Raw genomic sequence first — 57,293 nt, forward strand, 5'->3', positions numbered from 1 at the left:
GTTGATTTCTTTTCCTCAGGGTACTTAGATGGTTCACTTCCCCTGGTTTCGCTCTGACAACCTATGAATTCAGTTGCCAGTGACAGAACATAACTCCTGCCGGGTTACCCCATTCGGTCATCTGCGGATCTTAGGATGTGTGCTCCTCCCCGCAGCTTTTCGCAGCTTACCACGACCTTCTTCGCCGGATAGTCCCAAGGCATCCACCGTAAACTCTTATTCGCTTGACCATATTTACCGCTGGTGTCATTCCTAACCCCAGCCGCTCATACAGTACTACTATCGTCTTTCTTCTAAAACGCGCAGGTTTTCTTTCTTACCTTTGCTTGCTTTCCATTCTCTTAACTGTTAAAGATCAAACCGGTTTTCGGACCGGGGGCAATAGAATCACCCTTAAAAAGGCCGCAGACACACCACACCCCAGATGTAAGGCCACAGACGTATTCACTGTAGTGGAATATGGCGTGCGCGCGGCAGACAAATGTCTGTGCGCTATTGCGGCGACTGGATGGGACTATACAAGAAAGGCCGGTATGGGTCAAGGGAAATCATTATTAGCGTGCACCCCCGTGGAAGGCTCCTATGGGCGGCCCTTACGCGGCGTAGTTTACAGCCTTCCTCCCCTGTCCACAGTCTGGCCCCATAGGGTGACAATCCCCGGATATCGTCTATGCCTCGTTCTCAAGGTATTCAAGAGCATAGCCGAAGGGACCGCGGAGGTCGATTTGAACCGGTCGTTTAGGCTCAACCAGCTGGTAGGCAGCGTACCAGTAACAGGTAAGATGCTCCCGGGGAACAGTACTTTCCAGGCTATGGAGGGTCACCGATTCATGAAACCCCTCCGATCCGGACAAGGCCAGCACCTCACACTCCCGCCCGACCGCAAGAATACGTTCCGGATCAAGGTTCATAAATACCCGCAGTACATGCACCATGGCCATGGCTGAGTCAAAGGAAAAGCCGTGATGCAGGCGGAAGGACTGACGCATACGCTGAGACCGGTAATCGATAATGGCCTCCAGGTCCGTGGTAGATTTATCGGCTTCCCCGGAGGGGCGTCCGAACACCTGGTGGGAAGCACCGATCTGCCGACGTAACCCGCTTCGCTGTTTTAGGGTTTGAAGCATCCGGTGTGACCTGGAATAGAACCAGCACTGTTCATATTCCTCTGCAAGGTCAAGGCCGATTCCATCATTGGGATACAGGGCCCAGGCGAGTTCGAACCATAGGGCCGACTCATGGTGGTTTCCACGGTGGGCGTGAAGGCAGGCGAGTCCGAGCATGGCCTCTAAGCTCGCGGCATCCATACTCAGGGCAATCAGGTAATGAAGTTCAGCCATTCGGTGATCCGAGAGCAGACCGTAGACCCTGGCAAGCTCAAGATGGGCGGTAAAATGCTCAGGCTCTAGGGTAATGCACTGTTCCAGGGTTTGTCGTGCGTCGAAAATACGCTGTTCCCGAAGAAAACAGGAACCCAACAGGGTCAAGGCTTCCACATTACCGGGATCTTCGTGGAGCAAATCCTCTATTACGGCCTCAGCCGCAGGAAAATCACGCCGATGAAAATAATCCTGAGCCAGTGCAACTGAAACCTTCACGAGATCCTCCTTCTGTACTAAATATAACAGGGTGTATCGGCTAATTCAGGAAAGGACCTCACCGGAGTACCGATATACTACAAAAAGCCTCAAGATCCCGAGCTGCAGACTCTGGCAGCCTTGGCGTCGGGCTACCAGTTGCCCGAACGATACCACTGGAGGTGTCCACTTCCCAGGGAAGGCGCCCTGCAGGCTCGGAGCTACCTTTTACGATACAACCGCTCATGCTGGGATTTACGAAGGCGCCCTGCAGGCTCGGAGCTACCAGTGCGTAGGCTCCACGCTCAGCCCCGCAAGAGTATGCCTCCTGCCAGCCCCCAAAATGCCTACGCTTTGCCTGCCCGGAGCTACCAGTGCATAGTCCCCACGCTCAGCCCTCAAGAGAGGGTGCCTTTCCGTGGCCTACAGAACTGTAGTGCGCAAAAGGTTGTAAACTACGCCAGAGATAGCGGAACCGTCCGATTTTTTATCCACGGGTTGTGTTGCCAAGGCGAGAAGTTACAACCGTTTGCACACTATCCAACCTTTTGCGTAGCATCAAAAAAAAGCGCCGGGCTGGTAACCCGGCGCAATGATTAAACAATGGACACTCTTGCAGTACGGAGAATTAGGGCATTCAGCCGTTCAGCAGATTCTCAATGGTGGAAATCTCGATGAATGAGGCGCCGGTGGAGGGACCGAAGTTTCCAGCCAAAATCAGAACGGTGTCTTCGGCGTTCAGCTGTTCCTCCTTCACCAGGTGATTCAGGGACCGGGCAACAAAGTCATCGTGACCGCTGGCGTCAACGGTCATGAGATTAGCATGAACGCCATAGGTCAGGGCCAGGCGCCGCATTACCTGTTCGTTGTAGCATTCCACAAAAATAGGGATGTTTCCCCGGAAGGCGGAGAGGTAGCGGGCGGTCCGGCCAGTGGAGGTGTCGATTACGATCCCTTTAAGGGGAAGACGGTTCTCAGCGCTGACCGCAGCTTCGGCCAGAAAGGCGGGAATGGCTTTGCTGGAGGGGTGTACCGTCAGGTCAACCATGGCAGGGGTTTGTTCCTCGGTGTAGCGGGCGACCCGGGCCATGGTTTTTACCGCCTCTACCGGATAATCACCGTAGGCGGTTTCCCCGGACAACATGAGACAGTCCGTTCCGTCGTATACCGCATTAGCGATGTCGCTTACCTCAGCACGGGTGGGCCGGGGTTTCTTGATCATGGTGTGGAGCATTTGGGTGGCGGTAATAACCGGTTTGCATTTTTCCCGGCATTTGCGGATGATCATCTTTTGGATTGCAGGAATCTTTTCTGCGGGGATTTCAATGCCCAGGTCGCCCCGGGCAACCATAACCCCGTACACATGATCCAGAATCTCATCAATATTATCGACACCTTCCTGGTTCTCGATCTTTGCAATAATCTGGCACTCCGAATTTGACTCATCCAAGATCTTTTGAATGGCCAGAACGTCCTCTTTATTCCGGACAAAGGAGTGGGCGATGAAATCGATCTCGTGCTGAATAGCGAATTTAATGTAATCGTAATCCTTCTGACTGATAGCAGGAAGGCTGATGTGGACTCCGGGAGTGTTAACCGATTTTTTAGAACCGATCTCGCCGTCGTTTTCCACCCGGCAGATGAGGTACTCATCGTCTTTCTCGATCACCGTAAGTCCCACATCGCCATCGTCGATGAGCAGGGTTTTTCCAACCGGCACATCCCGGACGAAGCCTTCGTAGCTGAGGTAGATTACCTCTTTTGTAGATAGGCCGTTGGGATCACCCTTTACCTTGATGATATCGCCGGTTTGCACGAAGATATCCTCGTCCTTCTTCTTCATGGTACGTACTTCCGGGCCTTTGGTGTCCAGGACCAAGGGAATCTTGTTGGAAACCTTTCGTACGTTATCTACTACCCGAAGGGTATCTTCGGCGGTCTGGTGGGCCGTATTGAGCCTGACTGCTGTCATACCCTCGTTGTAGAGGGTGCGGATAAAATCGGGGTCACACTTCAGGTCAGATATGGTAGCCAATATCTTTGTTTGCTTTTGCACAGTATTCTCCAAATTGTTAGGGATTGGGTTTGTTTTGGATGGAAGTATAGAAGAAAGGACCTATGTGGTCAATCAACGCCAAGCGAGGCCGGTCTCTCCGGCGACCCGACGTGGCAGGAAGTAGTATTAGTCCGGCGCATGACTCATTCGATCCAGCGCTATGAAGGAACAGCAGGCATTTTGGGTTTAGGGTGATTCAAATGCCCGGGCAACAATCATCTGCAGTTTTTACCACCAGATGTACCCCTCTACCCGGAGCTGGCAGATCCGCCGATCGTTATAAGGCCCGGCGAAACAATCGCCCATTTACCAAGGCCACCATGATTCCGAGGAAACCAAGTCCGCCTCCCAGGAATAGAGCCAGATCCCCAGCCATACCGGCAAAGGTTTGCAGAGAAAACGCCTCCCCAGCCCGGACGATTAGCCCCAGGGTAAAGGTGATACCGCCAATCCAGAACAGAACCATGCCTAAAATCCGGCGGCGTTTAGAGCGTTTTTCAAAATCATCCTGGGTAAATGTAACCCAACGGAAGGCCTGGCGTTTATCCATGGAGAAATGGGCTGAGATAATTTGGGAAATCTGCAGCTCATCAATTCCACTGCGGAGGAGGGTAATGATTTCTCTTCTGGCTTTGCGATACTGTTCTACCTGTTTCATCAATTACATAATACAAATTCAGAGGGCAAAAGTCAAAGGATTTCCTTCATATACCCATCTTTCTTAATATCTCTATTACCATGGTGGATACCTCTAGCAACCTCTTGTTGCTGTAGATGCACTGAATTCAATCCATGAACGTCCGAATCACATCGAAGCTCCACCATAGGCTTCAATCCGGAGAGATCAACAGTATGAGATAGGTGCTCTGGACTGATCGGGGGTATGTCAATTTCCAGGCTCGGACCCGCTCCCATCGACCCGATGGGAGCAGGGATCCAGTATCATTCTAAGGCTAAGATTTGTTGATAGTATCTGCCCTCTTTCGTTGTAAGAACGTAAAGGATAGATACAGAACTATGCCGCCAAGACCCTGCTCGACTATATGATAAAGGGTGTTCAGAACCTCATATGAAACCGAACTGCCTTGGGCCGCGGCAATGGCCAGTCCATGGGGAAAAACCCAAAGAATCCCGATAATCACCCCGGTCTCAATCCCTGCAATAATCCCCCTGCGGTGTTGCTGCAACAGGAGAAACAGATAGACCATGAAACCGGCCAACACAACATACGATATTAGCATGAGAAGCAATCCCTCATGATGGGCCTCGGCCTCAACCGAGATGAGGGGCAGGATGAGGTTATGCCATAATCCGCCGATCACCCACATACTGAATCCCGTAATACAACTGATTACACCATATTTAAGTCCTCGTATGATCATAATCACCCTCCTAAAAATTTTAGTTAAGGGTACCCGGAATACAAACTGGCTACTTGTACATTTCAGCTATTCTCTAGTGTGGGAGGGATTTATTCCGAAACAGTGCTTAAACACCTTGCTGAAATGGGGTTGATCGGCGAATCCGCCGGAGAATGAGGCCTCGGTCAGAGATCTATTCCCATGCATGGAGGCAATGGAGTCTCGCAGTTTAATATGGCGAGCATATTCCCGGTATGTACAGCCAACCTCCTCCTTGAAGAGATGAGAGAACCGGCTTGGTGAGATATGGACGTATTCGGCAATTTTCGCCAAGGAGAGAGGCGGCGAGCCTGCTCGGGCGACAATATCCATAGCTTTGCGTATTCGTGGATCTAACTCGGGGTGAGCAAAAGTTCCTTTTCCGGATTGATTCAGAAGACTGAGCAGAATTCCCTGAACCGCTGCCTGGTCCTTGTGCTGGGAATTCTGCCAACTCCGAATGTGTGCGACGGTTTGAGCGAGAGTTGTTCTATCCAACGGAGCAAAACCTTGATGAGCAGCCTGCAGTCTCAACCCGATAACCGAATAGGGATCGATATGAATGAAGACCGTATAGTCTCGGGTTGTGGTTTGGATCCTGAACTCGGTTCTCCCAGGTATATACACCGCCTCGTAGTTCTTCTGGTTACTGTTTCGCGGGGTTATGGAAAATTCACCTTCTAGGGCCAAGATAACACTAATATACTGGTGCTTGTGAATCTTCGCATCAATGTTTTTCCCGAGGAAAATTCCTCCAGCATGACAGAATCCCAGAATCATGGTTTTAGTACCCATATCGAAATCAGACTACCCCAGGAGAGTGATTTTTGTAAGCACCGGGAGTGCGCAATAATTTTGACTATGTATTAATTGGCAATAGGAGTGCAAAAGCTGCCCATCAAGTACCCTGGGATCGATCTTCTCTTTCCCCCGGGTATGATTTTTTGTATCTTACTAGGGAATATGAAACGTCAAACCCGCTTACCCCTGTTCCCCCTGGGACTGGTTCTGCTGCCGACCATGAAACTTCCCCTGCACATCTTTGAGGAACGCTACCGTGAACTGGTAAACACCTGTATCCGGGAAAACCGCGAGTTCGGTATCGTGTATTACAACGGATCCACCCTGCGGAAATCCGGTTCCAGTGCCTCTATAGAACAAATAATACAAACCTATGATGATGGCCGCATTGATATACTGACCCAGGGAAGAAAGCGATTTCATATCGATCGGCTCTTCGAGGATAAACCATATATAGAAGCCGAGGTAACCTACTATCAAGATGAACCGGACCTGTATAACCGCCCCCTGGACGAACTGGTAACCGAGGCATTGGACCGCATTAAAAAGATTACCGAGCTATCCGGCAAGAGCTTCAGCCCCGAAGATTTTATCGGTATTCCTGCCAAGGACCTCAGTTTCCTGCTCTCTGCCACGGATGTACTGAGTATTGAGGAAAAACAGGAGAACCTTGAATCGGTATCGGTACGCTGCCGTTTTGAACGTATTATAACCGCTGCCGAACGTCACATCGAACGGATAGAGAGCACCCAGCGGATTCAAAAGATGCTGGGGGAGGATGATGATATTTCCCACATGTTCAACTAATACTCATTATTCCAATATATCGACCGATAGTGTATACATAGGTGTAGAATCACAGAAAGGCGGCAGCGGTCAATGCTAGGACGAAGCAAAATTAAACGGCTTCAGAAAGAAATGGAAGAACTCACCAATTCGTATGAGAAGCAGATTTTTGATCTTAAGCAGCTCATAGAGATTTCTAAGAGCCTGAACTCTACTCTGGATTTCAACGCCTTGATTCAATCGATTCTCTACATCTGTATGGGACAGTTAAAGGTACTGAAAGCGGGCATCTTTGTCCGCAAGGACATCGCCCGGCAACACCTGGTGCTGCACCGCAACCAGGTAGGGTTCGACATTGACCACTCCATTTCCTACATGGTGCCCGAAGACCACCCCCTGCTCCACTATTTCCAGGATCATTTTGAGTGTCATACCCTGCCGGAGCTTGAGGCTGCGGTGCCGGAAATACGATCCCTAGAGGCTCTTACCCAGCTGGAACCCTGTCTGATCATTCCCCTGCGTGCCAAGAACATCGTAAACGGTATACTGGTTCTGGGAGATCCCATTACCGAGACCCTTTTTTCCCCGGAGGAACGGGATTACGCCCTGAATATTTCCATCCTGGCTGGGATTGCGGTTCACAACGCATTTCTGTACGAGGTAACCACCACCGACATGATGACCCGGCTCCGGTTGCGACACTACTTCCTGGATGTCCTCAGCACCAGCATGGCCGACGCTCGACGGAAGAAGCATACCCTCAGTCTGGTGATGATTGACATCGATAATTTTAAGCGACTGAACGACACCCACGGCCACATCTACGGCGACCAGGTGATTAAACGGGTCGCGGAGTTGATGCTGGACAATATCCGGCAGACCGATTTAGCAGCCCGCTACGGCGGGGAAGAGTTTGTTCTGGTTCTCCACGACGCCGACACCGACACCGCATCGGCGATTGCCGAGCGGATTAGGATTGCCATAGAGGAATCAGAGGTGGAATACGAGGGTACGATTCTCAGCGTTACCGTGAGTATGGGAATTGCCCAGTTCAACGCCCGGCTGGATACCTCGCCCCGGGCCTTTATCGACCGGGCGGATAAGGCACTGTACCAGGCGAAGGAGGGAGGCAAGAATCAGATACGGGTTGCAGCCCCTCCGGTAACCTCGGTGTAACCATTTTCGGGAACCGCCCCGGGGTTCCCCCGGGCTGGAGTGGCCTTTCACGGGGAGCTACTCCTCGGGGCAGGGCTATGAGCTGCCTCCCCGGACCTGGGTAGACCCAGCCCGCAACCTGGCGCGGACATTCGAATCACCCTCAATGAACAACTACCCCAACCCAAACCTAGATTTACTTTTTAGCGGGATTTTCGTAGAGTATACCCATGATTATTCAGAATGATTTAAAGGATTTGCGCGCCCAGTTGGAGCGGTCCATGATGCCCCACGAGATTGACATGGCTATGGAGCTCATCGCCAAGATCCGGGACCTGAAGAAGCAGATGAATGTGGTGGTCTTGGGGCATAACTATATGACACCGGATGTGTTCTACGGGGTGTCCGATTTTATCGGGGACAGCCTGGGACTTGCCCGGAAGGCCGCGGAAACCGAAGCCGATATAATTCTTTTTAACGGGGTTCATTTTATGGCCGAAACAGCCAAGGTTCTGAATCCCCACAAGACCGTACTGATCGCCGATCCCGATGCAGGGTGCAGCCTGGCGGAGAGTATCACCGCCGAGGATGTCCGGGGGTTGAAGGCACAGTATCCCGGAGCGCCGGTGGTGACCTATGTGAACTGTACCGCCGCGGTGAAGGCCGAGACGGACATTTGCTGCACCAGCGCCAACGCCCTGAAGGTGGTGGAGAGCCTGGATAGTGATGAGATAATCTTTCTGCCCGACGCCTACCTGGCTAAAAATGTTGCCCAAAAGACCAATAAAAAGATTATTTCCTGGGAACGGGGTAAGTGCATGGTCCACGAACAGTTTACCCCCCGGGATATCCAAGCTGCCAGACGGCAGTACGGAGATCTGTTGGTGGTAAGCCATCCCGAGTGCGATACCCCGGTAACGGCGGAGAGCGATTTTGCCGGTTCTACCAGCCAGATGGAGGATGTGATCCGGGATAGCTCTCGAAAAAATGTTATGCTGATTACTGAGTGCAGTATGGCTGATAATCTACGGGCGGTATTCCCCGAAAAGAACTTTGTTTCCACCTGCCAGACCTGCCCGCATATGAAGAAGATCACCCTGCCCAAGGTGTATGAGGCCCTGTTGAATATGCAATATGAGGTGACTGTGCCGGATGATATTATCGCCCGGGCCCGGAAGGCCGTGGAACGGATGATTGCCATAGGATAGCAGAAGACGGCTGCCGGGCGGGGTATTCCCTGCCCGCCCACTCCCTGGGTAATTGTGTACCTCGGGGAACCCATTCCAAGTGCGCAACCGGTTGTACCATTCGGTGCTGATGTCCCTACCCGGGGCGTGGTGTCTGAATGGGTAGCCTATACCTGGCACCCGTTCTATTCTTTTGCCCATCATCCATGGGTTTCGCCACTGAACCCACGCCGAACCGGTTTTATACTTCTTCCTGAATAAACACGAGAGAACCCTCCCTTCCCGGCTGAAGCCCCTGTAGAAGCTCGGCTTTGAGGCGGCTTAGGGCATCTGTCCGGGGGCCGGCGGGGATAGAATTGTCTGCTACCCTGCTTCGAGGCCGAGGCCCCCCTGTCCGGGAGCTATCCTGGCCAGTGGTTCCAGGCCGGTTTTGGTTGCCGGAGGTACAGGCCAGTGAGCTTGGGCAGCTCTGTTCGGGTTGATGGGTTGGATGAGTCTGCTGCCCCGGGAGGCTTCGGACTTCAAGAGGCTGGTAGCCGGTCTCCCGGAAGGCGAGGATAAGGTCGAGGATCTCCGGCAGCCCTTGGGGTACTGGCGCAATAGGAGCATCCCGGGTCTCTGATAGACATGGCGCAATACGAGCATCCCGGGTCCCGCCGGGCCGGGTGGGGGTATGCGTGGTTTGGGGAATGGCCGGTTCGGTGCCGGAATCGCCTGCCTGCTGCAAATACCACCGGGCGAAGAGACCCCGGGCCTGTTTTGCCCGGGCGCTTATCTTTCTGCCTCCGGCCTGAAGAAAATCAATCTGTAATAGAGGAACAGACAGCCCCTGGGGATTTATCAGGGAGTGGAACTCCTGGCTCGCCAGGGAGATAACCAGGGGGCTTCGGGTCTGCACTACCAGATCGTTAAGGTGTTGGGTAATCCGGGGCTGCCAGAAGCTGCGCAGGCTCTGGGATTGCTTCTCCAGGGAACTTCCCGGGGGAGGAGGAAGGGTCAGGTCTAACCGGTAGGGTAGAATCCTATCCGTGGGACCGAGGTATCCGTAGAGGGCTGAGAGGATCCCCAGGTTCTGACTCGCGAGACGGGCAGCCCCGGGGGAGAGGGTCGGCAAATCCAGGGTTTTAAAGGCTTCTCCGGCGTAGAGGGTCCAGGCGGGAAGGGGTTGCTCTTGGGCAAGGTTGGCCCTGACCGTTTCCGCCAGGCTTTGGGAAATATGGAAGTACTCCATTAGGGCGCCGGGGGAAAGCGAGGCAAGGGAGGTGCGGAGGGCATGGGAATCACCCTGAAAAAACGGGGGCTTGCCCTGGAGAGTTGCCCAGGGACTATCGGGCCGAGAGGTTAGGTGTGAAGCCTGGACCGGGCTCCGGAGGGTTTTACTGGGTGAGAGGATGATAATGGGGCTGGGCATGGATCAGTATTGGGGGTTATCGATTCCGGCGAAGGTCCAGTACTCCGAAGAATACCAGCCAAGGTGGCCCTGGTTATCCGGGATGTGGTAGAAGGTTGTTTTTTTGAGGTTCTCCTGGCGGTACTCCACCGAGAGGACGGGATACCCCCAGCCGGGGGTGAAGTTTTCTTGGAGGTATTCAATGCGTCCCTTCAGGGCCTTGCCCTGTTCTCCGGGGTTTAGGTCGTCTTTTAAATACACGTAAAATACTGCTGCCATGGTGCTGCTCCTTATCGAATGGGGTTATGCGTTTTCGGCTTGTTCCTGGTAGAGGGGATGAATGCTGCGGCGGTAGGTTTCGTACTGCTGCCCAGCGTGGTAGCTCGAACGAACCAGGGGAGCTGCTTCGCAGGCAGCAAACCCCTTTTCAAGGGCGCGTTCCTTGAGCTCGGTGAATTCCTCGGGGGTCCAGTAGCGCTGGACCGGCAGGTGGTTCCGGCTGGGTTGGAGATACTGGCCGAGGTTGAGCATGGAAACGCCGACGGCCAGCAGATCGTCCATGGATTCCAGAATCTCCTCCCGGGTTTCACCCAAGCCGAGCATCATACTGGATTTGGTGGTGCCCTGGGGGTCCAGGTCCTTTGCGAGACGAAGGAACTCCAGTGAACGGTCGTAGTCGGACCGGGACCGTACCGAGGGGGTCAGGCGGCGGACGGTTTCGATGTTATGGCTAGTTATCTCGGGTTTGCTTTCCAGGAGGATTTGAATGCTTTCCCGTCGGCCCATGAGATCCGAGGACAGGACCTCCACCGAACACTCCGGCGCCTGGTGGCGGATGGCACGGACGGTGTTGGCCATCATGAGGGCACCCCCGTCTTTGAGATCATCCCGGTTAACCATGGTAATAACCACGTGTTTCAGGCCCATCTGAGCCACCGATTGGGCAACCCGCTTCGGTTCGCCCAGGTCGACCCCCGAGGGAAGTCCGGTTTTTACGGCGCAAAAGCGGCAGCGCCGGGTACAGGTATCCCCGAGTATCATGAAGGTCGCGGTTTTATGGGTGCCCCAGCATTCATGGATGTTCGGGCACCGGGCCTCCTCACAAACGGTGTGAAGCCGCTCTTCCTTCATTAGTTTTTTTACTTCTTTATAGCTTCCCGTGGTGTTTAGCTGAACTTTGAGCCAGTCGGGTTTACGGGTTACTTCCATGGGTTGTCCTCCTTCAGGGAACTCTAGGCATACTAAGATACATCCTTTAGCGTCCCGGGGACAACCCGGCCGTTTATCGGGGGCTTGATCGCCGGGCTGGAAGCGGCTGGGGGCAGAAGTTCTTGGTACATCAGGCATAGACTTCCCGGGACGGTGATTTGCACCACCCGGGGGTTTCGTGTATAGTGTACTCCTTTGGTAAGAAATCTAACGGCGATGCCGGCTGTATAAGATTCTTAGAGTGCAAACGCTTGTAACGTATGTTAACCATAGCGGTACAATCCGGATTTTGAACCCAAGGGGGGTGTCGCCGGGATGAACCGTTACAACCTTTTGCGCACTTGGTAAGGGATTATTGCTTCGGCTGCTCTGGAGAAAACATGGAACATGGTTCTGCCGGCCGGGTGTATCGGAAAATTCTGGCTATTAGGCATCTGAGCGATACAACCTTCGTGCTGCGGTTTGAGAGGTTAGGTCTGGATTTTGAGCCGGGTCAGTACCTCAGCGTAGGATTGAAGAACGACATCAATATGCGGGAATACTCAGTATACAGCCCCATTGCTGCGGACTACCTGGAGATACTTGTCAAAGAGGTTGAGTCCGGATATGTTAGCCCCCGGTTAAAACGCCTTAAGCCCGGAGACCTCATATATGCCGAGGGACCCTTTGGTTTTTTTACCATCTCGCCGGAGCAGCGCCGCATGCCGCTCTATTTTATTGCCACCGGAACGGGAATATCACCCTTCCACTGTTTTACCGGCAGCGACCCGAGGCTAAACTACACCCTGCTGCACGGGATTCGGGACCGTGGAGAGGCGTACGAGCACCAGTGGTACGATGCCAACCGGTTGGTTGCCTGCCTGAGCCGGGATCCCCAGGGGGTGTCCGGGGAACACCGGACCTGGAGTGGCAGGGTTACCTCCAAGCTCCTATCCATGGCGAGTGACGGTGGGCTCTCCCCAGAAGGGCAGTATTACCTCTGCGGCAACTGCGATATGATCTATGAAGCATACGATATCATCACCCAGGCCGGGGTAGAAGCGAACCAGATTTTCGCAGAGGTATACTTCTAACAGCAGGATAGCGTACCCCGGCGTATCCGCCCGGCCTTACCTACACAGTACCGTTTAGGTTGAGCGGAGCATAGATGTTTTATATATATATTTAATAGAGGGATTCACCAATGAAATACCATCTCATTCACCTGGGATGTCAGATGAACCAAAGCGATGCCGAGCGCATAACCTCGGTCCTCCATGCCATGGGGTACAGCCCCACGGACAGCGAAGAAGACGCCAATCTCCTGGGCATCGTGGCCTGTTCAGTACGTCAGAAGGCCATAGATAAGGTGTACTCCAAAATTCAAAAATGGAACACCTGGAAGAACCGGAAGAACCTGCTGACCTTCGTTTCGGGATGTATTCTGCCCTCCGACCGGGAAAAATTCTTAGAACGCTTTGACCTGCTCTTCAGCATCAAAGAACTGCCCGAGCTCCCGCAGATGATCAGTCAGTACGGGGTGGTTACCCCCGGGGCGTTGGATCCCCAACGGATGCAGAAGGCCCAGGAGATCGCTCAGCACAACGCGAACCAAAGCCCAGCCTCTCCCCCGAGACCCGTGGGCCCCATGTGGCTCAAGGACCCCAAACCGGCGGGCCTGGCCTTTACGGAAAATCCCCTGCCGGTAACCATTAAACAAAAGACCCCGGAACATACCGAAGCAGTACGGAAAAGCACCCTGCACTCCATTCGGGCCCTGCAGGATGAGCTTAAAAGCCTGGGAGGTGCGGAATCCATCCGCAGGACCCTTATCCAGAAGAATCCCCAGGAGGATCCCATGGGAGGGTTCTGGTTTATCGAGCCATCCTACTCTTCGGACTTCGAAGCCTTCATCCCCATTCAAAACGGTTGTGATAAATTCTGCAGCTTCTGCGCCGTTCCCTATACCCGGGGCCGGGAGGTGAGCCGTCCGAGCCGGGAGATTCTATCCGAGGTCCAGACCCTGGTAGACCGGGGGTATAAGAGCATCACCCTTTTGGGCCAGAACGTGAATAGCTACGGCCTGGATAAGCCGGGGCAGGAACTGAGCTTCCCCCAACTCATGGAGGAAATCGGCAAGATCGGCGACCGGGCCAGCCAGGAGGGCCGAGAATTCTGGACCTACTTCACCAGCCCCCACCCCCGGGACATGACCGATGAACTTCTTCACGTCATTGCGAAGTACCCGTGTTTAGCTAAGCAGATTCACCTGCCTCTGCAAAGCGGAGACGACAAGGTGCTGTTTAAGATGAACCGCAACCACAGCATGGCCCGCTACCGGAGCATCGTCACCAATATCCGGGAGATTCTACCCGAGGCCACCATCTTTACGGACATCATCGTCGGCTTTACCAGCGAAACCAACCAACAATTCGAGAATACCCGGCAGGCTGTTCGGGAATTCAAATACAATATGGCCTTCATTGCCATGTACAGCCCCCGTCCCGGTGCTGCCTCCAGCCGATGGGATGATGATATTAGCCAGGACGAGAAAAAACGCCGACTGCACCTCCTGAGTCAAGACCTGCAAGAGGTATCCCTGGAATACAACCGTCAATTGGTAGGTAAAACCCTGCGGGTACTGGTAGAAAAGTCCGACCGGAAGTCCGGCTACCTCTCGGGCCGAACCGAGGGGAAAATTGGGGTCCGTTTCCCCAGCTCCGATTCGGAACTGATCGGGCAATTCGTAGACCTTACCATCACCTCCTGCCAAGCCCTTAGCCTGGAAGGCCAGCTCACCGATGCGAGGGTTACCGCCTTATGATCCAAGGAGATTCTAACGCCGGGGCATCAATCCAACCCCTGACCCAAGAACCGATGGAATCCGCACCCCTTGCCGGGGAAATCCGGGAAGCCTCGGGGTCAACCCGGAATTCCAAACTCCCTCGGGCCGGCTCCCACCCTGGGCCAACCCTGGCCGCCACCCCCGCCCATCCTCCGAGGAGGGTGGCATTCCAGACCCTGGGCTGCAAATTGAACCAATACGAAACCGACAGCATCGCCGCGGAATTTGAACGCCAGGGCTACCGCCTAGTCGGATTTAACGAGCCTGCGGATGTGTACGTTATAAACACCTGCACGGTAACCAATAAGGCAGACCGTAAAAGCCGGAACACCATCAATCAGGCTCTGCGCCGGGCAAGGAGCCTGAAGCCCCTAAAGGTTCAACAGCCCCAGGGCACCGAATCCCACGACTCGGCGTTACAACTCCGAACCCCCGAACCCAACCTTGCCGAGAACCTGGCAGGTTCGATACCGGCCCGGATAAGTCCGGCCCCACCTCCCCCGGTCCCCAGGGCCGCTGCAGACCTGACGACCCCGGCCCCCACGGACCAACAGCACCTCACGACTGAGCAGCACCCCACGGACCAACAGCACCTCACGACTGAGCACCACCCCACGAACCAACACCACCCCACGACCGGGCAGCAAGAACCCAGCTCCGTACGGCCTGCCGAGGCCGCGCCGGAAAGCCTGGTGGTGGTCACCGGCTGTTTTGTGAACAGTCAGCGGGGCGGCATGGAGAGCGACGGCCGCACCTACCTGGTGGATAACCAGCGCAAAAGCTACATTGTTCCCCTGGTGGAGGCCCACTTCCGGGGCGAACTGGTGGATATTCAGTCCCTGCCCAAGGATCTCTTCCGCTTCACTCCCCAAAACCAAAACCTGCACACCCGGGGACTGCTAAAAATCCAGGACGGCTGCGATAACTTCTGCAGCTTCTGCATCATCCCCTTTGTTCGCGGTCGAGCCGTCAGCCGCCCCCTGCCCGATATTCTGACCGAAGCCCGGCGCCTGCTGGATCAGGGCTACCGGGAACTGGTCCTCACCGGGGTCAATATGAGCCGGTACCAATGGCAGGAACTGGAATTCACCGATGTGGTGGAAGCCGTACTCAATCTTGAGAATCGTTCTCAAGGTGATTCTGATGCCTCCGGCTGTCCGGATTTCCGGGTGCGCATCTCCAGCATAGAACCCGACCAGATCTCCCCCCGGTTCTACCAGCTCCTGGATCATCCCCGGATGACACCCCACCTTCACCTCTGCCTGCAGAGCGGCAGCGAACGGATACTCCTGGCGATGCGCCGGCAGTACAGCTACGCGGAATACCTGGGCATCGTCCAGGATCTCCGGAGCCGTATACCCGATTTTAACATTACTACCGACCTCATCCTGGGCTTTCCCGGTGAGGGCCCGGAGGAATTCCAGGAAAGCCTGGATGCCGCCCGGAAGATCGGCTTCGGCCACATCCATACCTTCCCCTACTCCCGCCGCCAGGGAACCCGGGCGGACCGTATGCCCGGACAGGTCTCCGGACCAGAGAAACAGCACCGCGCCGAGGCCGTCCGCCGGATCAGCGAAGAATCGAAGGCTGCCTACCGCCGCGGCTTTATCGGTAAAACCCAGGAGGTGCTGGTAGAGAAGGTGGTACATCACCGGGGACAACTCATCGCCCAGGGCCTCGGCCAGCACTACATCCCTGTACAGTTTCCCCTACCCCCGGGGCCGGCGTCGGATCCAGGGGCGTCCGCTTCCCAATCCGGCCCCGATGAAGCCCAGATCCAGGGGGCCAAAAACCGGTTCTTTAGGGTGAATATTACCGCCATAGAAGACGGCGAGGATCCGGTGTTGCTGGGAACGGCCCTGTAGATAGGCAAGGCCTGCCCCCCGTCTGCTTTCAGCTTTCAGCTTTCAGCCGGCGACTCAGCCCGGAGCAAACGGGCTGTCCAGCCCTGCCCCTCCTTACTGTCTAACGGGATGAAAAAATACACCGGAAATAGGGGCGCCCACGGCAATACCTCCCAGGGGTCGTCATGCCCGTGGCGAATGGTACAACCCTTCACGCACTATCAATCTGTTGCACCCACACTACATCGTTCCTGGTTACCCCATGGGTCGAAACCCGATAAAACCGTGCAGAAAAACCATGCCCTGAAGCGCGGCATCCGGTATATCCTTTCTCTCGACGAAGGAGGACGGAATGGATTTCAGAGAACGGATGAATGCAGCCCTTACCTATATTGAGGAGAACCTGACCGGGGAGATCGACTACGCCCAAGCGGCGAAACAGGCCGGCTGTTCGGAGTACCACTTTTCCCGGATGTTCGCCTTTCTTGCCGGCCAGAGCCTTAGCGGGTACATCCGCCGACGTCGGCTGAGTCTGGCTGCCTTGAGGCTGAGAGATTATCATTCATCCCTCCTGGACCTGGCGGTACTGTACGGGTATTCATCGGTGGATGCCTTCACCCGGGCCTTTAAGGAACTCCACGGGCTACCGCCAAGCCAGGTACAAAACATCCCTGAAGCCGTAAAACTCTATCCTCGAATCACCTTCAACCTAACCGTACAAGGAGGTCAAGAAATGACGTACCGCATTATCGAGAAGCAGGCCTTTCGGATTATCGGCATTAAAAAAACCGTCGGGCTCGTATATCAGGGCCCCAACCCGGAGATTGATGCCATGTGGCAATCCTTAACCCAGGAGCAGATCCACCGCTGGAAGGGATTATCCGACCAAGAACCCCGGGGCATTATCAGTGCATCCACAAACTTCTCGGAGGACCGGATGGAGGGCTCGGGCTCCCTGGATCAGTACATCGGAGTTGCCACCACGGCTTTCACGGCTCCGGGGGACGCCGTTCTGGAGGTTCCGGAGAGCAAGTGGGCTATCTTTGAATCCATCGGACCCTTCCCCGAGACCCTGCAAACCATCTGGGGGCGTATCTACTCAGAATGGTTCTCCAGCGTTCCCTACGAGCTGGCTCCCGGCCCTGAAATCCTCTGGAACGAACAACCGGATACCACCATGCCCCAGTTCCGGAGCGAAATTTGGATTCCTGTCCGGGAATCGGTGGAATAATGGCACCCCAGGGAGCAGACTCATACCCCTGTGTCCTCCCTTCTTTATCCCCGGATCAACCTAGGGTACCATGGGATGCATGGGTTCAAAACCAATGGATTTTAAACCGCGGCAGTACATGTACGGCGATTTTCTCGAGAACGGGCTGGTGTACCGGGAGTATGCGCCGGCTCCTGGGTTGGCTGACCTGGTGGCCTGTTACTGGGAGCTGTTCGCTCCCGGTACGATTCCGCCAACCTGGCATCGGGTGGTGCCGGATGGCTGCGTAGATCTGTTAGTGGATCTCCAGGAGGAACGGCTAATCGTCACCGGACCGATGGTTCGATCCATGGGATTCTATCTTCATGGGGGCGTCCGCACCCTGGGAATACGAATAATGCCCCGGGCCGTTCGGTTGGTTTTTCCCGAGCCCCATGTCTTTCAGGGGACTACCGGTGCTGTGGAGGATGTACTGGAATCCTCGGATGTGTTGAGAACGGCCCTGAGGGACCGGGGCGGCTCAGGGGGAGTGATTGAGCTGTTCTCCGGGTGGTCTGGGGTCCAGGAGAGGCCGGGGAAGGAGGACCGAGGCAGTGGAATCACCCTAAAGACCGAATTGGATGCCCTGATGACGGAAATCCTCCTGAAGGGTGTACCCAGGGTTGATGACCGGGCTGGTCGAATTATTGGACATATACTGGGAAATCCGACGGCATTGAGGGTTTCGGATGTGGCTGACTACCATGGAATATCGGAAAAACAGGTCGGCCGGTATGTACGGAGTGCCACGGGGATGGGTACGAAGTCCTTTTTACAGGTTGTGCGGTTTCAGGGGCTCCTGGCAGAGCTGGACCGGCAAAAACGCAGGGGGCAGTCGGCGCCAGGGGTAGAGACGGCCCTGGAGCTCGGATACTACGATCAGTCCCATATGGTGAATGATCTGCGGAGGTTTTTATCACCTCCATATCCGGGGTAGGTTTCCCCCCTTGGTGCTCGGCGATAAGGAAGTCCTTACCGAACGATTCTCATGTCCGGTTTTTACAATTCAACGGGTTAAGTGACGGGGTATGATGCCCCTAAGGGTGGGAAATCACCGAACAGTGAATCAGGAGGAGGACTACAGATGAACCTTGGATATGTGATTATCTATGTGAAGGATGTGGCTGCGGCCAGGGATTTTTACGCGAGGGCGTTCGGCCTGGAGAAGGGGTTTATAGACGAATCGGAAACCTTCGGGGAGATGAAGACCGGCCAGACGGCCCTGGCCTTTGCCCAGGAGGAGCTCCTAACCAAAGGAGTAGGCCTGACCCCGCCCAAAGAGCCCAACCGCCGGATCGAAATTGCCCTGACCACCCCGGATGTACCCGCCGCCTTTTCCCGGGCATTGGACGCCGGGGCAGGCAGCTTGGTAGAGCCCGAGGAGAAGCCCTGGGGGCAGGTGGTGGCCTATGTTGAGGATCCCTTCGGCACCCTGGTGGAGATTTGCACCCCCATGGGTTAGGGATTTTGGCTGTTGCAGGTCTGGGGATACCGATACCTGCCGCTTCCCTGCGGGGCCCGGCCTGGAGCGGTGCCCAGGGTGCTTTTCCTCCCTTTGGCCCACCGAGTTGCCCTTTTTGCCCATGACCAGTAGGTTGAAGGTATGACCTACACCAGCCAGAGTTTTTCAGTCGAACAGAATCACGGTAATTTGGCCCGGGGATTCCTGGACGGGTTAGTCCTGGAGGATGGCCATCCGGGGATAACCAGTCTGGATGTGGAGCATTGGCTCTACGGGGGACGTATGCCCAGACCGGCCCGGGGGCAGGGATTTTTCCGGGCCCACGGCGCATTGTTTTTTCCCGGGAGCGAGGTAGAGCCGGATAGCCGACCCGACGGCATGATCCTAGCGCCGGGTCCCGGGAATGAGATCCGTATGGTGGCCCGGGAGGCGGCGGAGAATTTGTATGCCGTTCAGCTGGGGCTCATAGAGGGAGAATGGTCCCGGGGTAAGGCGAGTCTACGGATTCCGGTCATGGAGGGCCGGGAGGATCTGGAAAGCTTTTTAGCATCCCGGGGGTATAGCCAGGGAGAGCCGGTCCGGTTGATCCGGGAGGTAGAGCCCCGGGAGCTTGTCCGGGGTCTGGGACAGGAGGCCCGGGAGATTCTAAAAGGGTTTTCTGAGGATGGTACGAGTCTGGCGAGCTACGGGGAACAAAGCGATACCCCCCGGCATGTTTTGGCCTTGGGGCGGAACCTGGGGTATGAGGGTATCAATGGAACCTGGTTTGAGGCCAAGCGCCGGATGCCGGGCTATCGGCCGGAGCTGGATCTGTTCATAATAGCGCCCGATGGCAGGGAGGTCGGCAATATCCTGGGGGTCTTTAATCCCCATACCCGGCGGGGTGAGATTTCCTACCTGGGCTCCGGGGATCTTGGGGGCTCCGGAGCCGAGCAGGCGAAGGAGCGCTGCATGTGTCTGGCGGCGGAGCTGGGTTCCCGGATGGAAGGGATTGGTGCCCAGCGCATTGAAATCCCCTGCCCCCCCGAACCGGATGCCTATAACCGGCTCTTCGACGGTATTGAGGGCCAAGGGGTGACCCGGGAGCTGGTGTGGGAGAAGGTTTTTTAGGTTTTTCCAGGGTGATTTTAACCCGGACCGGTACAAAAATACGTTGTTGCCCCGGGAAACTGGGGTTAGCATGGTGACATGACACAGAAACAATTCATACTGGCCTTTGATGCGGGCACCACAAGTTCCCGGGCCATCCTCTTTGATCATAACGGTGAGATGGCGGGCACGGCCCAACAGGAATTTCCCCAGATTTATCCCAAACCCGGCTGGGTGGAACACGATCCCATGGAGATTTGGGCGACCCAGAGCGGGGTTGCCCGGCAGGTGCTGGAGCGCTTCGGGGTGAGCCCGGATCAGGTGGCCGCCATCGGTATTACCAACCAGCGGGAGACCGCGGTGGTGTGGGACCGGAATACCGGGAAGCCGGTGTACAATGCCATTGTATGGCAGGATAAGCGTACCGCTCCCCTCTGCGAGGAATTGCAGACCCGGGGGTTGGGTGATTATATCCGGCAGAGCACCGGCCTGGTGATTGATTCCTATTTTTCGGCTACCAAGATTGCCTGGATTCTGGATCATGTGGAGGGTGCCCGGGGGAAGGCCGAGGCCGGAGAGCTGGCGTTCGGGACCGTGGACAGCTGGCTGATCTGGAATCTTACCCGGGGCAAGGTTCACCGTACCGACTACAGCAACGCCAGCCGTACCATGCTCTACAATATTCACAACCTGGACTGGGACCAGAGGCTGCTGGATGAGCTCGGGATTCCCCGGGCCATGATGCCCGAGGTTGGTCCCTCCAGCGGAGTGGCAGGCCGGACTGACCAGCGTAGTTTCGGCGGAGCCGGTATTCCCATTGCAGGGATCGCCGGGGACCAGCAGGCGGCGCTCTTCGGACAGGGTTGTTTTGAGAGCGGTATGGCAAAAAACACCTACGGGACAGGTAGTTTCATACTCATGAATACCGGCTCCCAGGCCATTTCGAGCAGGAACGGGCTCCTGACAACCATTGCCTGGGGCATCGGGGATCGGGTGGAATACGCCTTGGAGGGGTCCATTTTTATTACCGGTGCGGCGGTACAGTGGCTCCGGGATGAGATGAAGGTGATTCATGATGCGTCGGACAGTGAGTACTTTGCTAACAAGGTGGAGGATTCCGGCGGGGTATATGTGATTCCCGCCTTTGCAGGCTTGGGGGCGCCCTACTGGGATATGTACGCCCGGGGAACCATAATCGGCATTACCCGGGGCACTACCATGAACCATATTATCCGGGCGACCCTGGAGAGTTTGGCCTACCAGGTTAGGGATGTGGCGGATTGTATGGCCGCGGACAGCGGAGTAGCTATGAAGGAGCTGAAGGTGGACGGCGGGGCAAGCGCCAATAACTTTATTATGCAGTTCCAGGCCGATATTCTGGGGGTGCCGGTGGTTCGCCCCAAGGTAATTGAGACCACCGCCCGGGGTGCGGCCTTTCTCGCCGGTTTGGCCGTAGAATTCTGGAAGGACCGGAGAGATATTGTGAACCACGCGGAGATCGACAGGCAGTTTGAGCCCACCCTGTCCGCCGAGGACCGGGAAGCCCGCTACCAGGGATGGCAGCGGGCTGTCCAACGCAGCCGGGGTTGGGTTGAGAAAGACTAATCATGATAGAGCTCACCCCATTGATCGAACCAGGAGGAGAATCCCCCGGGATGATCGATTAATTCATCCCCATAGAAGGCCAGAATCCGGCTGACGACTCCGTCTAGAAAATAGCGGTCGTGGCTCACCGTAACCAGGGTGCCGGTAAAGCCGTCCAAGGCTGCCTCGATGGATTCTCTACTGGGGATGTCCATGTGGTTGGTGGGTTCATCCAAGATGAGCAGGTTGGCGCCGCTGTACATCAGTCGGGCAAACTGGAGGCGGTTCTGCTCCCCCCCGGAGAGCACCCCCAGGGGCTTATCCATGTCCCGGTAGCTGAAGAGGAAGGGTTTGGCAAGGTCAAAGGCCTGATCCATGGTTAAGGGGCCCCAAGACCTGATTTCATCCATGATGGTTCCCTGTGGCCGATTAAACACTGGGATCTGACTGAGGTAGCCCAGGGTCATACTCGGTCCGATCCGCAGTACGGGGTTATCCCAGCTGCCCTGTTCCATAATCTTGGTGAGCAGGGTGGTTTTCCCGCATCCGTTGGGCCCGACAATGCCTACCCGTTCCCCGCTGGAAATCAGAAAGTTCGCATCCCGAAGCAGCATGAGGCCGGCAATCTCCAGGTCAAGATTAGTTCCTTGAATTGCAATATCCGCCCGACTGGTTTGGTGCGCCTTGAGCTCGAGGCCGAGGCCGTGATCCTGAACCGGCCGGGTTCCCCGGGTCTCCTGGGCTTGGGAGAGTTTCCGTTTAGCCGCGGAAAGTTTCGCCAGAACCTGGGCGGGAGGATTGTATTGGCTGGAGGCGACGGAACGGAGCTGCTTTACCCGCTGCTCGAGATCCCGGGCGCGCCGGTCCTGGATTCGGAATTCATGCTCCCTGTCGGCCCGCTGTCTGGCGAGGTCGGCCCGGAAGGCGGTGTAGCTGCCGGTGAAAGCAGCGAATTCGCCCCCTTGGAGATGCCAGATCCTGGTGCAGACCGAGTCCAGAAGGTACCGGTTATGGCTCACCATGAGCACAGCGCCGGGGTAATTGGTCAAAAAGCCCTCCAACCAGGAAAGACCCCGGAAGTCCAGGTGGTTTCCCGGTTCGTCCAGGATAAGCAGATGCGGTTTGTGAATGACCGCCGCAGCGATCCCCAGGAGGCTGAGCTGGCCTCCCGAGAGGCTGTCCAGGCGCCGGTGGGGCGGGAGTCTGCAGCCCAGGCGGTCCAGGGCGGCCAGGCCGGCGTCCAGGGCATGGTAGCCGCCGGCTTGTTCGAATCTATCCATAGCCTCCTGATACCGGGCCAGGAGGGCGTCCATCCGGTCCGGATCTCCCTCGGCCAGGGTATGTTCGGCTTCCGCCAAACGATGTTGGAAGGGGCGCAGTTCCCGGAGGATGAGATCTTCCACTGTGGCGAGTCCGGAGGTGTCCGGAATTTGAGGGGCATATCCTAAACGCAGCCCGGGCATGGTAGTGAGGCTGCCCTGGGTCGGTGCAAGCCCATCGGTGCGGGTAAGCAGTTTTAATAAGCTGGTTTTTCCTGCACCGTTGGGGCCGACTAGGCCGATCCGGTCCTGAGCCAGAATGCGCAGGGAGGCCCGGTTCAATAAGGGTTCGGCGCCGAAATCCAGTGAAATGCCGTTTGCAGTTATAAGTTCCATGGTGTTCCTCGAAGGGTCGGTTGGATTCCCAACCGGGGTTTGGTCCCGCGGTTCCGGGAAGGGAGCCGCATCAGGGACAGTACACAGGGGCCTGGGCCCGATTCTGCACCGCAGGGATCAGGGCTCAGCCTCGAGGGCCTTCGGGGATCTGGGAGGTTTTTGGATGAGGATTTCCCCGGCACCGGGAATCCCGGGCGGGGGCGTTGCGGGGGCGAAGGGCCCCCGCAGAGGGGGTAGCGGAGAAGCATGGGCCCGGGGGCGGCTGAAACCCTAGCCGTTTAGGCGGGGTACGGGCTCCGGCGGCCGGTCCGGGCGCATCTTCGCAGCGAGGGGGAGACCTCCCCCCTTAGAATACCAAGAATTCCTCCTAGGTCCGAAAGCCTTGCAGGTTCTTTCCTCCGGATCGTTTATAGAGAATGGTGGTGTTCATTTCTTGGCTCCTTCGTTCGGTGTGGTATCAGTATAGCCCATGGCGGCGGGTTTCGAGAAGTCCGATTTTTAATTCCCGGGGAGGGCCGGCTCCAATGGGACGGAATTTTAGCGCTGTGCAAAGCCTTGTTCCCTGTACTGGGGGTCTTGGAGTGTAAACCGGTCCCCGGTCGAGGCACCGGCATCGGTCGAGGCACCGGCATCGGTCGAGGCACCGGCATCGGTCGAGGCACCGGCATCGGTCGAGGCACCGGCCCCGGCACGGGCTCGGGTGTAGTGTCACCGACATGGAGGTATGCGGGCATGAATTGTGACGACCCTGTACATACCCTAGGAGTTAGTAGGTACGGTACATTTATACCTTGCGCGGGGTTGGGGGCGGGGTTAGCATGGGTGTAGGTGATTGGAGGGTGCATGGTTGATGTTGCGATAATCGGTGCAGGGGTGAGCGGGGCTGCTGTGGCGCGGGTACTGTCGGCCTACGACCTGCGGGTGGTGCTCCTGGAGAAGGAGGCGGATGTCTGCTTCGGTACCAGTAAGGCGAATAGCGGGATTGTTCACGGGGGGTTCCATCACAGCGGCCGATATTTAAAGACGCAGCTGGAGATCCGGGGGAACTTAATGTTCGACCGTCTGCACCGTGAGTTGGATTTTCCCTTTGAGCGCCGGGGGATTCTGGTGGCGGCCATGCACGAGGATGAGCTGAAGAGTCTGGAGTACCTGTATCAGCAGGGGGTGGATAACGGGGCTATCGGGATTGAGATGTGCAGCCGCAGCCGGATGCTGGAGCTGGAACCGAAGCTCCACTCTGATGTGGTGGGCGGTTTGTATGCTCCCGGCGGGGGGATTGTGGAGCCCTACCGCTACGGCTTTGCCTTGGTGGAATCGGCCTGTAAGAACGGGGTGGAGCTGATGACGGGGTTCGAGGTGGTCCGGGCCGATCAGGTCGGAGACGGATCCGGCCTCGGCAATTCTGCGGTCGGATCCGAAGGTTCGATGTCCGGGGCGGATGCCGTACTGGGTGGCGGGGCCGGCACCGGAACCTCTATCGGGGCCGGCACCGGCGCCGAGCCCGGTGGAGATGCCGGGGCGGATGCCGTACTGGGTGTGACGCCCCGGGACGGAACTTCGGGAGAGTTGCGGTTCACCCGCTTAGTAGCCCGGGACGGACGGAAGATCGAGGCCCGGTGGGTGGTGAACGCCGGGGGGCTCTACGCCGATGAGATTTCGAGGATCCTGGGAGCAGAGGAGTTCACCATCACCCCCCGGAAGGGGGAGTACTACCTCCTGGACAAGCTGACCGCCGGGGCTCCCCGCCGGGTGGTGTTCCCGGTACCCAGCCGGATTAGTAAGGGTATGCTGGTGATTCCCACGGTGGAGGGCACGGTGTTGGTGGGGCCGACCGCGGATGATGTAGAGGACAAGGAAGATACGGCTACCAGCGGCGAGAAGCTGGACACCATTTTCGACAGCGCCCGGCGGCTGGTGCCGTCCATTGCAGTGAGTGATGTGATTACCAGTTTTGCGGGGCTGCGGCCCGCCATGGAGGACGGGGATTTTTACATCGCCGTGTCGGAGCGGCAGCCCAACCTGGTACAGGTCGCGGGCATTCAGAGCCCCGGGCTCACCGCCAGCCCCGCAATCGGGGAGTATGTGAAGGAACTCTTGAAAGGGGCCGGGTGCAGCATGACCGAGAAACGGCATTTTGATCCCTACCTGGAGAGGATTCCCCACCTCCGGGATAAAAACAGCTACGAGGCGGATCGCTTGGGAAGCGATGATCCGGGATACTGCCGAATTGTCTGCCGCTGCGAGACGGTAAGCGAGGCCGAGATCAGGGCAGCTATCCGGGTGGGACACCACACCCTGGACGGGGTGAAGTTCGCGTCCCGGGCCGGCGCAGGCCGCTGTCAGGGCGGCTTCTGCACCCACCGGATCATCCAGTTAATCCAGGAAGAAACGGGCATTCCTTATACCAGGGTGAGTAAACACGGTCCGGGTAGCGAGCTCTTCCTGGGCCGCATCGGGCCCCCGGCCATGCCGGTACCCACCCAAGCCTCGCCAGGGCAGCCGGGGATCTCCCAGGGCAGTCCTGAATCCGGGCAAAGGCAGGAGCAGGGGCCGGCACGGAAACCCGAAGCCTCCCCTAACACCGGGGCCGAGCCCCCAAAGAGGGCTACCCTGGATTCTACGGAAGAACCCGGGGCCGGTACTGCCAAGTCCGGTACTGCCAAGGCGACCTCTAGCGAAGTAACCGGAGAAACGGGAGGCTCCCATGCGTGAATTAACCTTTGACGCCGCGGTAATCGGCGGCGGGGCTGCGGGCATGAGCGCGGCAAAGAGTCTGGTGGACCGGGGATTTTCCACTGCCATCATCGAACGGGATCGCCAGCTGGGGGGAATTCTCCTGCAGTGCATCCATAACGGCTTCGGCCTCCAGGAGTTTAAGGAAGAGCTCACCGGTCCGGAGTACGCCGAACGCTGGGAGCGTCAGTTGCCTCCCCGGGGCGGCAGGGGTCTACAGGTATTGTTGGATACCACTGTCATGGAATTGATCCCCGATTCTTCCGGGGGGGATGGGGATGAATCTAGGGGTGATTCCCATGCCCGGGCCTCGATGGATGGCGGGGGGTTTACCCTGGTCTGCGTCAGCCCCCCCCAGGGCTACCTGCATCTCCGGGCCCGGGCGGTCGTGCTGGCCACGGGCTGCAGGGAGCGGAACCGGGGAAACATCCGGATTCCCGGAACCAGACCCGCCGGAGTGTACACTGCGGGCCTGGCCCAGCGCATGGTAAATATGGAAGGCTACCTTCCGGGGAAGGATGCAGTCATTGTAGGTTCGGGAGACATCGGGTTGATTATGGCCCGGCGGCTGACCTGGTCGGGCTGCCGGGTTCACGGCGCGGTGGAGATACAACCCTACCCCTCGGGTCTCACCCGAAATATTGTTCAATGCCTGAACGATTTTAAGATTCCCCTGTATCTGAGCCACGTGGTAAGCCGCATCCATGGGAAACACCGGGTGGAGGCCGTGGATATTACCCCCCTGGAAGAGGGGCGTCCGAATCCCCATAAAACCATGACCCAGGAATGCGATACCCTGCTGCTCTCCGTGGGACTGATCCCCTCGGCCGAGCTTGCCCGGGAGGCGGGTGCCAAACTGAATCCCCTGACCGGCGGCCCCGGGGTGGACAGCAGACTCATGACCTCCCTGCCGGGGCTGTTCAGCGCCGGGAATGTGCTGCATGTTCACGACCTGGTGGACTATGTGTCCGCTGAGGCCCGCAGAGCCGGAGCCAGCGCCGCCGATTACCTGGAAGGCCGACGCCCCGCAAGGCAGCTGCGATTAAAAGCAGGGAGCAATGTCCGCTACCTGGTTCCCGGCAGCCTGGATCCCGATGCCCCGGGGCCGGTCTTTTTCCGTCCCATGATCGTAAAAAACGGCGCAACGGTGGAATTCATCCTAGACGGAGAGGTCCTAAAAACCGTGAAAAAAACCCATATTCAGCCTTCGGAGATGATCCAGATTCCCACCGTCGGGTTGGATCTATCGAGCCGGACCATGACCCCCGATTCAGTGCTGGAGGTACGATTACAATGACACGCTTCAACCAGAAACCTGAACACCGCAGCCTGATCTGTATCGCCTGCCCCGTGGGCTGTCACCTGGAGGTGGACATCTCGCCACCGGGATCCCCCGGACCGGCAACACCCCCGAGCAACCTTGAGAATGCACCCAGGGCCTCCCGTCCCGCCGAAACCCCGGATCAGCCCGAAACCCCGGATCAGCCCGAAACCCCGGATCAGCCCGAAATCCGGGTAGAGGGTAACCGCTGTCCCCGGGGTGCCGTCTATGCCCGGGAAGAGGTTCTGGCGCCCACCAGGCTGGTTACCACCACCTGCGCCCTTGCCCCGCCGGTTCTATCCGAAGATGGGGCTGTCAGGGGTGATTCCACCTCTAGGCCTACTGCTTCGGGGCCGGGCGCTTCGGCGGCGGTCAGGCGGGTTGGTTCCCTTGGAGGCCCCGGTGGTTCCCAGTCACCAAGCCCTGCTTCGGCGGTTTCCAAGAATAGCGGATCAGCCGGAGGTCCCGACGGTCCCCAGGCCTTTGGGTGGGATTTCCAGGGTCCGAACCGCGTACCGGTCAGAAGCAGCAAGCCTGTTCCAGTGGAACTGATTCCCGGACTCCTGGCCTACCTCCACGGCCTGGAAATTCCCCGGCCGGTTGCCATGGGACAGGTTCTGGTGTCGGACTATCTGGGCAAGGGTATAACCGTTATTGCAAGCCACAGCGCTGGGTAGAGAGGGGATTATCCGGCCTTGCGGGAGCCTGGGGGGCCAAAGAGCAGGACCATGTTGGGTGCGCAAAAGACTGCAGATCGGGCCGCTTCTACCTTGATCCAGCGATTTGAGCAAGAAGGGGTCCGAGGGATGCTCGGTTCATAGCATCCACATCCTCCATCATCTTGGCTTTGGCAACCGGATCCTTCTCCATCATTTGACCCAGCTTCATAAAAAACCTGCTCAGCCCATCCAACTCGGCCACCACCATTCTTCCCCCCAGGGGAAAATACTTGAGAATCCGCCGATGATGGTCGGGGAAACTGGCCTGGTACCATTCCTTGAGGTCCGGAGAATCCGCCGGCGCCCCGCTGGTGGTAAACAGGATGGGGTTTTTGTCCTTGATCTGATCCCAGTGCTTGAGAATCCAACGGGTTAAGGCCGGAGATTTTGCCATAATCGGACTCCCGATAACTACTTGTTCAGCTGAGCGGAGATCCGCCTTCGGAAGCTTCTTGATGTCAACGGCTTTGAATCCGGTTTCCTCAGCGATCCAACGGGCATAGGTTCTTGTCGACCCGAATTTCGACTGGTAGATAATAATTCCCTTCATAGGTACTCCTTATGGGGCCTCTCGATAATCATACGTATGTTGAGAGACCTGGTTGGTTTACCTGTTTAGATCCCAAGGAACAGAAAAAGTTATGGGCTGGACCGAAAAATGACCCTTGCGGAGGTTTTTTTTCATTTGCCCCTACTATTAACGGTCTCCTCAACCGTACTTCCGCATCAAATCCTCAGGAAAGGGAAGATCCGGGATATTGCTGTAAGCCTCTTCCAGTGAACCGTAGCGATTCTTTAAGAGCTGACCTACCATCCGATAGTAATCCGGATTCTCCGCCTTCTTCCGAACCTCATGGAGCATCATGGGGTATTTTGTGATCACATACCCCAACTTCCCCTTGCATCGGCAGGGATTCCCGGGGTCGTGGAGGGAGCACTTCTCATTGTAGTGCTTGCCCAGATTGGTTCTAGCGCGGTTGAGCCGTGTTTTTACCACATTCTCGGTGACATCAAGAATGGCGGCAATATCCTGGTACTTGAGACCCAGCACATCCCGGAGGATGAAGACGATTCTCTGTTCGGGCGTTAATCGGAAGGTCATAAAAAAATGGCATTTTTCCTGGATCTCATAGGTAAGTTCATCCAGGAGAACCTTTCGCTCCTGGGGACTGAGATTCGGCTCGAATTCGGTGGGTTCTGAATCCATGGCCCAAAAATCAAGGGTTTCCGGGGCATACTGCGCAACCTTCTCCATCCGGCCTTTCATTTTTAAGCAGTGGTTCACAGCAATCCGGTAGATCCAGGTGTACAGGGTGCTTTCTCCCCGAAAATCCCCCAGCTTCTCATGAACCTTGATGAGAATATCCTGGGTAGCATCCTCGGCATCCTGGGGATGGCCGAGAATACGGTAGGCCAGGTTATATAGCCGCCGCCCATATTCTCGGACGATATCCGAAACGCTCAGTTCAGGTATTTGGGACATATATCCTCCTTTGTAATGGGCGGTGGTGCTACCGGGTTACCGGTTAGGACCATCCAGGTATCCGGTTTGTCGATTATCCTGCACCTTCCCTGGTACGGGCAGGTGCTATCCGGCCAGATTACCAGATTCAGTATCTGGCCTTGTACCGCCGGGGGCTTCATCACAGAATCCGCCCGGCGTCACAAATCCTCGGGCAGGGCTTCTACCGCCCCAGGTATTCCCGAACAGCCTGGGCAACCCGGCGGAAGGTGGCCTGCCGGAGGGCGTCATCACTCTCCAAGAGGGTCATGCGGAATCCCTGGCGGCTGGTACAGAAGCCGGAAAGGGGCACAACGCAGATTCCCCTAGCACCCAGCAGGTAGTATACGAACCGCTTATCGGGCTGCTTGCCCCGGGATGCCTGCTCCACCAGCTCCGCGACCCGGGCATCCTCGATGTCGAGCCGCCCATCCTCAGGAAGCACACCGTCCTGGAAGGCCAGGGTCAGGAAGAACCCGCCCTTGGGAGGGTGTACCATGATGCCGGGAATCCCCTGGAAGGCCTGCACTGCTTCATGGGCCCGGGCAGCATACATAGCGTTCCGGGAGGATAGGTGGTCTGCATAACGCTCATCCCCCATTATAGAGGGTATGGAACGCTGAGGCAGGGTGGTGGAACAAACCTCCAGGCGTTTTGCACTGATGATACTGGCGATGTACCGGGCGAAATCCGGGTCTGCCTGGCGGTTATACACCTCGGCCCAGCCGCACCGCCCGCCGGGCCAGGGAAATTCCTTGGAAATGCTGCGTAGAGCCATACCGGGCACCCCGTCGATAACCTCGCTCAGATAGTGGGTCCGTGCGCCGTCGAATACGATATTGGCATAGGTCTCGTCGCAGACCAGGAAGAGGTTATGCTCCTTGGCAATGCGTACGAACTCCAGGAGAACCTCGGGACTGTAGACCACCCCGGTGGGGTTGTCGGGATTAATAAGCAGAATCCCAGCGATGGAGGGGTTATAGGTGACCTTGTTTTCCAGATCCTCCAGATCGGGCTGCCAGCCCCGGTTCGGATCCAGGGTGTAGGTTAGATGCTCGTAGCCGGAGTGGGCCGCTTCTGCGCTGCTGTGGGTGGAATAGGCGGGGCTGGGGCCGATAACCCGGGCTTCGCGCTTCAGAAAGCCGAAAATCTTCGCCACCGCATCCCCCAGTCCGTTGAAAAAAACGATATCATCCGGGGTTACCTGGCAGCCTCCCCGGCGGTTCACCATATCCGCAAGAAATTCCCGGGTAGCCGGTTCACCCTGGGTATCCGAATAGGCGTAGGATGCATCCTCCAGGACCAGCTCGCTGATGATCTTTTTCATCCACGGGGCAAGCTGCTCCCCCTTGCGGACCGGATCGCCGATGTTCTCCCAGGTGATGGGTACGCCCAGAGCCTGTACCTGATGGGCGAACTGTACAATTTCCCGGATCTCGTAGGTAAGTTGCCGGGCGCCGTCGTGTTCGATGGTGCGTCGCATAGGACTCCTTTCGTTCCAGAACCCGAGATTTCCCGGCGGCCGGGTCTGTACCCCTCGGGGCCTTTGCCCCGGGTACAAAAAAACCGCGGTCCGTCGGGACCGCGGTCTGGATGGTTGTGGGTATTCCCTCCCCTTCCTACAGCGGACCGACCATGGTTGCGGCGGCGGCTGCAGCGGCTGCGAGGTGCAGGTGCTGACTGGAAAGGTTGGTGTGTTTCATGGATGAAACTCTAATCCCCTGGGGCATGAATTGTCAAGGAGAATGATGCATTCCCGGCCCGGGTAATCCGGAGTTGGCGGGTATCAAGGCCGACAAGGAACTACCTGGGGCATGGGAATCACCCTAAACCCGCAAACAATACCCAGGAACCTACCCGGTGAGCGGCTGTCTTCCTGGCAAGAACCGTGGATGGGCCCTGTACCCCCGACGCCAGATCGGGGTCCCCGGGTAGGACAGAGGGCTGGGGAAAAACCAACGCGTGGACAGGACCGAGGAATTCGGCGTATCCTCCAGGCTATGACTGATTTGATGGGACTTGGGATATCCTACGGATTTATTGCCGGGGTAATCGGTGTTGCCAGCCGGCTGGTGGCTTCGGGAAGAATGGGAGCCAAGGCGGGGCGGAAGGTGATTCATGTGCTGGTGGGGCATTGGTGGTTCTTAGCCATGGCTCTGATCCGCCAACCCTGGGTTGCACTCATCGGCCCGGGGAGTTTTGTGATAATAAACGCCCTGATTATCCGTCTCAAGCTCTTGCCGGCCCTCTCGGGCAGGGATAAAAACTACGGTACGGTCTACTATCCCCTTTCCCTCCTGGTGCTGGTGGTGCTGGTTTGGTACGGGGATTTGAATGCCTGGATAGGCGCCCTGGGCATGATGATCATGTGCTGGGGTGATGCAGCAGCAGCCCTGGTTGGCGAGGCGTGGACCGCCCGGAGAGCCAATCAGGTCCACGGCCCGGGTTCTGGGGGTTCAACTAGGGCCGGCCCAGACCGGCCTTCCCCCACACCCCCTCCCCCCGGTACCCTTTCGTCCCCGGCTGCCCTGCGCCCAGAACCGGACAGCGGCACCCCCGGCGGGAACGGCGAGGCTCCCGGCACAGGCCTTCCTTCCAACTCCCACGCCCCAGACCGACCCGGGGACTCCCACAGCCCAGACCGGCCTGGGGGCTCCCACACTCCAGACCGGGCGGGGGACTGCCACAGCCCAACAGCTCCCCGTTCATCCTCCCCGGGGAAGAAGACCCTGGCAGGCAGCCTTGCCATGGGGGTGGTGAGTTTTATCGTGGCCCTGCCCCTGGTAGCCCTGGCACTTCCCGAGGCAGGCCCGGGCACAGTGTTGGCAGCCTCTGCTACCGCCGCTCTGACCGGTTCCGTTCTGGAATACCTGACACCCCTGGGGCTGGATAATATCAGCGTGCCCCTGGGTACGGCAGGAATACTGTGGATTCTCTTCCTATGAAGGGCGGTTGGTCCGGGGGCGATTTAACTATGGAGGGCAGTTGGTCCGGGGGCGATTTAACCTCGGGAACCTGGGGTGCCGGGGGTTTCGGAGGTGACGCCCCAAGGGTTTCTTCCCAAGCCCAGGAAGTTCTATCTGGAGCAATGGGGGAAGCCGCGCCGGGAAGCCTCGTTTTTCATGGAGCCGGTACCGGTGAGGCCGGGTTCTGGATCTGGGGACTGGCCCTGGGGGTGATCCTGAATCTTACTCTGGCCATAGCCGCCCGGCGCCGCAGGGCGGTGAGTCCCGATGGTGCGGTTATGGGGTTTATCCTGGGCCTGGTGATCTATGCGGGCCTGGGGCCCGGGGGATGGGGTTGCCTGGTCCTCTTTTTTGTATCCAGCTCGCTGCTATCCCGGACCGGGAAGGAGCGCAAGGCACGCCTGGACCTGGCATCCCTGCACGAGAAGTCGGATCAGCGGGATTGGCTCCAGGCATTGGCCAACGCCGGTCCGGGAGCCCTCTGCGCCCTGGGGTTCTTGGTGACGGGGGAATCCCTGTGGATTTTGGGGACGGTAATCAGCTTGGGGGCGGCCAACGGCGATACCTGGGCCAGCGAGCTCGGGGTGCTCAGCCCCGGGCCGCCGCGATCCATCCTCACCGGGAAGCCCCTGGCACCGGGAACCAGCGGCGGGATCAGCCCCCTGGGGCTTGGGGGCAGTCTTGCCGGGGGCCTTTGTATCGGCTTGGGCGCAGCGGGTATGCACCTGTGGGGTGCCTTCGGCATGTTGGGGCTTGGGGTATTGGGCTGGGAACAATCTTGGCAAACCAGTGTTCAGGGAGGGGCAGCCCTTGAACCGGCGGCTCTTATCCTGGCCGGAGCCGCTGGGGGTTTCATGGGCAGCCTGATCGATAGCCTTCTCGGAGCATCGATCCAGGCCAGGTACCGCACCTCCCGGGGCCGGCTTACCGAACGCCCCCGGGACCAGGCCGGCACCCCCCACCTCCTGGCCGGGGGTTTACCGTGGATAGGGAACGACGCGGTCAACCTGCTGGCCAACAGCGCCGTTACCATCCTCGGCATGGCCGTGGCAGCCTACATCAGCTGAATACCCCGGGCCGCCAGGCTCTTGACCGTTTCGGATGGCCAAACCGCTGCCTGCACCTGGCCGATATGGGCCTTACGGAGCAAGAACATGCAGAGCCGGCTCTGACCGATGCCTCCGCCGATGGTCTGGGGAAAGTCCCCGGCCAGAAGCCGGGAATGCCAGTACAGCTCCTGGCGCTTCATGGTTCCGGTGATCTCCAGCTGGCGCAGCAGGGCCGGGGCGTCAACCCGGATCCCCATGGAAGAAAGCTCCAAACTCGTGCCGCGGACCGGATCCCAGACAATAATATCACCATTCAAACCCCGGTAATCCTCCTTGCCAGCGGGGCTGGACCAATCATCGTAGTCCGGAGCCCGTCCGCCGTGTACCGCTCCATCGGAAAGGGCTCCTCCGATCCCCTGGATGAAGACGGCCCGATACTCCCGGGCAAGCTCCGCCTCCCGTTCCTCGGGGCTCAGCTCCGGATAGCGGTCCAGGGCATCCTGGGCGTGGATGATGGTTATTTCTTCGGGAAGTACAGGTTCAATCTGGGGATACTGCTCATGGACCACGAACTCCGTGCGCTTCAGGGCCTGGAAAATCCTGCGGACCACCTGGTGTAGGAACTCGCTGTTCCGCTCCCGGGGCGTCATTACCCGCTCCCAATCCCACTGGTCCACATAAATGGAGTGGATGGCATCCATCTCATCATCGGGGCGCAGGGCGTTCATATCCGTATAGATACCCGTACCCTCCCCGTATCCGTAGTCGGCCAGGGCCATCCGCTTCCACTTTGCCAGAGACTGGACGATTTCCATTTCCTGGTCGCCCAACCGGGCAACGGGAAAGCGTACCGGACGCTCAATCCCGTTCAAATCATCATTAATACCCGAACCGGCAGGAACAAAAAGCGGGCTGGTAACCCGAAAAAGCCGCAGCTCAGCTGACAGGCTTCGCTCAAAATAGTCCTTCACCAACTTGATGGCAGTTTCCGTCTGTTTAATGTCCAATAAATCTTGATATGCGTGCATGGCCCCCAGTATACCCCTTGCCCGGGCGTCCGGCTATGTCTATCTTTGAATCATGAAGCGATTCGGGTTATATTCCAGGGCCGCAGCCACGCTGCTTTTCGCCGGGGCGCTCCTAACGCCGGTCTTCAGCCAAGCATCGGGAACTCTACCGAGCTCTCTTGTTACCCAGGGTGATGGTAATGCCCCACCCTCCCCAGGCTCATCCCCGGTTTCGTCCCTAATTCCCCTTTCTGACCAATCCCCCGAGGCGGCCCCGGAATCACCATCCGACGCAGATCCTGAAGGAGACAAAGGTTCAGATTCCCCAGACCAGGTCTATACACCAACCCTGAGAGACTGGATCATCTCCACCAACCTGCATAAAATTACCGGCTATGCAACCCTCGGACTGCTGACAGCCACGGCCATCGCCGGCCCCCTGGGTCTGGAGGTCCATCCCTACCTGGGCTATACGACCCTTGGCACCGCGGTAACCAACTCCCTGCTCGGGGTAATCGCCTACGGGAACCTCATAGAGTACGTCTGGCCCCACCTGCTCTTCAACGGTCTTGGGGAGATCGGACTCTTCCTGAACGCCTTTGTCTGGGAACCCGGCAGCCCCCAGCACGTTGCCACGGGCATCGCCTCAGCAGTCAGCTTCGCGGCGGGATACCTTTCGATCATGCTGCTGATGCGCTGAGATCCCGGGGGTTTTGGCTCCCCATGATCCACTATGTAGCGCGCAAGAGCGTTGTAAACGACACCGGATAGAGGGGAGCAACCTACATGTCTACCAATGGGTGGTGTCGCCGGGATGTACTGGTACAACCTTTGCGCACTATAGATCCAAGAGATCTACCTTCCCCACCCGGGTTATTCCGCTATGCTCTACGTCTTCCCCGGGGGGAACCTCAATTCCCGTACAGCGTTCTATCACCTCGGCTACCCGGGATCTGCAGAAGCTTCCCTGGCACCAGCCCATCCCGGCCCGGGTTCGGCGTTTAACCCCGTCGGTGGTCAACACAGGAAGCCCCCGGGACAGGGCATCCACAATCTCAGCTTCGGTAACCTGTTCGCACCGGCAGACAATCCGCCGGGGATTCCCGGGCTCCAGTTTCGTCAGGTCCATGGCCTGCTTCATGGTGAGATTCTTGGGTTGGATAATGCCCCGGCGCCGGGGCTCGAAATCGGGATTCATATCCCCTGGCCGGGCCGCCGGTCCCACCGCCAGTCCCTGATCCGCCAGAATCTCCAGGATCAGCCGGGTAATAGCCGGGCTGGCGGTCAGGCCCGGACTCTGAATACCTGCGGCGTGGACAAGACCCGGGTGGATCCGGCTCGGCCGGATAATAAAGTCGCCCGTGGAGGCTACAGCCCGGATGCCCGAGAAGGTGCGGATGAACTGCTTGGTGTTGAATGCCCGGGTGGTCAACCTGGCTCGTTCCAGAATGTCCCGGATGCTCCGGGTGTCTGTGGCGGTGTCTCCGGGGCCTGCCGCCTCCTGGGCATCCGGTCCGATCATCAGGTTCCCGTGGTAGGTGCTGGTCACCAAGACGCCCTTTCCCCGGGGGCCGGGCATCTGGAATAAGACATGGCGTATAGCCTTGCCGGTATCCTTGGCGAAGAGTATGTACTGCCCCTTCCGGCCGGTCAGCTGTACTTCCCCGTCCCCGGCCATGAGGGCTATCTCCTGGGCCCCTAGACCTGCGGCATTCACCACAAAGCGGCTGCGAATCCGGCGGGTTCGCCCTGGGGTGTTCACGGTAAGGGTCATGAGCCCCCGGGTATCCTGGGGAAGCTCCAGGGCGGTTACCTCGGAATTGAGGAGGATTTCAACGCCATTGGCCCGGGCATTTTCTCCCAGGGCTATGGCAAGTTCGTAGGGACTCGCCACCCCCGCCCCGGCACAGTACAAGGCCCCGGCCACCTGGGGATTAACTTCGGGTTCCCGGGACAACACCTGCTCCCGGGTGAGAATCTCCAGATCCGTCAGGCCGTTTTCCCTACCCTGACGCGCCAGGTCCTCGAGGCCCGGCAGGTCATCCCGGCTCAAGGCCAAGACCAGACTGCCGGTTCGGCGGTACCCGAACTGCAGTTCATCCTCCAGATCCGGAAAGGCCTTCCTGCCGGGATAACAAAGCCGGCCCCGCAGGCTTCCCGGAGCCTCGGCGTACCCCCCGTGAATAATCCCGCTGTTCGCCTTGCTCGCTCCCATGGACAGATCATTCTGGGCCTCGGTAAGCAGAACCCGGCACCGGTAGCGGGAGAGCTCCCGGGCAACCATGGTTCCCACCACTCCCCCGCCGATAATTACCACATCGTAGTCGTTCTTGCTGCTCATCCCCAGCAGTGTAGCCCCGCCGGCCCGGCCGAACAAGGTACTAAAATACCGGAAACCGAGAATACCCGGATAAACCGGTCCGTCAGTGGTCTTCGGCTAGGGTGCCGTGGTTCCGGTCATCCACCAGGACCACCGCCGGCCGGTGGTTCCTGGCCTGTTCGGCTCCCATGGTACAGTAGGCTGCAATAATCACCTGGTCTCCCGGCTGAGCTAGGCGCGCGGCCGCGCCGTTCAAGCATATTTCACCCCGGCCGCCCTTGATGATGTAGGTGGAAAACCGCTGGCCGTTGGTAAGGTTGTATACATCCACCCGTTCCCAGGGTAGCAGCCCCGAGATATCCAGCAATTCAGGGCAGATAGAAATAGATCCCTGGTACTCTAAATTCGCATCCGTCACCCGGGCACGGTGAATCTTGGCCCGGAGCAAAGTTAACTCCATACTATGTTCTCCCTTGTAAACCGTTGATAGTGCGCAAAAGGTTGTAAACTACACCAGGTATAGCGGAGCAACCAATAATTCCATCCATGGGTGGTGTCGCCGGGGTGCAAAGTTACAACCTTTTGCGCACTATATAACTGTCGGATTTATTACCCCTGGTTCAGCTGCCAGGCTGCGAAGAGCCCGGCGAGCACCAGGTCCGGCTCGATGGCATCAAAAAAACCTTCCCCGGCAAAGAGGTGACTGAATCCCCCGGTGGCCAGGATGATGGGCGGCTCGGCTGTGGGGTCAAACACCTCCCCTCGAATCCGCTCAACCAGTTCCCGGACCATCCCCAACTGCCCGTAATAGAGTCCGGCCTGAATACTCTCTACCGTCGATTTCCCGCAGACTGCATCGGGCCGCAGGATTTCCACGCTGGGCAGCCGGGCGGTTTTTTGCTCCAGCACCTCCATACTCACCCGCAGCCCCGGGGCGATAGCACCCCCCAGGTAGCGTTTATCCCCGGACACAACATCCAGGGTTGTGGCAGTCCCGAAATCCGCTACTATCCCGTTCCGCCCGGGGTAGAGCCGGCTCAGGGCAATGGCGTTGGCGATCCGGTCGGCCCCCACCTCCAGGGGATTCCGATAGGCAATCTGAAGACCCGTCTTTACCCCTGCCTGGAGTATGAAGGGCTCCACATCGAAGTACTTCTGGCATGCCCGGCGCAGACTGTACACCCCCTGGGGAACCACCGAGGCCATGGCGATACCCCTTACCTTCTCAGGGTCGATTCCGTTTTCCCGCAAAACCCCCCGGAGAAACACCCCGTACTCATCGGCGCTGGCTTGGCCGCCGGAGGTTCGACGGAATCGCAGGGTTAGTTCTCCCCGGGGGGTATACAGTCCGGCGTACACCTGGGTGTTTCCCACATCCAGGCATAGAATATGCTCATTCCTTCGTTCTTGACTCATGGTCTGCTCCTTGAATTTCTCTTGATTTGACGGACCTCTCCTCCAGCAGGCGGGCAAGATCCCGGGCGAGCTGGGCAGTGGTGGTACCCTGGAGGACGGGCTGGTGCCGGGGGGCGTTGGAATCACCCAGAAAAATACCATACCCATGACCCCGGCTCTCCGGCTTCCCTCCCGTCACCGGGCTGTCCAGATTCCCGGCATCGTTCCAGACGACAAGATCTGCCCCGTTTTCCAGCATGGAAGCTGCACGGGCGGCACCCTGGGCGATATCCTCCCCCTGGGTCAGCTTGAACCCCACCACCCCAGGCAGGGGCTCATGGGGATGGGCCCGATGAGCCATGGCCTTAATTCGGGGAAGGATCTTCTCGGTGGGTTGTAAAACCAGGTGCCGGGGCTGTCCGCTCTCCCATTTCCCCCCTGTTGAATCCGGATCCTCTAGGTGATAATCCGCCACTGCAGCTGCCTGGATAATCCAGTCATAGCTCCGGCGGTCCAGCATGGCCTCCAGTTCCCGGCGGAAGTCCTGGTAGTCGGCGTAACTCCGAGTCTGACCAGAAATCCCCGGGGACAGGTCCATCCGGTCGTAATGCAGCAGATCCACCTGCCAACCCCTGCTTTCCAGCTCCCGGGTTATGGTAAGGGCGGTCTGTCCCGAGGAGGTGTTTTCCACCCAGCGGACAGCATCCAGGGGCTGGCGCATGGCCCCTCCGGTTACCAGTACCCTGCCAAGCTGCGGTCTGCCGGTTCGGTCAGCCCCCGGCGCCGATCTCGGAGGTGGGCTACTGAGGCCGGTTGTTCCTACACTCTGGTGAACCAACCCCGGGCCGGCCCAGGTCTTTTCCGGCGCCGGGCCTCTACCCGCACCCGGGGTTCCTTCACCTTGCCGGGTCAAAGCGTCGGAGGGCTCATTTTCCCGGGAATTTTCCGGTCCCGTCCCGCCCTCCGGAAGGTCTTCTCCGCGGAACAACCGGGATACCAACCGGGCTGTAGTCTCCGGAGACAGGAGCCGCCCGCCCCCCTCATCTCCGCAGGCGAGTCTGCCGCTCTCCCAGGGCAGAATCCGGCATCCCCAGGTTTCCAGGCGCGCCAGGGACTGCCGGGTGGCCGGATGGTTCAACATGGCGCTATTCATTGCCGGGGCTATCCAAAAGGGTTTGGTCTGATTATTTGCCAGAAACAGGGCGCCCAATAGATCCGGGGCCAGGCCCGCTGCCAGCTGGTTGATCCGATTCGCCGTGGCCGGGTAGAGCAGAAACAGGTCGCTCCACCGGCGCAGCTCGATATGCTCCATGCTGTCCCGGGCGGCAAAAAGATCATGCAAGACCGGCCTGCCCGATAGTGCCTCCAGGCTCGTGGCCCCGACAAAACGCAGCGCCCCGGGGGTAGCGACGGTCTGGACGGTATGCCCCTGTTTTACCAGCAGACTGAGGAGGGCGCAGGCCTTATAGGCGGCTATGGATCCGGTGAGAATTAGGGTGATGTTCATGCCCCTTCCTCCAGGACCAGATTATCGATGAGCCGGATCCCCTCCAGTACCACCGCGGCGAACCGCCGGGCCGGCTCACCCGGGCCGAGATCCCGGCGGTCTACCAGGTAGTCAACCTGGAACCCCAACTGTTCCAGTTCCCTGACGGCCCGGGGGGCATCCTTTGACCCGCGAAGAATGGGGTACAGTTCCCGGGCACGCTCCAGGCCCCGGGGACTCAGGAGGCGGTTTCGGGAACTCATGGCGAGCCCCGAGGTCTCCCGAACCACCGGACAGGGTACAATCTCCGTGGGAAGGAAAAAGTCTTCCGCCATCCGGCAAATCAAGAGATACTGCTGATAATCCTTTTCTCCAAAATACGCCCGGCTCGGCGCGGTTAATACCAGCAGCTTCAGCACCACCGTCAATACCCCCTCAAAGTGGCCCGGCCGGGAAGCCCCGCAGAGCTGGGTGCTAAACCGGGATCCCTCGGGTTCTTCCAACCGGAGCGGCCCCTGATTATCCGGGCCAGCAAGACCTCCACCCTGCCGGCTGGACGCCGGGGTTTCGGGTGCAGCCTGCGCCTCTCCCTGATCCCCTGTACCGGTTCGTCTTCGGCCCGCAGGAGAATCCCCGGGAAGTTCCGAATCATCCCCCGCCCGGAGAATTCCTGCCTCCCGCACCTCGAATCGGAAATCCCGGCTGTACATCTGCTCCGCCCGGGGTAGAAACACTGCATCCACCCCCAAAGACTCCAGAAGCGCCCGGTCGGCATCCCAGGTCCGGGGATAGTCATGCAGATCCTTGGGATCGTTAAACTGAGTGGGGTTCACGAATATGCTGACCAGGGTAACCTCGTTCTCCGCCAAACTCCGCCGAATCAAACTGGCGTGCCCGGGATGCAACGCCCCCATGGTCGGAACAAAGCCGACGGACGGAAGGCCCCGGAGTGCCGGCGAGGATGATCCGGACCCGGAAACCCCGGCCCTCAATGGATGGGGATTGTGCCCTCCCGGCGCAACCGGCGTCGGTTCGATCGAGCTGCCCGGCTCAGGTCCTATCGAGCTGCCCGGCCCCGGTTCCATTGAACTCCCAGGCCCCGGGGCGGCAATGTTCCCCCCGGTCCGCCAGGAAGCCGAATGTCCCCTTCCCAGGCTGATACAATACTCCTGCCATTCCCTGGGATCCGTAATTACCTTCAGCTCAGCCATATACGGCCCCCTGCTCCTCCGCCCAGGCCGGATCCTGCCTGCGGTCCTGGGGACGATTCTGGGGCTGGTCTTTGGCTTGCTTGGGGGCGCGGTCATGGGCACCGGCCTTGGACTCGGGATTGCCGCCGTAGCTTTCCCGGGCTGAGGGGAAATCCCCGGAGCGCACATCCCGGACAAACTCATCCACCGCCTGGCGAACCAGCCGGCCCCCCGGCAGGTATTGGCGTACAAACCGGGGCAACCGGCCCTCCTCCGCCCCCGGAGTAAGTCCGAGCATATCCTGGAGCACCAGAACCTGGCCGTCCACATCCGGCCCAGCCCCAATACCGATAACCGGTATCCCTAAGGTCCCGGCCAGCTCCCGCCCCAGATCCGAGGGAATACCCTCAGCCACCAGGGCAAAACACCCCAGCTCCTCCAGCTGCCGGGCCCGATCCACCATCCGACGACGGGCCTCGGCATCCCTGCCCTGGACCCGGTACCCCCCCAAGGTATGTACAGCCTGGGGAGTCAGCCCCAAATGCCCCATAACGGGAATACCGCTGGCAATCAAATGGGGAATAAGCTCCACGTGACCCTCAAGCCCCTCGATCTTCACCCCGTCCGCCCCGGCCCGCATCAGGTCCCCGGCATTCCGCGTCGCCAGGTCTAACCCGCAGCGGGTGGATAGAAAGGGCATATCGGCGATAATCGTCAGTCCCGGTCCGCCCCGGCGCACCGCCCGTACATGGGCAGTCATCAGCTCCATATCCGCCGTCAGGGTGGAATCTCCGCCGTACATCACCATAGCCAGACTATCCCCCACCAGGACAGCATCCAATCCGCTATCCTGCAGCAGGGCCGCCGACCAGGCGTCATAACATGTTAAAACACTAAGGATTTCCCCCCGGGCCTTCGCCTGGGGAAACTGGGTGAGTTTTCTCATAGGGTCTCCTCTTCCCAGAAAGGGGTGGAGGTTCGCCATTGTCTAGGGTGATTCCCATGCCTCTGTCTCGCCGAAGTCCGGCAGAGTACAAGAAATGCCCGGCGGTCCATCCATTACCGGTACCCGTCGCTCAGGATCGAGTCCTTTCTGGAGACACTAGGGTTGTCGATACTCACGGCAGACCGCTCCGGACCCCGCCGAACCCTACCGCCCTTCCGGTGCAATGGGTTGCAGTCTCCACCGATCCGCCATGGTTGAATCGAGCCTACCCGGGGAAATCCGGTCTGTCAATACAACCGAAGCCCACCCGGACCACCCCGCCGTCCTCATTGGATAGGGTCATCTCCCCGGAATGCTGGAGACTCAGGGATTGAATAACCCGCAATCCGAAGTCATAACCCTGCCCCTGAATCAGATCCTGGGAAAACCCGGCCCCGTTATCCCGCACCTCGAGGTTCACCCCCGGGTCCGAGGACCGCAAGGCAATCTGGACCCGGAGCTCCTCCCCGGACATTCCCGCGTACTTCACCGCATTGGTTACCAGCTCGTTCACCGCAATCCCAATACCGATGGACACCTTGGTAGGCACCCGGATATCCTCCATATCTACCGTTACCGAATTCATGGAAATCACCCCCAAATCCACCAAATCAACCACCATCTGCTCTACCAGGGGCTTGACCGACACCTCAAGGAAATTACGCTCGGTATACAGCCGGCTGTAGATCTGGGAGATAACCCCGACCCGACGGCCTGCCTCGACGATCTGCTCCCGAGCCCGGGGCTGATCGACCTGTTCAGACTGGAGGTACAAAAGGGAATAAATGAAACTCAAATCGTTTTTCATCCGGTGGTGAATCTCCGCAATCCGGAGTTCCCGCTGGTGCATATCCTCGGATAGATTGTGGCGCATCAGGTTAATGGCTCGGAGCAGATCCCCCAGCTCGTCATCGTAAGCCCGTCTCCGGCGGATATCCAGGGGGGCTTCCAGATGCTCCCGGTCATCCTGCTTCAGCAAGACCGCCAGGCGTGTAAGATACTTCCCCACCTGGTGGTGGAACAGCAGGGCAATCCACAACCCGGTGGTCAGCAGAATCAGCATATGTCCGCCCAGAGACACCGCAACCCGTCCCAAAACCGCCCCTTCCACCAATCCCGGGTCCTGATAGATCCGGAGCATTCCCACCGGAAAGCCCTGCTCCCGATGAAAATAGGTCAGCTCCTCGGACAACACTGAAAATTCGGGCTGAACCGGTGCTCCCGCGGAAAAAACCTCGCCCTGATCGTTTTCCACCTCCACCCGGCTAATGGACGGAAACCGTTCGATTGCCTGGGCCTGCTGCTGGACCAGTATCCAGTCGGTCAACCAGAGACTTGATACCAGGGAGGGCAGATGGCTCTGCTGCACCTGGAAGATTTCCTGATCCACCCGCCGACGTTCCTGGTCGTAGAGCAGAACCCCCTCCAACACGGATACAAAAATACCTACCCCCACAATGATCAGGGATGTCATGAGAATAAACCGTAACCCTAGGGATCTATTCCAGCCAAATGCCATACAAACCTCCTAGTTTCTGGGGGGAATACCGGCCTGGGAATATCCCCGGGACACCATCTCTTGGTAGGTGCCATCGGCCTTCATAGCCCGGAGGGCATCGGCCAGGGGCTGAACCAATTCCCGGTAATCCCGGTGCAGGTACAGGTACATGGGCCTGGTGGCCAAGGGCGGCTCCAGATGCCGTATCCCCTGGTAGCCCAGGTCGGCCAGGACGGTGTACCCCGTGGCGTAATCGTAGAGGGCCACATCAATCCTCCCCTTATCCAGCATGGTAAACAACTCAACCTGGGTCGGTACCAGGATGACCCAGGGAAAATCCGCCGTCTGCTCCTCCAAGATCTTCCATCCTCGGACAATGCCGATGCTCAGCTCCCGCAAGTCTTCCCAGCTCCGAATCTGCAGAGCCTGCCGGCTGAAGGCAACAAAATCCATAACCATATTTGCCTCGGGCACCCGGACCAGGTTGGGAAAATCCTTCTCCATCCCCGCCACCCGGTTCAGCTCACCCTGAAAAATCCCCGCATTTACATCGTACAGGGCCTGTTCCGTGGGGTTATAGACGACCTTCGCCCTACCCCCAACCCGCCGGAATGCCTCCAGAATTATCTCATCGAGCATCCCCGTTCCCTGGCAGTTGGATAAAAAGTTCTGATAACTGGTACTGATAATAACCGGCTCCTCCGCCTCCAGCCTGCTCTGCCGGGGTGATTCAGCCAAGCCGGCCAGGGGCAGGCAAACCCACACCAGGGCCGCCAGAGCAGCCAAGCCTGACCCGCGCCGGGAATACCATCCTCCGGGAGCCCTTCTCTGCCGCCGGGTGCTGTACGCCATGGTTCACCTCCTGCCACCATTTAAGTATAGGATAGTGCGCAAAAGCTTGTAACGTTTCCCTTTAGCGGCGCTGTCCCTGGGGCAGGCCACCAGGCGTCACCGCTATATCTGGTGTAGGTTACAATCTTTTGCGCACTCAGTAAGTATAGGGTACCCGGAGGATATTGGTTGATCAAAATCCATGGCGAACCGGTTGTCTCTGGTTTCGGTCGCTCCAGCCTCGATTGTCCCGGGCTGGGCCGATCTCCGGTTATCCCAGCCTTGGCGGTTTTAGCGGTCATTTTTCAACACGGCTGTCCATACCCCCACGGGTATGGTAAGCTAGGGGTGATGCAGCAACTACACGATTACCAGGCTCCGCGGTCCGCCTTCCTGCCGGTGTGCAAGGAGGATCTATCCCCGGGTTCCGAACTTGATATTATTTTTGTTACCGGGGATGCCTATGTGGACCATCCCAGCTTCGGAACCGCCCTCTTGGCACGGATTCTGGAGAACCAGGGGTACCGGGTGGGAATAATCGCCCAGCCGGATTGGCGCAGCACCCGGGATTTCACTCGCCTCGGTCGGCCCCGCCTCGCATTCTTCGTAACCGCTGGCAATATGGATTCCATGGTTGCCAATTACACTGTGGCAGGAAAACCCCGGAAGGACGATGCCTACTCCCCGGGCGGTTTGGGGGGCCGGCGCCCGGACCGGGCGACCCTGGTGTACTGTACCCGCATTCGAGAGGCATTTAAGCAGACAGACATTGTCATAGGAGGCATTGAGGCCAGTCTACGGCGCTTTGCCCACTACGATTATTGGTCGAATTCCCTACGCCGATCCATGCTCATCGACTCTAAAGCCGACCTGCTGGTCTACGGTATGGCCGAACGCAGCGTCGTGGAGATTGCCCGCCAGCTTTCCGCAGGCCGGCGGGCCGGAGAACTGCAGCATATTCCCGGAACCCTCTGGCGCTGCAGGGCTGAGGATGCCCAGAGTATCCAGGTCATAGCAGACACCTGGCCATCCCTCATCCAGGACGACGCCGCCGGGCTGCCCGAAGCACGGCTGTTACCCCGGAAGATCCAGAATCTGCCCGGCTGGGAAGACCTCAAGGATCCCCGGCTCGGCAAAAACCACTACAGCCAAAGCTTTCTTGCCCAGCACCGGAACACCGATGCCCTCAACGCCGATATCCTAACCGAGGCCTACGGCCCCTGGCTGGTGGTGCAAAATCCCCCGGCACTTCCCCTCTCCGCCTCGGAATTCGATGCACTCTACACCCTGCCCTTCACCCGCACCTTCCATCCCGATTACCTGGAGGCCGGGGGGGTCCCCGCCATAGAGGAGGTCCGCTTCTCCCTGGTTTCCAGCCGGGGTTGCTTCGGGGGCTGTAGCTTCTGTGCCCTGACCTTCCACCAGGGTCGGCGCATCCAGGCACGAAGCGGCGATTCCCTGGTCCGAGAAGCGGAGCTACTAACCCGGCTTCCGGGATTCAAGGGCTACATCCACGATGTGGGGGGCCCCACGGCGAACTTCCGGCGGCCTGCCTGCGAGAAACAACGCAGGGTTGGGGTCTGCAAGGACCGTCAATGCCTGCATCCCCGGTTATGCAATCAGCTGGTGGTGGATCATCAGGATTACCTGGGAGTTCTACGCCGGCTGCGCAGCCTGGAGGGTATAAAAAAGGTCTTCATCCGATCGGGAATTCGCTTTGACTATCTATTAGGTGATTCCAATGGAGAGTTCCTGACTGAATTATGCGCCCACCATGTGTCGGGAAAACTCAAGGTAGCCCCGGAGCATATCAGCCCCCGGGCCTTGGCGGCCATGGGTAAACCCCGTCCCGAGGTATTCCAACAATTCGCCCACGCCTTCAAGAACACCAACCAACGCCTGGGCAAGAATCAGTTTATGGTTCCCTATTTCATATCAAGCCATCCCGGTACCACCCTGGCGGACGCTCTGGAGCTGGCGCTGTATTTCCGGGATCAGGGCGGAACCCCCGAACAGGTCCAGGACTTCTACCCCACCCCGGGAACCTTGGCTACCTGTATGTACTATACGGGAATCGACCCCCGGACCGGTAGGGAGATCTACGTATCCCGATCCTACCAGGAAAAGGCCATGCAGCGGGCGCTGCTTCAATTCAGGGATCCCAAGAACCATGGGAAGGTCCGCCAGGCCCTGGAGACCCTGGGAAGAACCGACCTAATCGGGCAGGGGAAGCAGTGTTTGGTGCCGGGAGCATTCAAATCCCCCCCGGGAAAACCCGGCGCCGATCAAAAACGGCATCAGAATCCCAAAAGCCGCCACCGCAGTTCCGAGAACAGAAGGAATACCCCGGGTGGTAGGGGACGGTCGAACCACCGTACCTCGAAATGAAGGTGGTTGCCCGTAGAGCGGCCGGTGCTGCCTACCCTGCCTATCCCGGATAAGCCCTTAAAGACCCAGTCCCCGGCCTCGACGGAGAGGCTCTCCATGTGGCCGTAGCGGGTGGAAAACCCCAGCCAATGGTCTACCTGTACCCAGTTCCCCAGGGTATCGCTCCAGCCGGCATGCCGTACCACCCCGGATTTCGCCGCCCGGACAGCCGTTCCTCCCGGAGCGGCGATATCTATGCCCTCGTGGATTTCCAGAGAGAGGGCCAAGGAAGATTCAGGACGACCGCGGAGGAAAAAACCCGAGGTCACCGGTCCCCGCAGGGGATGGAGAAAGGGGGGAATGAGGAGCCACAGCAGCACCAGGATTGCCCCTGCCCCGGCCATCCAGCGGTACCATCTGCGGCGACGCTGGCCGGTGGTCTGGAAGCGGGCCAAGTGGCGCCGTTCTTTTTTTATTTCCCGGCGCAGCTCCCGGTTCGCCCGGCGTTGTTCCCGGTTCACCCTGCGCTGGGTCTGGTTCGCCCGGCGTTGTTCCCGGTTTACCCTGCGCTGGGTCTGGTTTGATCGGCGTTGTTCCCGGTTCGCGTGACTACGGTTTCGGTTCTTGTTATGTTGGTTTCGGTTCGCCCGGGGCTGTGCCGGGTTTGAACGGTTCTGTGACTTGTACACCCGGGGCTGTTTCCGGTTTTCCCAAGATGGTGCCGGGTCTGAACGGTGGCCTTCCCGGGGAAGCCCGGACTGCTCAGGAATTATGGTGGACTGATTCCTGCCTTGCTGCTCCACTTCGGCCCCCTAGAGCCCTTCTTCCACAGCAAATGCCAGGAGGTCCCGGACCCGGGCATGGCTTTCCAAGGGATGGCGGAGGTGACCCTCCAGATTAATGGTGTACCGGTTGCGACGGCCTTGTTTCTCCTTGGTTATTACCCCCGCAGCCTCCAGGTCCTGAAGGATTCTTTGTACCGCCCGTTCAGTAATCTGTACCCGGGCGGCAATATCCCGGATGCGGGCATGGGGATTCTGTACCAGGCAAATGAGTACGTGGCTATGATTAGAGAGGTAATTCCAGCCAGGTTGTCGTCCCGGTTGATTCAATTCGGTCATGGGTGTAACTATATCCTTTTCCTGGCTCTTTGTCGCCGTTCGCCGCCACTTCGTATACCCGAGGTCAGAGAGCCCCACCTCCTAAGATGGACACAATCACGTATCCCGGTCAGGAGCCCCTTGACCATTCCAGAGGCCAGGAATATTCTAGCAATTAGAGATGCAAAACCTCATAGTTGTCAGCCGACTGGAAGATTTACCCGGACCTATCGAAGGGGCGGATGTTGTTACTGCACGGTCCTACCTGACCGATCCGGACTATACCCGGGTAAAGGACCTCAGGGTCTATAACCTGTGCCGGAGCTACCGGTATCAATCCGCGGGATACTATGTTTCCCTCCTGGCTGAAGCCCGGGGGCACAGCATACTGCCCGGGGTTGCGACCCTCCAGGACTTCCGTTCCATCAGCGTAATTAAATCCATGAGCGAGGACCTGGAGTACCTTATTCAAAAGGGGCTCAAGCGTCTCCAGGGTGATGAGTTCACCCTAAGCATCTACTTCGGCCAGAATCTGGCGAAGCAGTATGAGGCCCTGGCCCGGGCCATCTACGGCCTCTTTGAGGCTCCCCTGCTCCGGGTTCATTTTACCCGGACGAAACGGGGCTGGGAAATCCAGAGTGTGGGGCCGGTTTCCCTGAAGGAAATCCCAGAAAACCACCGGGACAGTCTATTGGCCTTCGCCCAGGCGTTCTTCAAACGTCGGGCGGTGGTCCGCCGGAGCAAAAAACAGCCCAAATACAGCCTGGCCATTCTCGTCGATCCCGATGAACCCGCACCGCCCAGCGATCCGAAGGCAATTAAGCGCTTTGTCCGGGCCGCTGAATCCCTGGGACTGGAACCCGAGGTCATTACCCGGAGCGACTATTCCTACCTACCCGAGTACGACGGGCTGTTCATCCGCGCCACCACCAGTGTAACCAATATGACCTACCGGTTCGCCCGGAAGGCCTGGGCCGACGGACTGGTGGTCATCGACGATCCCCAATCTATTCTGCGCTGCACCAATAAGGTCTATCTCGCCGAGCTCCTGGAGCGCCATAAAATCCCCACCCCCCAAAGCATCGTCATTCATAAGGACAACTGGGAACGAATCCCTTCGGAATTGGGGTTCCCGGTGATTCTCAAACAGCCCGACTCGAGCTTCAGTATGGGTGTTGTCAAGGTCAGCGATTCCGGCAGTCTTAAAACAACCCTGGAAGAATTCTTAAACGGCTCAGACTTCGTAGTGGCTCAGCGGTACACCCCTACCGACTATGACTGGCGCATCGGCATTCTGAACCAGAAACCCCTCTTTGCCTGTAAGTACTTCATGGCCCGGGGGCACTGGCAGATCTACAATTGGCAGGCGCCATCGGGTCACCGCTCGGGCAAATGGGAAACCCTTGCCCTGGAAAACACTCCCCCAGAGATCGTAAAAATCGCCCTGAAGGCAGCGAACCTGATCGGCGACGGCTTCTACGGAGTGGATCTCAAGATGACCGAGAACGGGCCTATGATCATAGAGATAAACGATAATCCCAGCATCGAAAGCGATGTTGAGGACCTGGTCCTTAAAGATCAGCTCTACGCCCAAATCATGGGCTACTTCGCCTGGAGAATTCAATTGAAAAAAGGAAGCGTCAATGGCATCTAGCCCTTCGGATCAAGCCCGCACCCCGGAGGCGTCCCCCTCGGGGAACCGCCCGCAACAAACCCCCGACTCTTCTCTGCAAGACCCGCACCCGGTTCGATCCGGCGGGGCTTCCCAGCCCCCGGCCCTCCTGGAGGCTGGGGGAATCGAATTGGAGTATGCCATCGTGAGGGCCGACACCTTGGCTGTTGTTCCCAGGGCGGAGACTCTCCTGGGCAGCGGGGCCAGCGAGGTGGAACATCCCCCGCTATCCTGGTCCAACGAGCTGGTGATGCATGTTATTGAACTGAAAAACCCACTGCCCGTGACCGACCTCACGGAGCTGGAACCCAGTTTCCGGGCCCAGGTAGGGCAGGTAAACAATACCCTCCTCCAGCTTCCCCAGGCCTGCTGCCTGCTGCCCACGGGAGCCCATCCCTGGATGGATCCGGCCAAAGAAACCCGGATGTGGCCCCATGAACAAACCGAGATCTACCAGGCATACGACCGGATTTTCTCGACCCGAGGACACGGTTGGGCGAATCTCCAGAGCTGCCATCTGAACCTGAGTTTTAGAAGCGACGAGGATTTTTTCCGGCTGCACACCGCCATCCGCCTGCTTCTGCCCCTGCTCCCCGGTCTATGGGCATCCACCCCCTATCTGGGCGGCACCTACGCCGCGGCGATGGACGCCCGTTTGGAAACCTATGCGGGCAACCAGCATCGGATTCCCGAGATCGCCGGGGACATCATTCCCGAGCAGGTTTCAACCATAGAGGAATACCACCAGCTCGTTCTCCAACCCATGTACCGGGCCATCGCCCCCCAGGATCCCGAGGGCCTGCTCCAGGAAGAGTGGCTTAACAGCCGCGGAGCCATCCCCAAGTTCAGCCGGAACAGCATGGAAATCCGGATCCTCGATCTTCAAGGCCACCCCACCAGGGATCTCCTCTTCAGTCTGGTAACCATTGCCCTGATCCGCCGCCTGGCCTTTGCAGATTCCAAGGAACTCCGGGACCTGTCCAAGACCCCCCAGGAAATTCTGGTATCCCAGTATCGCCGCTGTGTCAGCCAGGCCAGCGCAGCACCCCTGAGCCTTCCCTACATCCCTCGCATTTTTGCCGATCTTCTCCCCCGAGGCGGCCAGGCTCCCCGGGTCCGGGATTTTTGGACAGCAGCCCTGCATTGGTTCGCTTCCGACCACGCCCTGCCCCCAGCCCTGGAGGCGGACCTTCAAGACTGTCTTACCGAGTATCCCCACCGAGGCAGCTTGGCAGAAACCTTGTATCAGGAATTGGGTCCCGCGCCCAGCCGAAGCCAGCTCTTCCAGAGCTACCGCCGGTTAGCTGCCGGCCTTCCGGGAGCCGAGTCTCTACCCCCGGCCCCGGGAAAACACCCGGCCGAACAATGATCTGGACTTATCCTGCTTCTGCTTGGGCTTGCCCTCAAATACCCGCTGAACCTCCACCGCCTGGAGATGCTGGGTATCCCCCGCTTCCCCGACCGGCCGATCCGACAGCCCGCGGATAACCTCTTCCCGGCCGTAGAGAATCACCTCATCACCCTCATAAATTGAAGTACTGCCCCGGGGCACCCCGACATAGTAACCGTCTCCCCGTTGGACACCGATAATCAGCACTCCCTCATCGGAAAGCTGCAACTCCGCCACAGTCCGCCCGGCAAGCCAGTTTCCTTCCCGAACCGGCAGCTTAACGATCTCGAACTCCCCGCTTAAAAACAACAGAGAATCGTAATCCTTGGCATACACCCGGGTAAAGCGCCGTAAAAACCGTTCAATTATCCGGCTGAGAACCCTGTCCAACAACCGTGAGCGGCTGATCAGGTACAACACCAGGAGCCCTCCGACAATGATGGCGACCCGGAGAAGTAAATCTGTATCCGTACTGGGCTGGACAAAGGTAATGATCAGGGATGACATAAAGGACACCAGCCCTACATTACCCAGGAGCATCAGATTGAGAATTATCTTCCGTCGCACGGGGTGGTTTACAATAGACTCGGTCTCACGGCTGGTAAACCCTGTAGTAGTAAAGGCTGAACGTGCCTGAAATTTCGCAATGTCGTCGGACATACCCGTAAGTTTGAGCATTATTGCCGCAACCCGTACTACCAGAAGGGACACAAGGATGATCACAAAAAATGAAACAATAGACGCCATAGGTATCCCCAGTATAACCGTCGGGCCACAAAAAAGGTATGGCTACCGGGCAATTCATGGGGATAAACTATCTTGACAGCCCGGGTATGCCACGGTAGGGTTAGAGAAGTACCTGATAAATTCACTAATCTTTTAGGTTAGTGTAGGTGATTCTAACGAGGAGGACCATCCATGGCTATTTCACTTACCGATAAGGCTAAGACCCAGCTTCTCAAGCTGGATATCAATCACGATCAATTTCTGCGTGTCTGGGTAGAGGCAGGGGGCTGCCAAGGCCACCACTACCAGGCCGCCATAGATACCCAGCGTCAGGACGACGATGTAGAGGTCTACAAGGATCAGGACCTCAGCATCATCGCCGACCGCTTTTCCACCCCATTCTTCGCCGAGGTAGACATCGACTACTCCGACGACCTCATGAAGGCCGGTTTCAAGTTTACGAACCGCCAGGCTGTAAGTACCTGCGGCTGCGGCAGCTTCAAAACCGCCGAAACAGCAGGCGCCACGGGTTAATCCCGATACTCCTGAAGCCTGGGGAAAAATCATTTGACCTAGTGCCGATTGCAAAGGCCCTTTGCCGTCGCCACGCGCAATAATGAAAAAAACCCGGGAAGGCCGGTGCAAATTTGGTGGAGGAGCGCTGCACCGGCCCCGGGTGGAAGAATTCATTTTCTATCGGGGCCAGCAGAGGCCCCGGTCTACCGGTACGAGCGACCCCGGAAGAATCAGGCACCTGCCCGCCCCCGATTCCGGGTCAGGCCCCGGGCAAACACCCGAGTCCGGGAGCCTGTTGGAGGATCTGGGATACATGCTTCAGCATATCCTGGGAAACCCGGGATAGATCGTACTCGGGATGCCATCCCCAGTCCTGCCGGGCCGGGCTGTCATCCACAGATCGCGGCCAGGAATCGGCAATGTCCTGGCGGAAATCCGGCTTGAAGCTCACAGCAAAATCACCATAGACCCTTCTAATTTCCCGGATAAAATCCCCGGGATCGGCGGAAAACCCGGAAATATTGTAGCAACGCCGGGTTAACAGCTCGGCCGGGGCATCCATCAGGGCGTCCACAGCCCGAATAACATCCTTCATATACATAAAGGGCAGTCGGGTACCCTCGGTCAGAAAACAGCGGTACCTCCGGCCCTGGACCGCATGCACGAAAATATCCACAGCGTAGTCGGTAGTCCCACCCCCAGGCTCGGTTTTATAGCTGATAATTCCGGGAAAGCGCAGGGACCGCACATCCAGCCCGTACCGCTGGACGTAGTATTCCAGGAGCAGCTCCCCGGCAACCTTGGTAATCCCATACATACTCCCCGGCCGGAGCACCGTTTCGTTGGGAGTCATATCCCTGGGGGAATCCTGGCCGAAAACCGCAATAGAAGAGGGAAGAAACAATCGGCCGACACCGTGTTTCCGGGCTGCCTCCAACACATTCATGGTCCCTGTCATATTCACATGGTAGGCCGCCTGGGGGTTCTCCTCCCCCTTGCCGGACAGGATGGCAGCAAGATGGTAGATCGTCTCGAAGCGGTGTTCAGTTAAAAGGGATTCCAATGCCCGGGCATCGGTTACATCAAGATGAACCCAGGGCTGCCCTGCGGCTGGACTGCCTGCCCGGGGGGGACGGATATCGGCTGCCATTACCTGGTCGGAACCGTGCATAGCCCGGAGATGCTCTGTTAGCTCTGTGCCGATCTGACCAAAAGCGCCGGTTACCAGTACCCTCATCCTTGCCTCCCTCTTCAATGTGGTTTAATATATTGAACAACCTTTGTTCAATATATTGGACTCAGACGGACTTGTCAATATTTTTGTCCAATATATTGAACGAAACACGAGGGCTCCGGGGATTCTCCCTGGATCGCTTGTACGGTGAATAGAATGGAGGAGCATAACCCATGGACTCTCAGAGCACCAATATCCCCGAGGTGGGGCCCACAATCCGCACCCTGCGTACCCGGCAGAACCTGAGTCTCGCCGAACTGGCGGCGCGCTGCGGAGTCTCTAAATCCATGATAAGCCAGATTGAGTCGGGGAAGACTAACCCTACCCTTGCGATGATTTGGAAGATAGCCCGGGGGCTGGGTGCCGATATCCAGATGCTCCTGAACCTTCCCGGAACCTACCCAGGCGCGGATGAACAAACCTCGAAAACCGCCCGGCAGGATCCGCCCCCCCCGGGGGAAGACCTGCCCAAGCGGTTTATGCACTTTCAATCCGACGGTTTCACCCAGCTTCAAGCCGATAAGCCCGGGATCCACTTCTCCGTTCTAACCCCCCTGGAGCAGGCTGAAGACCTAGAAATCTACATGATCACCCTCCAACCCGGTTCCCGTCTACAATCCCATCCCCACCTCCCGGGGACAGAAGAGTATCTCACCCTCCTGGAGGGCCAGCTGGAGGTGGGAACCCCGGAGCGCTCAGCCCGGCTGAAATCCGGTGACTTCATCCTGTACCAGGCCGACGGCCCCCACTTCATGCATAATACCGCCCAAAGCCCGGCGGTGGTGCATCTGGTAGTCCGGTTTCGGTCCGCCAAACCCCGGCACCGCCGAAAACCCGCTGACCCCATCGGCTCGGCTAATCCTGACCGAGAGCATCCAAAAGCTGCTGTTTACGGCGGGTAAAATCCGGTTTTGTAAGGCCATGGAGGCTCCGTCCCTCCCGGTCCGGCACATCCATCTCCCGTACAACCCGGGCAGGCCGGGCGGAGAGCACGATTATCCGGTCCGATAGGTAGAGGGCCTCATCAATATCGTGGGTCACAATAAGCAGACTTGTCCCCAGACGGTGCACCAAATCCAAGAACCACTGGTGCAGGCTCGCCCGGGTTAACGCATCCAGCCGAGCGAAGGGTTCATCCAGAAGCATCAAGCGGCTGCTGGCCATGTAACTACGCATCAACGCCGCCCGTTGACGCATGCCCCCGGAGAGCTGAAAGGGGTAGGCCCGGGCAAAGCCCTCCAGCCCGAAGGCGGGGAGCAGCTCCTCCACCGCCTGATGGGCCTGGGCCCGACTCATCCCCCCCAGGGTCAGGGGCAGGGCAATATTCCCCCCCACCCGGCGCCAGGGCAGGAGCAGATCCTCCTGCTGCATGTAACTCACCCCGCCGGGCTTGCCGGTGCAATCCCTGCCGTCCAGAAAGACCCGGCCCCGGGGAGGGGCATCCAGCCCGGCGGCCACCGACAGCAGGGTGCTCTTTCCGCAGCCCGAGGGCCCGAGAATGGAAACCACCTCTCCCCGCCGGACCGACAGACTCACATCCTCCAAAACCGGTAACCCGGGATAGGAAAAACTGATGCCCTCCAGGGCCAGGATAGGATCTCCTTGGGGAGCCCCCTCCCGGCTGTTTTCATCCCTACCGGGGAAGGAATTCATTGGTATACGCCTGGTCAACGTCAAGCTGCTGCTCCAGGAACCCCTCGCCGTAGAGCCACCCGGCATAGCGGCTCCAAACCTCCCGGCGTTGGTGTCCCCACACCGGAGCCTCGGCCTGGTACTGATCCGCCAAGAATGCCTGACTCTCCCGGGCAAGCTCCAAGGGAATCTCCGGAACCGCCTCGACGAGAATAGCCGCTGCAGCATCGGCCTGGGTCATGGCGAACTCGTAGCCCTTCGTCAGAGCCGCTAGGAACCGGGAAATCAGCCCTGGTTCTTCCTCTATGAGGGATTCTGAAGTGATTATAACGGGGGTGTAATAGTCAAATACCGGGTTAACCTTCCCCAGATCCACATAGTCCAGCTCTACGCCGCGGATCTGAGCCTCAATTCCCGTCCAGGCCCAAAAGATCCAGGCAAAATCTATATCCCGCTGGATGGATTGGAAAAAATCCGCAGACCCGATGTTCAGAAACTCCACCGTTGATGGGTCTGCCCCGGCCTGTTCCATTAATGCATGGATGGTAGCCTCCTCCACCGCACTACCCCAGCCGCCGTAGCGCTTGCCCTCGAAATCTGCCGGCCCTTCCAGGTTCCGGGATGCCGGCCCTGCGAAGCCGGAGGTGTTATGCTGGATAACCGCTGCTATGGAAACCACCGGCACCGGGTTCTGGGCCGTCCTGGCAAAGGTTACCCCCTCCTGGTAGCTGAACCCGAATTCGGCCCGGCCGGCAGCCACCATGGCGTCCGCCCCGATCTCCGAAGGCTGGACAATCTCCACATCCAGCCCCTCCTGGGCGAAAAACCCCTCGGCTTGGGCGACATAGGCACCGGTATGGTTGGTATTGGGTACCCAGTCCAGCACCAGGGTAATCTTTTCCAGGGGCTGATCCCCAGGGACATCGGTTCCCTCAGCTGCTCCGCCTCCGAAGCCCAGGGCCGCTGGGCCCGCCAACAATACAATCATCAAAAACACAATATGGTTAATTCTCATGCTATCTCCTTTTATTTGTTCATAAACCAACGTCATGCGCCAGATTCTTCGTCGGGGCTGTACCCGAGGTGCATGAACCTTCATCCTATTCATCATTCGTACCCATCCAGGGCATAACCATCCGCTGAATCAGGGCGGTGAGGCCGTAGAGAACCATGGACAGTACGATGATGACCCCAATGGCCGCAAAGACCCGCTCCACCGCAAAGGATTTCTGGCTTCGGATCAGGTAAACCCCCAATCCCTTGGACCCCCCTAACCACTCTCCGATGACCGCCCCCATGACACTGTAGGTTACGGCGATCTTCATGCCCGCAAACAAGCTGATCAGAGCCCCGGGCAGCTTCACCACCCAGAAAATCTGGAGCTTCCCAGCCCCCATGGATTGCAGCAGACGTATCCGGTTCTGGCCCACCCCCCGGAACCCCTGAAGCAGACTCAGAAGCACGGGAAAAAAACAGACCAGCACCACAACGATGATCCTGGGGGCCATGCCGAACCCGAACCAGAGGATGAATAAGGGAGCCAAGGCGATGAGGGGCACCATCTGGCTTCCCAGCACCAGGGGGTAGAGGCTGTCTCGGACCAGGGGCAATGCGTCCATGATCATGGACAGGACCAAGGCCAGACTAACCGACAGTACCAGGCCCCCCGCCGCAACCCCCAGGGTGGTCAGGGCGTGGCGGCTGAGCACATCCCGCTGGGTCCAGAGGGTATCCAGGATCTGGAGAGGCCCGGGCAGAATGAAGGCTGGCACCCAGCCGCTGCGGCTCACCAGATGCCAGAGCACCACCAGCCCGGTTAGAATCCCCACCGCTCCCAGACGGGGTGAGTACCCCCGACCTGCCGCCCTCACCGTGGAACGCCGTCCCTTCCGGGGGGGCTTTCCGGGATTCCGCGTCGGAGGAGTCGTGTGCCCTGTTTTATCTTCACCGGGGATCTCCATGGCCGCTCACCGGTACTTATGCAGTTTTTCGTCGAAGGTCACCCCACGGGTGCTGTAGTCAATCTTCACCATGGACAGTACCCGCTCCGCCCCCCGGGAGGTGCAAATCTCCTGGGCCTTGGCGACAATTCCGAGCAGCTCATCCAGTTCGCCCTCCATGGTGGTCTCCATGGGCCCCACAATATAGGGTACCCCGGTAGATGCAATGTACTCGATGACCGCATCCACTACCTCGTATACCCGACCGGATTCAACCTTGGGTATGATTTGCAAACTCACATGAATGGCCATGCCTTCCTCCTTGAGTCGTTAGGTGTCCCTAGTGTGCAAAAGAATCTACGGTACGCCGGTTAGAGGGGGTGATCCCTGAGCCACCTTGGTGGCACTCTTCTCGGCCTGCCGCTACGCAAGGTTCTGAGCACTAGG

51 protein-coding genes and 1 rRNA gene are annotated in these 57,293 nt (G+C 58.3%); 22 read left to right on the plus strand and 30 right to left on the minus strand.

The genetic code is table 11. The features are described 5' to 3' along the window. From DC28_RS03540 to DC28_RS03565, 6 genes are all read right to left on the minus strand, one after another. Positions 1–230: ribosomal RNA gene (locus DC28_RS03540) — 23S ribosomal RNA — on the minus strand; the annotation flags it as partial. A 438-nt stretch (positions 231–668) separates the two neighbouring features. Beyond that, entirely contained in the window at positions 669–1,598 is a 930-nt protein-coding gene (locus tag DC28_RS03545; RefSeq protein ID WP_037546025.1) for a tetratricopeptide repeat protein, read from the minus strand. A 616-nt stretch (positions 1,599–2,214) separates the two neighbouring features. Then, positions 2,215–3,633, minus strand: coding sequence for a pyruvate kinase (gene pyk, locus DC28_RS03550; protein WP_037546028.1), 1,419 nt, complete (start codon positions 3,631–3,633; stop codon positions 2,215–2,217). 277 nt (positions 3,634–3,910) lie between these two features. Beyond that, positions 3,911–4,291, minus strand: a complete 381-nt coding sequence (locus tag DC28_RS03555) for a hypothetical protein (RefSeq protein ID WP_037546030.1) — start codon at positions 4,289–4,291, stop codon at positions 3,911–3,913. Between the two features lie 295 nt (positions 4,292–4,586). Next, the gene (locus DC28_RS03560) at positions 4,587–5,015 is read right to left on the minus strand and encodes a hypothetical protein (protein ID WP_037546033.1); all 429 of its coding nucleotides are present in this window, start codon (positions 5,013–5,015) and stop codon (positions 4,587–4,589) included. Positions 5,016–5,081: 66 nt separating this feature from the next. Then, positions 5,082–5,828 (minus strand): helix-turn-helix transcriptional regulator, encoded by a 747-nt coding sequence (locus tag DC28_RS03565; RefSeq protein WP_037546036.1) that lies wholly within the window; start codon positions 5,826–5,828, stop codon positions 5,082–5,084. Between the two features lie 168 nt (positions 5,829–5,996). Here DC28_RS03565 and DC28_RS15175 point away from each other — a divergent pair, with 168 nt between their 5' ends. The 3 genes from DC28_RS15175 to nadA all read left to right on the plus strand — a co-directional run bounded on the left by DC28_RS15175 (position 5,997) and on the right by nadA (position 8,983). Continuing rightward, entirely contained in the window at positions 5,997–6,641 is a 645-nt protein-coding gene (locus DC28_RS15175; protein ID WP_162180182.1) for an LON peptidase substrate-binding domain-containing protein, read from the plus strand. Positions 6,642–6,713: 72 nt separating this feature from the next. Next, positions 6,714–7,796 carry a diguanylate cyclase DgcA gene (gene dgcA, locus DC28_RS03575; protein ID WP_081941889.1) on the plus strand — a complete coding sequence of 361 codons (1,083 nt, stop codon included), beginning with the start codon at positions 6,714–6,716 and terminating at the stop codon, positions 7,794–7,796. A gap of 209 nt (positions 7,797–8,005) precedes the next feature. Continuing rightward, complete coding sequence (gene nadA, locus DC28_RS03580) at positions 8,006–8,983, plus strand: quinolinate synthase NadA (protein ID WP_052078411.1); 978 nt, start codon at positions 8,006–8,008, stop codon at positions 8,981–8,983. Positions 8,984–9,203: 220 nt separating this feature from the next. On the opposite strand, the gene DC28_RS15180 is transcribed toward nadA, so the two are convergent. The 3 genes from DC28_RS15180 to lipA are packed head-to-tail and all read right to left on the minus strand — an operon-like array spanning position 9,204 to position 11,561. Continuing rightward, the gene (locus DC28_RS15180) at positions 9,204–10,373 is read right to left on the minus strand and encodes a YaaA family protein (RefSeq protein ID WP_052078412.1); all 1,170 of its coding nucleotides are present in this window, start codon (positions 10,371–10,373) and stop codon (positions 9,204–9,206) included. A 3-nt stretch (positions 10,374–10,376) separates the two neighbouring features. Then, the gene (locus DC28_RS03590; protein ID WP_037546038.1) at positions 10,377–10,631 is read right to left on the minus strand and encodes a hypothetical protein; all 255 of its coding nucleotides are present in this window, start codon (positions 10,629–10,631) and stop codon (positions 10,377–10,379) included. Between the two features lie 24 nt (positions 10,632–10,655). Beyond that, on the minus strand, positions 10,656–11,561 hold the full coding sequence (gene lipA, locus DC28_RS03595) for a lipoyl synthase (protein ID WP_037546041.1): 906 nt from the start codon (positions 11,559–11,561) through the stop codon (positions 10,656–10,658). Between the two features lie 380 nt (positions 11,562–11,941). Between lipA and DC28_RS03600 the strand changes: the two genes are divergently transcribed. The 8 genes from DC28_RS03600 (at position 11,942) to glpK (ending at position 21,634) form a co-directional block, all read left to right on the plus strand. Beyond that, positions 11,942–12,634 (plus strand): ferredoxin--NADP reductase, encoded by a 693-nt coding sequence (locus DC28_RS03600; protein WP_037546044.1) that lies wholly within the window; start codon positions 11,942–11,944, stop codon positions 12,632–12,634. 110 nt (positions 12,635–12,744) lie between these two features. Continuing rightward, complete coding sequence (locus DC28_RS03605) at positions 12,745–14,364, plus strand: MiaB/RimO family radical SAM methylthiotransferase (RefSeq protein ID WP_037546046.1); 1,620 nt, start codon at positions 12,745–12,747, stop codon at positions 14,362–14,364. Then, complete coding sequence (locus DC28_RS16505; RefSeq protein ID WP_052078413.1) at positions 14,361–16,250, plus strand: MiaB/RimO family radical SAM methylthiotransferase; 1,890 nt, start codon at positions 14,361–14,363, stop codon at positions 16,248–16,250. The genes DC28_RS03605 and DC28_RS16505 overlap by 4 nt, the downstream gene beginning before the upstream one ends. A 331-nt stretch (positions 16,251–16,581) precedes the next feature. After that, entirely contained in the window at positions 16,582–17,460 is an 879-nt protein-coding gene (locus DC28_RS03615) for an AraC family transcriptional regulator (protein WP_037546048.1), read from the plus strand. Positions 17,461–17,539: 79 nt separating this feature from the next. Next, on the plus strand, positions 17,540–18,415 hold the full coding sequence (locus DC28_RS03620) for a helix-turn-helix domain-containing protein (protein ID WP_162180183.1): 876 nt from the start codon (positions 17,540–17,542) through the stop codon (positions 18,413–18,415). Positions 18,416–18,562: 147 nt separating this feature from the next. Further along, positions 18,563–18,940 carry a VOC family protein gene (locus DC28_RS03625; protein ID WP_037546053.1) on the plus strand — a complete coding sequence of 126 codons (378 nt, stop codon included), beginning with the start codon at positions 18,563–18,565 and terminating at the stop codon, positions 18,938–18,940. A gap of 141 nt (positions 18,941–19,081) precedes the next feature. Beyond that, positions 19,082–20,050: a hypothetical protein gene (locus tag DC28_RS03630; RefSeq protein WP_037546054.1), complete on the plus strand. Its 969-nt coding sequence runs from the start codon at positions 19,082–19,084 to the stop codon at positions 20,048–20,050. Between the two features lie 78 nt (positions 20,051–20,128). Further along, on the plus strand, positions 20,129–21,634 hold the full coding sequence (gene glpK / locus DC28_RS03635; protein ID WP_037546058.1) for a glycerol kinase GlpK: 1,506 nt from the start codon (positions 20,129–20,131) through the stop codon (positions 21,632–21,634). Here the strand turns inward: glpK and DC28_RS03640 are convergent. Further along, positions 21,631–23,268: an ABC-F family ATP-binding cassette domain-containing protein gene (locus tag DC28_RS03640; RefSeq protein WP_037546062.1), complete on the minus strand. Its 1,638-nt coding sequence runs from the start codon at positions 23,266–23,268 to the stop codon at positions 21,631–21,633. The two genes, glpK and DC28_RS03640, sit on opposite strands and share 4 nt — an antisense overlap. Before the next feature lie 843 nt (positions 23,269–24,111). Here DC28_RS03640 and DC28_RS16140 point away from each other — a divergent pair. Genes DC28_RS16140 through DC28_RS03660 form a run of 3 tightly spaced genes read left to right on the plus strand, consistent with a single transcriptional unit; the run spans position 24,112 to position 27,999 of the window. Then, positions 24,112–25,980, plus strand: a complete 1,869-nt coding sequence (locus tag DC28_RS16140; RefSeq protein WP_081941891.1) for an NAD(P)/FAD-dependent oxidoreductase — start codon at positions 24,112–24,114, stop codon at positions 25,978–25,980. Next, positions 25,973–27,298, plus strand: coding sequence for an NAD(P)/FAD-dependent oxidoreductase (locus tag DC28_RS03655; protein ID WP_037546070.1), 1,326 nt, complete (start codon positions 25,973–25,975; stop codon positions 27,296–27,298). The genes DC28_RS16140 and DC28_RS03655 overlap by 8 nt, the downstream gene beginning before the upstream one ends. Next, positions 27,295–27,999 (plus strand): DUF1667 domain-containing protein, encoded by a 705-nt coding sequence (locus DC28_RS03660; protein WP_037546073.1) that lies wholly within the window; start codon positions 27,295–27,297, stop codon positions 27,997–27,999. Before DC28_RS03655 ends, DC28_RS03660 begins: the two co-directional genes overlap by 4 nt. Before the next feature lie 88 nt (positions 28,000–28,087). Here DC28_RS03660 and DC28_RS15195 read toward each other — a convergent pair whose 3' ends face one another. From DC28_RS15195 to DC28_RS03680, 3 genes are all read right to left on the minus strand, one after another. After that, entirely contained in the window at positions 28,088–28,591 is a 504-nt protein-coding gene (locus tag DC28_RS15195) for a flavodoxin domain-containing protein (protein WP_052078414.1), read from the minus strand. Positions 28,592–28,750: 159 nt separating this feature from the next. Beyond that, entirely contained in the window at positions 28,751–29,524 is a 774-nt protein-coding gene (locus DC28_RS03670; RefSeq protein WP_037546074.1) for an RNA polymerase sigma factor, read from the minus strand. A gap of 202 nt (positions 29,525–29,726) precedes the next feature. Then, complete coding sequence (locus DC28_RS03680; protein ID WP_037546081.1) at positions 29,727–31,025, minus strand: pyridoxal phosphate-dependent aminotransferase; 1,299 nt, start codon at positions 31,023–31,025, stop codon at positions 29,727–29,729. 517 nt (positions 31,026–31,542) lie between these two features. Between DC28_RS03680 and DC28_RS03685 the strand changes: the two genes are divergently transcribed. After that, positions 31,543–32,487, plus strand: coding sequence for a hypothetical protein (locus DC28_RS03685; protein ID WP_037546083.1), 945 nt, complete (start codon positions 31,543–31,545; stop codon positions 32,485–32,487). After that, on the plus strand, positions 32,484–33,575 hold the full coding sequence (locus DC28_RS03690) for a DUF92 domain-containing protein (protein ID WP_052078415.1): 1,092 nt from the start codon (positions 32,484–32,486) through the stop codon (positions 33,573–33,575). The genes DC28_RS03685 and DC28_RS03690 overlap by 4 nt, the downstream gene beginning before the upstream one ends. On the opposite strand, the gene asnA is transcribed toward DC28_RS03690, so the two are convergent. Then, on the minus strand, positions 33,563–34,585 hold the full coding sequence (asnA, locus tag DC28_RS03695; RefSeq protein ID WP_037546085.1) for an aspartate--ammonia ligase: 1,023 nt from the start codon (positions 34,583–34,585) through the stop codon (positions 33,563–33,565). The two genes, DC28_RS03690 and asnA, sit on opposite strands and share 13 nt — an antisense overlap. A gap of 52 nt (positions 34,586–34,637) precedes the next feature. Here asnA and DC28_RS03700 point away from each other — a divergent pair, with 52 nt between their 5' ends. Further along, positions 34,638–35,264, plus strand: coding sequence for a hypothetical protein (locus DC28_RS03700; RefSeq protein ID WP_037546087.1), 627 nt, complete (start codon positions 34,638–34,640; stop codon positions 35,262–35,264). A gap of 138 nt (positions 35,265–35,402) precedes the next feature. Here the strand turns inward: DC28_RS03700 and DC28_RS03705 are convergent, their stop codons facing one another. From DC28_RS03705 to DC28_RS03740, 8 genes are all read right to left on the minus strand, one after another. Next, complete coding sequence (locus tag DC28_RS03705) at positions 35,403–36,905, minus strand: NAD(P)/FAD-dependent oxidoreductase (protein WP_037546184.1); 1,503 nt, start codon at positions 36,903–36,905, stop codon at positions 35,403–35,405. Between the two features lie 82 nt (positions 36,906–36,987). Beyond that, positions 36,988–37,344 carry an aspartate 1-decarboxylase gene (gene panD / locus DC28_RS03710; RefSeq protein WP_037546090.1) on the minus strand — a complete coding sequence of 119 codons (357 nt, stop codon included), beginning with the start codon at positions 37,342–37,344 and terminating at the stop codon, positions 36,988–36,990. Positions 37,345–37,493: 149 nt separating this feature from the next. Next, positions 37,494–38,300: a type III pantothenate kinase gene (locus DC28_RS03715; RefSeq protein ID WP_037546093.1), complete on the minus strand. Its 807-nt coding sequence runs from the start codon at positions 38,298–38,300 to the stop codon at positions 37,494–37,496. Further along, positions 38,278–39,786 carry a phosphopantothenoylcysteine decarboxylase domain-containing protein gene (locus DC28_RS16145; RefSeq protein ID WP_081941892.1) on the minus strand — a complete coding sequence of 503 codons (1,509 nt, stop codon included), beginning with the start codon at positions 39,784–39,786 and terminating at the stop codon, positions 38,278–38,280. The genes DC28_RS03715 and DC28_RS16145 overlap by 23 nt, the downstream gene beginning before the upstream one ends. Further along, complete coding sequence (locus DC28_RS15200; protein WP_052078416.1) at positions 39,783–40,976, minus strand: pantoate--beta-alanine ligase; 1,194 nt, start codon at positions 40,974–40,976, stop codon at positions 39,783–39,785. Before DC28_RS15200 ends, DC28_RS16145 begins: the two co-directional genes overlap by 4 nt. Further along, a complete protein-coding gene (panB, locus tag DC28_RS03730) occupies positions 40,969–41,901 on the minus strand; it encodes a 3-methyl-2-oxobutanoate hydroxymethyltransferase (RefSeq protein WP_081941896.1) in 933 nt (310 codons plus the stop codon). Before panB ends, DC28_RS15200 begins: the two co-directional genes overlap by 8 nt. Before the next feature lie 265 nt (positions 41,902–42,166). Beyond that, positions 42,167–43,459 carry a sensor histidine kinase gene (locus tag DC28_RS03735; protein WP_037546095.1) on the minus strand — a complete coding sequence of 431 codons (1,293 nt, stop codon included), beginning with the start codon at positions 43,457–43,459 and terminating at the stop codon, positions 42,167–42,169. Between the two features lie 9 nt (positions 43,460–43,468). Beyond that, positions 43,469–44,290 (minus strand): substrate-binding periplasmic protein, encoded by an 822-nt coding sequence (locus tag DC28_RS03740; protein WP_052078417.1) that lies wholly within the window; start codon positions 44,288–44,290, stop codon positions 43,469–43,471. A 330-nt stretch (positions 44,291–44,620) separates the two neighbouring features. Between DC28_RS03740 and DC28_RS03745 the strand changes: the two genes are divergently transcribed. Beyond that, the gene (locus tag DC28_RS03745; protein ID WP_052078430.1) at positions 44,621–46,657 is read left to right on the plus strand and encodes a YgiQ family radical SAM protein; all 2,037 of its coding nucleotides are present in this window, start codon (positions 44,621–44,623) and stop codon (positions 46,655–46,657) included. Here DC28_RS03745 and DC28_RS15205 read toward each other — a convergent pair. Continuing rightward, on the minus strand, positions 46,567–47,439 hold the full coding sequence (locus tag DC28_RS15205) for a M23 family metallopeptidase (RefSeq protein WP_052078418.1): 873 nt from the start codon (positions 47,437–47,439) through the stop codon (positions 46,567–46,569). The two genes, DC28_RS03745 and DC28_RS15205, sit on opposite strands and share 91 nt — an antisense overlap. Before the next feature lie 9 nt (positions 47,440–47,448). Next, the gene (locus DC28_RS03755; RefSeq protein ID WP_037546097.1) at positions 47,449–47,757 is read right to left on the minus strand and encodes a helix-turn-helix transcriptional regulator; all 309 of its coding nucleotides are present in this window, start codon (positions 47,755–47,757) and stop codon (positions 47,449–47,451) included. A gap of 160 nt (positions 47,758–47,917) precedes the next feature. Between DC28_RS03755 and DC28_RS03760 the strand changes: the two genes are divergently transcribed. Then, a complete protein-coding gene (locus DC28_RS03760) occupies positions 47,918–49,390 on the plus strand; it encodes a RimK family protein (RefSeq protein WP_037546100.1) in 1,473 nt (490 codons plus the stop codon). Further along, positions 49,380–50,777: a glutamate-cysteine ligase family protein gene (locus DC28_RS15210; protein WP_052078419.1), complete on the plus strand. Its 1,398-nt coding sequence runs from the start codon at positions 49,380–49,382 to the stop codon at positions 50,775–50,777. Before DC28_RS03760 ends, DC28_RS15210 begins: the two co-directional genes overlap by 11 nt. Here DC28_RS15210 and DC28_RS03770 read toward each other — a convergent pair. Next, positions 50,739–51,545 (minus strand): TrkA C-terminal domain-containing protein, encoded by an 807-nt coding sequence (locus DC28_RS03770; protein WP_037546102.1) that lies wholly within the window; start codon positions 51,543–51,545, stop codon positions 50,739–50,741. The genes DC28_RS15210 and DC28_RS03770 overlap by 39 nt on opposite strands. 171 nt (positions 51,546–51,716) lie before the next feature. Between DC28_RS03770 and DC28_RS03775 the strand changes: the two genes are divergently transcribed. Continuing rightward, positions 51,717–52,058 (plus strand): HesB/IscA family protein, encoded by a 342-nt coding sequence (locus tag DC28_RS03775; RefSeq protein WP_037546104.1) that lies wholly within the window; start codon positions 51,717–51,719, stop codon positions 52,056–52,058. Between the two features lie 241 nt (positions 52,059–52,299). Here the strand turns inward: DC28_RS03775 and DC28_RS03780 are convergent, their stop codons facing one another. Then, the gene (locus tag DC28_RS03780; RefSeq protein ID WP_037546105.1) at positions 52,300–53,277 is read right to left on the minus strand and encodes an NAD-dependent epimerase/dehydratase family protein; all 978 of its coding nucleotides are present in this window, start codon (positions 53,275–53,277) and stop codon (positions 52,300–52,302) included. Positions 53,278–53,447: 170 nt separating this feature from the next. Between DC28_RS03780 and DC28_RS03785 the strand changes: the two genes are divergently transcribed. Continuing rightward, complete coding sequence (locus tag DC28_RS03785) at positions 53,448–54,176, plus strand: helix-turn-helix domain-containing protein (RefSeq protein WP_052078420.1); 729 nt, start codon at positions 53,448–53,450, stop codon at positions 54,174–54,176. On the opposite strand, the gene DC28_RS03790 is transcribed toward DC28_RS03785, so the two are convergent. From DC28_RS03790 to DC28_RS03805, 4 genes are all read right to left on the minus strand, one after another. Further along, positions 54,130–54,927, minus strand: coding sequence for an ABC transporter ATP-binding protein (locus DC28_RS03790; RefSeq protein ID WP_081941899.1), 798 nt, complete (start codon positions 54,925–54,927; stop codon positions 54,130–54,132). The genes DC28_RS03785 and DC28_RS03790 overlap by 47 nt on opposite strands. Beyond that, on the minus strand, positions 54,908–55,921 hold the full coding sequence (locus tag DC28_RS03795; RefSeq protein WP_037546107.1) for an ABC transporter substrate-binding protein: 1,014 nt from the start codon (positions 55,919–55,921) through the stop codon (positions 54,908–54,910). The genes DC28_RS03790 and DC28_RS03795 overlap by 20 nt, the downstream gene beginning before the upstream one ends. A gap of 85 nt (positions 55,922–56,006) precedes the next feature. Then, positions 56,007–56,867 carry an ABC transporter permease gene (locus DC28_RS03800; protein ID WP_081941901.1) on the minus strand — a complete coding sequence of 287 codons (861 nt, stop codon included), beginning with the start codon at positions 56,865–56,867 and terminating at the stop codon, positions 56,007–56,009. 6 nt (positions 56,868–56,873) lie between these two features. Then, positions 56,874–57,158: a thiamine-binding protein gene (locus tag DC28_RS03805; RefSeq protein WP_037546110.1), complete on the minus strand. Its 285-nt coding sequence runs from the start codon at positions 57,156–57,158 to the stop codon at positions 56,874–56,876. Between the last annotated feature and the right edge of the window lie 135 nt (positions 57,159–57,293).

Source organism: Spirochaeta lutea (genome assembly GCF_000758165.1).
GTDB lineage: Bacteria > Spirochaetota > Spirochaetia > DSM-27196 > Salinispiraceae > Spirochaeta_D > Spirochaeta_D lutea.

What these genes read in the sequence shown, in the direction of transcription:
- panD (WP_037546090.1), bottom strand. Translation starts at nt 37,344, where the DNA reads ATGGAGTTAACTTTGCTCCGGGCCAAGATTCACCGTGCCCGGGTGACG.
- DC28_RS03770 (WP_037546102.1), bottom strand. Translation starts at nt 51,545, where the DNA reads ATGGCGTCTATTGTTTCATTTTTTGTGATCATCCTTGTGTCCCTTCTG.
- DC28_RS03640 (WP_037546062.1), bottom strand. Translation starts at nt 23,268, where the DNA reads ATGGAACTTATAACTGCAAACGGCATTTCACTGGATTTCGGCGCCGAA.
- lipA (WP_037546041.1), bottom strand. Translation starts at nt 11,561, where the DNA reads ATGGAAGTAACCCGTAAACCCGACTGGCTCAAAGTTCAGCTAAACACC.
- DC28_RS03685 (WP_037546083.1), top strand. Translation starts at nt 31,543, where the DNA reads ATGACTGATTTGATGGGACTTGGGATATCCTACGGATTTATTGCCGGG.
- DC28_RS03605 (WP_037546046.1), top strand. Translation starts at nt 12,745, where the DNA reads ATGAAATACCATCTCATTCACCTGGGATGTCAGATGAACCAAAGCGAT.
- DC28_RS03590 (WP_037546038.1), bottom strand. Translation starts at nt 10,631, where the DNA reads ATGGCAGCAGTATTTTACGTGTATTTAAAAGACGACCTAAACCCCGGA.
- DC28_RS03560 (WP_037546033.1), bottom strand. Translation starts at nt 5,015, where the DNA reads ATGATCATACGAGGACTTAAATATGGTGTAATCAGTTGTATTACGGGA.
- DC28_RS03620 (WP_162180183.1), top strand. Translation starts at nt 17,540, where the DNA reads ATGGGTTCAAAACCAATGGATTTTAAACCGCGGCAGTACATGTACGGC.
- DC28_RS15210 (WP_052078419.1), top strand. Translation starts at nt 49,380, where the DNA reads ATGGCATCTAGCCCTTCGGATCAAGCCCGCACCCCGGAGGCGTCCCCC.
- asnA (WP_037546085.1), bottom strand. Translation starts at nt 34,585, where the DNA reads ATGCACGCATATCAAGATTTATTGGACATTAAACAGACGGAAACTGCC.
- DC28_RS03780 (WP_037546105.1), bottom strand. Translation starts at nt 53,277, where the DNA reads ATGAGGGTACTGGTAACCGGCGCTTTTGGTCAGATCGGCACAGAGCTA.
- DC28_RS03625 (WP_037546053.1), top strand. Translation starts at nt 18,563, where the DNA reads ATGAACCTTGGATATGTGATTATCTATGTGAAGGATGTGGCTGCGGCC.
- DC28_RS03740 (WP_052078417.1), bottom strand. Translation starts at nt 44,290, where the DNA reads ATGGCGTACAGCACCCGGCGGCAGAGAAGGGCTCCCGGAGGATGGTAT.
- DC28_RS03600 (WP_037546044.1), top strand. Translation starts at nt 11,942, where the DNA reads ATGGAACATGGTTCTGCCGGCCGGGTGTATCGGAAAATTCTGGCTATT.
- DC28_RS03735 (WP_037546095.1), bottom strand. Translation starts at nt 43,459, where the DNA reads ATGGCATTTGGCTGGAATAGATCCCTAGGGTTACGGTTTATTCTCATG.
- DC28_RS03805 (WP_037546110.1), bottom strand. Translation starts at nt 57,158, where the DNA reads ATGGCCATTCATGTGAGTTTGCAAATCATACCCAAGGTTGAATCCGGT.
- nadA (WP_052078411.1), top strand. Translation starts at nt 8,006, where the DNA reads ATGATTATTCAGAATGATTTAAAGGATTTGCGCGCCCAGTTGGAGCGG.
- DC28_RS03715 (WP_037546093.1), bottom strand. Translation starts at nt 38,300, where the DNA reads ATGAGTCAAGAACGAAGGAATGAGCATATTCTATGCCTGGATGTGGGA.
- DC28_RS15200 (WP_052078416.1), bottom strand. Translation starts at nt 40,976, where the DNA reads ATGGCTGAGCTGAAGGTAATTACGGATCCCAGGGAATGGCAGGAGTAT.
- DC28_RS03670 (WP_037546074.1), bottom strand. Translation starts at nt 29,524, where the DNA reads ATGTCCCAAATACCTGAACTGAGCGTTTCGGATATCGTCCGAGAATAT.
- DC28_RS03690 (WP_052078415.1), top strand. Translation starts at nt 32,484, where the DNA reads ATGAAGGGCGGTTGGTCCGGGGGCGATTTAACTATGGAGGGCAGTTGG.
- DC28_RS03700 (WP_037546087.1), top strand. Translation starts at nt 34,638, where the DNA reads ATGAAGCGATTCGGGTTATATTCCAGGGCCGCAGCCACGCTGCTTTTC.
- DC28_RS03795 (WP_037546107.1), bottom strand. Translation starts at nt 55,921, where the DNA reads ATGAGAATTAACCATATTGTGTTTTTGATGATTGTATTGTTGGCGGGC.
- DC28_RS15195 (WP_052078414.1), bottom strand. Translation starts at nt 28,591, where the DNA reads ATGAAGGGAATTATTATCTACCAGTCGAAATTCGGGTCGACAAGAACC.
- DC28_RS03790 (WP_081941899.1), bottom strand. Translation starts at nt 54,927, where the DNA reads ATGAATTCCTTCCCCGGTAGGGATGAAAACAGCCGGGAGGGGGCTCCC.
- DC28_RS03660 (WP_037546073.1), top strand. Translation starts at nt 27,295, where the DNA reads ATGACACGCTTCAACCAGAAACCTGAACACCGCAGCCTGATCTGTATC.
- DC28_RS03655 (WP_037546070.1), top strand. Translation starts at nt 25,973, where the DNA reads ATGCGTGAATTAACCTTTGACGCCGCGGTAATCGGCGGCGGGGCTGCG.
- panB (WP_081941896.1), bottom strand. Translation starts at nt 41,901, where the DNA reads ATGAGAAAACTCACCCAGTTTCCCCAGGCGAAGGCCCGGGGGGAAATC.
- DC28_RS03800 (WP_081941901.1), bottom strand. Translation starts at nt 56,867, where the DNA reads ATGGAGATCCCCGGTGAAGATAAAACAGGGCACACGACTCCTCCGACG.
- DC28_RS03775 (WP_037546104.1), top strand. Translation starts at nt 51,717, where the DNA reads ATGGCTATTTCACTTACCGATAAGGCTAAGACCCAGCTTCTCAAGCTG.
- DC28_RS16140 (WP_081941891.1), top strand. Translation starts at nt 24,112, where the DNA reads ATGGTTGATGTTGCGATAATCGGTGCAGGGGTGAGCGGGGCTGCTGTG.
- DC28_RS03760 (WP_037546100.1), top strand. Translation starts at nt 47,918, where the DNA reads ATGCAAAACCTCATAGTTGTCAGCCGACTGGAAGATTTACCCGGACCT.
- DC28_RS15175 (WP_162180182.1), top strand. Translation starts at nt 5,997, where the DNA reads ATGAAACGTCAAACCCGCTTACCCCTGTTCCCCCTGGGACTGGTTCTG.
- DC28_RS03785 (WP_052078420.1), top strand. Translation starts at nt 53,448, where the DNA reads ATGGACTCTCAGAGCACCAATATCCCCGAGGTGGGGCCCACAATCCGC.
- glpK (WP_037546058.1), top strand. Translation starts at nt 20,129, where the DNA reads ATGACACAGAAACAATTCATACTGGCCTTTGATGCGGGCACCACAAGT.
- DC28_RS03755 (WP_037546097.1), bottom strand. Translation starts at nt 47,757, where the DNA reads ATGACCGAATTGAATCAACCGGGACGACAACCTGGCTGGAATTACCTC.
- DC28_RS15180 (WP_052078412.1), bottom strand. Translation starts at nt 10,373, where the DNA reads ATGCCCAGCCCCATTATCATCCTCTCACCCAGTAAAACCCTCCGGAGC.
- DC28_RS16505 (WP_052078413.1), top strand. Translation starts at nt 14,361, where the DNA reads ATGATCCAAGGAGATTCTAACGCCGGGGCATCAATCCAACCCCTGACC.
- DC28_RS03705 (WP_037546184.1), bottom strand. Translation starts at nt 36,905, where the DNA reads ATGAGCAGCAAGAACGACTACGATGTGGTAATTATCGGCGGGGGAGTG.
- DC28_RS03630 (WP_037546054.1), top strand. Translation starts at nt 19,082, where the DNA reads ATGACCTACACCAGCCAGAGTTTTTCAGTCGAACAGAATCACGGTAAT.
- DC28_RS03680 (WP_037546081.1), bottom strand. Translation starts at nt 31,025, where the DNA reads ATGCGACGCACCATCGAACACGACGGCGCCCGGCAACTTACCTACGAG.
- DC28_RS03555 (WP_037546030.1), bottom strand. Translation starts at nt 4,291, where the DNA reads ATGAAACAGGTAGAACAGTATCGCAAAGCCAGAAGAGAAATCATTACC.
- DC28_RS16145 (WP_081941892.1), bottom strand. Translation starts at nt 39,786, where the DNA reads ATGAACATCACCCTAATTCTCACCGGATCCATAGCCGCCTATAAGGCC.
- dgcA (WP_081941889.1), top strand. Translation starts at nt 6,714, where the DNA reads ATGCTAGGACGAAGCAAAATTAAACGGCTTCAGAAAGAAATGGAAGAA.
- DC28_RS03565 (WP_037546036.1), bottom strand. Translation starts at nt 5,828, where the DNA reads ATGGGTACTAAAACCATGATTCTGGGATTCTGTCATGCTGGAGGAATT.
- DC28_RS03615 (WP_037546048.1), top strand. Translation starts at nt 16,582, where the DNA reads ATGGATTTCAGAGAACGGATGAATGCAGCCCTTACCTATATTGAGGAG.
- DC28_RS03745 (WP_052078430.1), top strand. Translation starts at nt 44,621, where the DNA reads ATGCAGCAACTACACGATTACCAGGCTCCGCGGTCCGCCTTCCTGCCG.